Here is a 55599-nt window from a genome sequence, read left to right on the forward strand (position 1 = left end):
GATTGATGGCATAGCGATCCCCGTCGAAGGCATCGCGGTGATTGTCGAGCCGTTCATAGAAGCCGTTGACGCGCAGCGCGGTGCCGGCCGCCAGCGGCGTGTTGATGTCGAAGCTGCCATAAGCCGAGCCGAAGCTGTCGACTGACAGCGCCCCGGCATAGAGGCTGGTATCGGCCAGCGGCCCCTTGGTGATGCGGTTGATCAGGCCGCCGCCGCCGCCGCGACCGAACACCATCGCGTTCGGCCCCTTGTGCACCTCGACCCGCTCGATGTTGTAGAAGCTGCGGAAATACTGGACGTCGTCGCGCAGGCCATCGACGAAAAAGTCGGCGGTGGAATTATTGCCGCGAATGGTGATCTGATCGCGGTGCCCCTCGCCCTGCCCGGCCGACAGCCCGGGCGTCAGGCGGACGAGATCGGCGACCGAGCGGATCTGCTGGTCGGCAATCTGCTCGGCGGTGACCACCGAAATCGCCTGCGGCACATCGAGAATGGGGGTTGCCGTCTTGGTGCCGCTGGTGGTTTCGATGGTACGATAGCCATCGTCGCGACCGATCACGATGATCGGCTCGCCCTGGTCCTCGAACGCGGCTTCGGTGGCATGCGCTGCCATCGGCGCGGCGAGCGCGGTGGCGAACAGAATCGCACGGGCAGACAGATGGTTGGCAACAGCAGACTTCGACATGGACATCCCCTTCCGAGGCCTGTCCGCTATTGCGAATGGAATGCAATTGCAACCTTTAATGCGAGTGCTTCGCAAAATTAATCGCCGATTACCCGCCCCTCGTCGACCGTCAGCAACTGGGCGCCAGCGGGCATGTCGGCGAACAGCGCCGCTTCCGTCCCCGTCATCCAGATCTGTCCACCGCCGTCGGCCAGCCGGGCGAACAGGGCCGCGCGGCGGGCGGGATCGAGATGCGCCGCCAGCTCGTCGAGCAGCAGGATCGGCCGCTGCCCCCGCGCGCGCGCGACAAGATCGCCATGGCCGAGCACCAGCGACAGCAGCAGCGCCTTCTGTTCACCGGTGGAACAGCGGGCAGCCGGCTGCTGCTTGGCGCGGTGGACAACCATCAGGTCGTGGCGGTGCGGCCCGGCCAGCGCCCGACCGGCACGCTGGTCGCTGCCGCGCGATCGCCGCAATTGCCCGGCCAGTATCGCCGCATCGGGCGCACCGACCGCCGCACCCTCGCCATCGATCAGTGTGATCGACGGCTTGGCGAACAGCGTTTCTTCGCTCGATTGCAGCTCCGCCGCCAGCGCCTGCACCAGACGCAGCCGGGCCGCCCCCAACGCCGCGCCATGCTCGCCCATCTGCGCTTCCAGTGCATCGAGCCAGGCCGGATCGGGCGCGTCTTCGCCTGCCAGCAACCGGTTGCGCTGCCGCATCGCCGCCTCGTAGCGGCTGGCATGGTGGCTGTGCGCCGGTTCGAGCGCCAATGTCATGCGATCGAGGAAACGGCGGCGCTCGCTGGCGCCTTCGACGAACAGCCGGTCCATCGCCGGGGTCAGCCACAGCAGCGCGCACCATTCGCTGAGCGAGAGTGCCGAAGCCTCGGCGCCATTGATCCTGAGCTTGCGCCGCGTCGGCGCGCGCGGATCGACCCCCGTGCCGATCTCCACCGGCGGCAGCGACGGATCGACCCCGGCCAGACTTGCCGCAACCGCGAACGCCGCAGCACCATCGCGCACCATCTCGGTCAAGGGGCTGCCGCGCAGTCCGCGCCCGGGGGACAACAGCGAAATGGCTTCGAGAATATTGGTCTTGCCCGCGCCATTGGCCCCGGCCAGCGCCACCAGCCCCGGCCCGGCGGTCACCAGCGTCTGCCGATGGTTGCGGAAATCGGTAAGGGCCAGGCGAGCAACATGCATCGGCCCTGTGTAGAAGGCGCGACGAGCCGGCGAAACCTCCTTCGTCACGGCGGCGCATACCCGGGAGGATGGCGTCTTTCCCTAGCGATCCTGTGCTGTGGAGGCGCCAAGTGCGAAATACCCCGCAATTGTTACCGACTGTCGGAAATTTTTCCCAACTATCGGTCATTCATGCTGGGGCAAGCTTCCTTTTCACCCCGTCTGGCAACAAGAACTGGCGGAAAACTGCAATTGGCACGGGCTATGCAAAGCTGTTGGCATCCACCGGATGGTCCGGTGAGAAACGCAAAACCAACCAAGGAGATACCCCATGAGCCGCTTCGATTTCAACGCCGTCAGCAGCTACGCCGCCGCCCTCGCCATCGCCGTCTGGTCGACCTCGATGATCTACGCCGCGACGCTGGTTCCCGCTGCTTCTGCTGCCGCTTCGTCGGTCGCCTGATGCACCTGCCCGCAACCCACTCAAAGTCAGGACATGCCATGAACCGTTCTTTCGCCCTCGACCGCAGCAACAGCAAGCTGCTCGGCGTCTGCTCCGGCATCGCCAACAGCTTCAACGTCGATGCCCTGCTGGTCCGCCTCGGCTTCGTCATCACGGTGCTGATGGGCTTCGGACTGCCGATCCTGCTCTACTTCGCCATTGCGCTGCTGGCCGACTGAGCATGACCGCCCAGCACCAGCCTCCCTTCCGGGAGTGCGATGGACCAAAGGAACGCGGCCCGCCCGGCAAGACCCGCGCCGCATCAACGAAAAAGCCCCGCCAGGTCAGATGACCGGCGGGGCTTTTCATATGTGCCGCAACGCGGCCCAGGGGCAGGACCCCAGCCTTACTCTTCGTCGCCGCGATCGATCACCGCGACATCGTCGGTGGTGAAATCTTCACCCACAACCTTGCCGAGCGGATCGTCGCCGATGGCGGCTTCCGGGCCCTGGGCCAGCTCCGCCGCATGCTCTTCGGCCGCGGTCTGCGGGGCGATGAGATGCGCTTCGTTGGACGCGCGCATCGAAGCACGCAGCGCGGCGTCACGGCTGGTGGCCGTCACGCGGATGCGGTTCATCGCCGCACCGGTACCGGCGGGGATGAGGCGGCCGACGATGACATTCTCCTTGAGGCCGTTCAGCGTATCCACCTTGCCCTGCACCGAAGCCTCGGTGAGCACGCGGGTGGTTTCCTGGAACGACGCCGCAGAGATGAAGCTGCGGGTCTGCAGGCTCGCCTTGGTGATGCCGAGCAGCACCGGCTTGCCTTCCGCGGGACGCTGACCCTTGAGCAGCTTGGCGTTGAGCTCGTCCATCTCCTCGCGGTCGACCTGTTCGCCCGGCAGCAGGGTGGTGTCGCCACCGGCGGTGATCTCGACCTTCTGCAGCATCTGGCGAACGATCACCTCGATGTGCTTGTCGTTGATCTTCACGCCCTGCAAGCGATACACTTCCTGGATTTCCGAGACGAGATAGGCCGCAAGCGCCTCGATCCCCAGCACTTCGAGGATGTCGTGCGGATCGGGCGAGCCCGAGACGATGGTATCGCCCTTCTTGACGAAGTCGCCTTCCTGCACCTCGATCGCCTTGGACTTGGGCAGCAGATACTCGACCGCATCGCCTTCCTCGGGAACAATGGCGAACTTGCGCTTCGCCTTGTAATCCTTGAGGAATTCGACCTTGCCGCTGATCTTGGCGATGATCGCATTGTCCTTGGGCTTGCGCGCCTCGAACAGTTCGGCGACGCGCGGCAGACCACCGGTGATGTCGCGGGTCTTGGCGGCTTCACGGCTGACACGCGCCAGCACGTCGCCCGCCGCCACCGTCTGGCCGTCTTCCACCGAGATGGTGGTGCCCGGCGCCAGCAGGTAGCGCGCGGCCTCACCCGACGCATCGTCGAGCAGGGTCAGGCGCGGCTGCAGGTCTTCCTTCTTGCCACGGCTGGTCGAGCGATATTCGATGACCACGCGCTGCGCGATACCGGTCGCTTCGTCGACCACTTCGGTCAGCGTTTTGCCGTCAACGAGGTCCTGGAAGCGGACGACGCCGGGCTGTTCGGTGATGACCGGGCTGGTGAACGGATCCCATTCGGCCAGCCGCTCGCCCTGTGCCACCTTGGCGCCATCGGCGACAAGGATGTTGGCACCATAGTTGAGCTTGTGGGTCGCGATCTCGCGGCCTTCGGCATCGGTCAGCACCAGCTCGCCCGAGCGGGCGAGGCTGAGGCGGCGACCGCGCGAGTCGGTGATGGTCGGCATGTCGCGATAGCTGACGGTGGCGTCCGCCTGCGCTTCGACATGCGACTGTTCGTTGAGCTGCGCCGCGCCGCCGATGTGGAAGGTCCGCATCGTCAGCTGGGTGCCGGGCTCACCGATCGACTGGGCGGCGATGACGCCGACCGCTTCACCGATGTTGACCGGGGTACCGCGGGCCAGATCGCGCCCGTAGCACTTGCCGCACACGCCGGTCTTCGATTCGCACACCAGCGGCGAGCGGATGAAGGCGGTCTGGAAGCCGAGCGCTTCGATGGTGACGATGTGCGCCTCATCGAGCAGCGTGCCGGCCGCGACCACGACCGAACCGGTCTTGGCATCGACCAGATCCTCACCCAGCGTACGGCCGAGGATACGCTCGCCGAGCGAGGCGATGGTCGAACCGCCCTGCACGATCGAGCGCATTTCGAGCAGACGCTCGGTGCCGCAATCTTCCTCGACGATGGTGCAATCCTGCGACACATCGACCAGGCGGCGGGTCAGATAACCCGAGTTCGCGGTCTTCAATGCGGTGTCCGCGAGGCCCTTGCGGGCGCCGTGGGTCGAGTTGAAGTATTCAAGGACGGTGAGGCCTTCCTTGAAGTTCGAGATGATCGGGGTCTCGATGATCTCGCCCGAAGGCTTGGCCATCAGGCCGCGCATGCCGGCGAGCTGCTTCATCTGGGTCTGCGAGCCACGCGCACCGGAGTGCGCCATCATGTACACCGAGTTGATCGGCGCCAGGCGGCCATCGTCGCCCTTCGGCGTCGCGCGGATTTCGTCCATCATGGCGTTGGCGACCTGGTCGCCGCAACGGCTCCAGGCGTCGATCACCTTGTTGTACTTTTCCTGCTGGGTGATCAGGCCGTCCTGATACTGCTGCTCATAGTCCTTCACGAGCGCCTTGGTCTCGTCGACCATGCTCTCCTTGGCCGCGGGGATGATCATGTCATCCTTGCCGAAGGAAATGCCGGCCTTGAACGCGTGGCGGAAGCCGAGCGCCATGATGGCGTCGGCGAACAGCACCGTCTCCTTCTGGCCGGTATGGCGATAGACCTGGTCGATGACGTCGCCGATTTCCTTCTTCGTCAGGAGGCGGTTGACGACATCGAACGGTACGGTGTGCGACTTGGGCAGGCATTCGCCGATCAGCATGCGGCCCGGCGTGGTCTCGAACCGCTTGAGATACTGGTTGCCGGCCTCGTCGGTCTGCGGGACGCGCGCGGTGATCTTGCTGTGCAGCGTCACCGAGCCGGTGTTCAGCGCATGATGCACTTCGGCCATGTCGGCGAGCAGCATGCCCTCGCCCGGCTCACCCTCGCGCTCGAGGCTGAGATAGTAGAGGCCCAGCACCATGTCCTGCGACGGCACGATGATCGGCTTGCCGTTGGCTGGGCTGAGGATGTTGTTGGTCGACATCATCAGCACGCGTGCTTCCAGCTGCGCCTCGAGGCTCAGCGGCACGTGGACGGCCATCTGGTCACCGTCGAAGTCGGCGTTGAATGCCGAGCAGACCAGCGGGTGCAGCTGGATCGCCTTGCCTTCGATCAGCACCGGCTCGAACGCCTGGATGCCCAGACGGTGCAGCGTCGGCGCGCGGTTGAGCAGCACGGGGTGCTCGCGGATCACCTCGTCGAGGATGTCCCACACCTCGCGGCGTTCCTTTTCGACCCACTTCTTGGCCTGCTTGAGGGTCATCGACAGACCCTTGGCGTCGAGGCGGGCGTAAATGAACGGCTTGAACAGCTCGAGCGCCATCTTCTTGGGCAGGCCGCACTGGTGCAGCTTGAGTTCGGGGCCGGTAACGATGACCGAACGGCCCGAATAGTCGACGCGCTTGCCGAGCAGGTTCTGACGGAACCGGCCCTGCTTGCCCTTGAGCATGTCGGACAGCGACTTCAGCGGGCGCTTGTTGGCGCCGGTGATGACGCGGCCGCGACGGCCGTTGTCGAACAGCGCGTCGACCGCTTCCTGCAGCATGCGCTTTTCGTTGCGGACGATGATGTCGGGCGCGCGCAGTTCCATCAGCCGCTTCAAACGGTTGTTGCGGTTGATGACGCGCCGGTAGAGGTCGTTGAGATCGGACGTCGCAAAGCGGCCGCCGTCGAGCGGCACCAGCGGGCGCAGTTCGGGCGGGATGACCGGAACGACGGTCAGGATCATCCATTCGGGGCGGTTCCCTGAATCGATGAAGCTTTCGACGACCTTCAGCCGCTTGATGATCTTCTTGGGCTTGAGCTCAGACTTGGTGGTCGCCAGCTCTTCGAGCAGCGCCTCGCGCTCGCCTTCGAGATCGAGGTTCTCGAGCAGCACGCGGATCGCCTCGGCGCCGATGCCGGCGCTGAACGCGTCTTCGCCATATTCATCCTGCGCGTCGAGCAGCTCGTCTTCGGTCAGCAGCTGGAACTTCTCCAGCGGCGTCAGGCCGGGTTCGAGGACGATATACTGCTCGAAATAGAGCACGCGCTCGAGCTGCTTGAGCTGCATGTCGAGCAGCAGGCCGATGCGGCTCGGCAGCGACTTCAGGAACCAGATGTGCGCAACCGGCGCGGCGAGCTCGATATGGCCCATGCGCTCGCGGCGCACCTTGGTGACCGTGACTTCGACACCGCATTTTTCGCAGACGATGCCCTTGTACTTCATGCGCTTGTACTTGCCGCACAGGCACTCGTAATCCTTGATCGGACCGAAGATGCGCGCGCAGAACAGGCCGTCACGTTCGGGCTTGAAGGTGCGGTAGTTGATCGTCTCGGGCTTCTTGATCTCGCCGAACGACCAGCTGCGGATACGGTCCGGGCTGGCGATGCCGATCTTGATCTGGTCGAACGTCTCGGGCTTGGCGACCGGGTTCATGAAGTTGGTGAGCTGGTTCATATCTTGGCTCCAGTTCCCCTCCCGCTGGCGGGAGGGGTTAGGGGAGGGAATGTCGAGCTGAGGAGGGCCAGCGGGCCCTCCCGGCCCCTCCCGCGAGCGGGAGGGGGGAGAATGGCTATTCGGCCGCCTCTGGCAGGGCTTCGCCGCTGTCGTCGGTCAGCTCCTCGATCGACTTCAACTCGACGTTGAGGCCCAGCGAGCGCATTTCCTTGACGAGCACGTTGAAGCTTTCCGGAATGCCGGCCTCGAAGGTATCGTCGCCCTTGACGATCGCCTCATAGACCTTGGTGCGACCGATCACGTCATCGGACTTCACCGTCAGCATTTCCTGCAGCGTGTAAGCGGCACCATAGGCCTGGAGCGCCCAGACCTCCATTTCACCGAAGCGCTGGCCACCGAACTGGGCCTTGCCGCCCAGCGGCTGCTGGGTGACGAGGCTGTACGGGCCGATCGAGCGGGCGTGGATCTTGTCGTCGACCAGGTGGTGCAGCTTCAAGACGTACTTGTAGCCGACCGTTACCTTGCGGTCGAAACATTCACCGGTGCGGCCGTCGTAAAGATCGACCTGCCCGCTTTCGTCGAGACCGGCGAGCTTGAGCATCGCCGAGACGTCCGCCTCGACCGCGCCGTCGAACACCGGCGTGCCCATCGGCACACCGCCGCGGACATGCTCGGCAAGGTCGATGATCTCGGCCGACGAGCGGTCCGCGATCTGCTCGGCATAGGTCTCGCCATAGACGGTGGAGAGCAGCTCGCGCACCGCCTCGGGCGGCGCGCCGGCCTCGGGGTTCGGATTGGCTTCGCGCCAGGCATCGAGCGCCGCACCGATCTTGGCACCGAGGCCGCGTGCGGCCCAGCCAAGATGGGTTTCGAAGATCTGCCCGACGTTCATGCGGCTCGGCACGCCCAGCGGGTTGAGCACGAAATCGACCGGCGTACCGTCGGCGAGGAACGGCATGTCCTCGGCCGGCAGGATGCGGCTGATGATCCCTTTGTTGCCGTGACGACCGGCCATCTTGTCGCCCGGCTGCAGCTTGCGCTTCACCGCGACGAACACCTTGACCATCTTCAGGACGCCCGGAGCGAGCTCGTCGCCGCGCTGCAGCTTCTCGACGCGATCTTCGAAGCGATCGTTGATCACCTTGACCGCATCGTCATACTGCGCGCGCACGGCTTCCAGATCGCCCTGCACCTTGTCGTCGGCGACCGCGAACTTCCACCAGTCGGCCTTGTCGACTTCGTCCAGCAGTTCCGCGGTGATCTCGCTGCCCTTCTTCACGCCCTTGGGCGCGGAGGTGGCAACCTGGCCGATCAGCATTTCCTTGATGCGGGCGTAGCTCGCACGGTTGAGAATGCCGCGCTCGTCATCGGCGTCTTTCTTCAGACGCTCGATCTCCTCGCGCTCGATCGCCATCGCACGCTCGTCCTTGTCGATGCCGTGGCGGTTGAAGACGCGCACTTCGACGACAGTACCGGCCACACCCGGCGGCAGCTTGAGCGAGGTGTCGCGCACGTCGCTGGCCTTTTCGCCGAAGATCGCGCGCAGCAGCTTTTCTTCCGGCGTCATCGGGCTTTCGCCCTTGGGCGTGATCTTGCCGACGAGGATATCGCCCGGCTCGACCTCTGCACCGATATAGACGATGCCCGCCTCGTCGAGGTTGCGCAGCGCTTCCTCACCGACATTGGGGATGTCGCGGGTGATGTCTTCCGGCCCGAGCTTGGTGTCGCGGGCCATGACTTCGAACTCCTCGATGTGGATCGAGGTGAAGACGTCGTCCTTGACGATACGCTCGGAGATTAGGATCGAGTCCTCGTAATTGTAGCCGTTCCACGGCATGAAGGCGACGAGCACGTTGCGGCCCAGCGCCAGCTCGCCCAGCTCGGTCGACGGACCGTCGGCGATGATGTCCCCGACATTGACCAGATCGCCCACCTTCACCAGCGGACGCTGGTTGATGCAGGTATTCTGGTTCGACCGCTGGAACTTCATCAGGCGATAGATGTCGACGCCCGACTTGCCGGCCTCGACCTCACCGGTCGCGCGCACGACGATGCGGGTCGCGTCGACCTGATCGACGATACCGGCGCGGCGGGCAGCGATGGCAGCACCGGAATCGCGGGCAACCGTGGCTTCCATCCCGGTGCCGACGAACGGCGCTTCGGCCTTGACCAGCGGCACCGCCTGGCGCTGCATGTTCGAGCCCATCAGCGCGCGGTTGGCGTCGTCATTTTCCAGGAACGGAATCAGCGATGCGGCCACCGAGACGAGCTGCTTGGGGGAAACGTCCATCAGCGTCACGGTGTCGCGCGGCGCCATCACGAACTCGCCGCTCTCACGCGCCGAGACCAGGTCCTCGACGAAGCTGCCATCGGCGTTGGTCTCTGCCGAGGCCTGCGCGACGGTGTGCTTCTGCTCTTCCATTGCGGAGAGATAGACGACCTCGTCGGTGACCTTGCCGTCGATCACCTTGCGGTACGGGGTTTCGATGAAGCCGTACTTGTTGACGCGGGCGAAGGTCGACAGCGAGTTGATCAGGCCGATGTTCGGGCCTTCCGGCGTCTCAATGGGGCAGATGCGGCCATAGTGGGTCGGGTGCACGTCGCGGACTTCGAAGCCGGCGCGCTCACGGGTAAGACCGCCCGGCCCGAGCGCCGAAACGCGGCGCTTGTGGGTGACTTCCGACAGCGGGTTGGTCTGGTCCATGAACTGCGAGAGCTGCGAGGAACCGAAGAACTCGCGCACTGCGGCCACCGCAGGCTTGGCGTTGATCAGGTCGTTGGGCATCACGGTCGACACGTCGACCGAGGACATGCGCTCCTTGACCGCACGCTCCATGCGCAGCAGGCCGACGCGATACTGGTTTTCCAGCAGCTCGCCCACCGAACGCACGCGGCGGTTGCCGAGATTGTCGATATCGTCGATCTCGCCCTTGCCGTCCTTGAGATTGACCAGCTCCTTGACCACGGCGAGGATATCCTCGCGGCGCAGCGTGGTCAGATCCGGGTCGGCCTCGAGGCCGAGGCGCATGTTGAGCTTGACGCGGCCGACGGCCGACAGGTCGTAACGGTCGGCGTCGAAGAACAGGCCGTCGAACAGTGCTTCGGCGGTTTCGCGCGTCGGCGGCTCGCCGGGGCGCATCACCCGGTAGATGTCGGACAGCGCATGGTCGCGGTCCTCGGCCTTGTCGACGCGCAGCGTGTTGCGAATCCACGGGCCGGTGGTGACATGGTCGATGTCGAGTAGGTCGAGCTTGTCGATCCCCGCCGCGTCGAGCTTGGCCAGATTGTCGGCGCTGACCTCGTCGCCCGCTTCGATGTAGATCTCGCCGGTCGATTCATTGATCATGTCGAACGCGGCATAGCGGCCGAAGATTTCCTCGGTCGGGATCAGCAACGTGGTCAGGCCGTCCTTGGCCGCCTTGTTGGCGAGGCGCGGGCTGATCTTGGTGCCGGCGGCGAACACGACTTCGCCGGTCGCGGCATCGACCACGTCGAACGCCGGCTTCACACCGCGCCAGTTTTCGGCCGCGAACGGAATCTTCCAGCCATCGGCAGCGCGCTCGTAGCTGACCGTCGAATAGAAGGTGTTGAGGATTTCCTCAGAGTTCAGGCCCAGCGCGAACAGCAGGCTGGTCACCGGCAGCTTGCGCTTGCGGTCGATGCGGACGTTGACGATGTCCTTGGCGTCGAATTCGAAATCGAGCCACGAGCCGCGATAGGGGATGACGCGCGCGGCGAACAGGAACTTGCCCGAGGCGTGGGTCTTGCCGCGGTCATGATCGAACAGCACGCCGGGGCTGCGGTGCATCTGGCTGACGATGACGCGCTCGGTACCGTTGATGATGAACGTGCCGTTCTCGGTCATGAGCGGCATGTCGCCCATGTAGACGTCCTGCTCCTTGATATCGAGCACCGAGCGGGTCTCGGTCTCGCTGTCGACCTCGAACACGATCAGGCGCAGCGTCACCTTCATCGGCGCGGCATAGGTGATGCCCCGCTGGCGGCATTCGTCGATGTCGTACTTCGGATCTTCGAGCTCGTAATGCACGAAGTCGAGCTCGGCGGTACCGGCGAAATCGCGGATCGGGAACACCGAGCGCAGCGTCTTTTCCAGGCCCGAGACATAGCCGGTGGCAGGATCGGACCGCAGGAACTGCTCATAGCTTTCCCGCTGCACCTCGATGAGGTTGGGCATGTGGATCGCTTCGTGAATGTTGCCGAACAGCTTGCGGATGCGCTTGCTGGCCGTCGCGGTGAGAGCCGTGCGGGGTGCCGGAGCAATGGTCGCCATGGAGATGGATCGCCTTTGAATCGAGTGGTCATCTGCGGCCGGTCAGGGCCGAATCATCTGCGTCGAACGCAAAAAAGCGACGCGCAAAACGCCTGCGGTCCTTCCCCTATGGAGATGGCCCCAGACGGCTGGCGGTCGCTGAAATCCGTGGTTCCTGCCCAATGCGATGGCCTGCTGCGCGACGGCATGCCTGTCCCGGGCGGGACGGATGCATGCCATATAGGTGGTTTGAGGGGTGGAGGCAAGCGGCCTAGCCGCCCGCGCCCTCCCAGTCGGCACTGGACAGCAGGCGCGCCGAGGCCCGGCCGGCGGCAAGCAAGCGAGCCGCGGCATCGGCGTGCGGCGCGGTGCGTGCCAGTTGCAGGCAGCCCATCATCAGCGAGAACAGGGCCCGCGCCCGGTCCGCGCGCTGCTGCGCCGCGCCGCCCGGCGGCAACAGATCGGCGAGCAGCGCGACGATGGCATCCAGTCCGCGCTCGAACGCCGCCCGCACCGGCTCGCCTTCGCGCGCGATTTCGGGCGCCAGCGCCGCACCGGCACAGCCCCGCGCGGCCGCCAGCACGTGGAAATCGCTGAGATAGGAGTCGATGACCGCGTCCAGCCGCTTGCCGTGGACCGCGCCGTCAGCGGCCTGGCTCAGTGCCGCGCGCGTATCCGCGAGGGCCTGCTCGACGGCCTCCGCGACCAGATCGGTCCGCGCCGGAAAATGCGCGTAGAAGGCGCCATGCGTGACCCCGGCGTCGCCCAGCAGCGCGCGCAGGCCGACCGCGTTCAGACCGTCCTGCCTCAGCCGGGTCGATGCGTGCCTGACGATGCGCTGCCGCGTCGCCGCCTTGTGATCCTTGCTCAGCGCCATGCCGGGCGGGTGCCTTTCACTGATACTGTTCCGCCACCCTACCCGAAAACGCCGCCTTCATGAACCGGCCGCGCGCACCCTCGAGTGCTTCCCAGATCGCAGGATCGCCGATCGACGGACTGGTGACCTCCTCACCGGCATCGAGACCGGCAAGCGCCGCATCGACGAGTTGCTCGGCGGTCAGATAGGCGTCGCGCGGGAACACCGAATCCTCCATGCCCTGCGCGGAGAAGAATTCGGTGCGGACCGGCCCCGGCATCACCAACTGGATGCGGCACGGGCTGCCGGCGAATTCCAGCGCCAGCGACCGGGTGAAGTTCAGGACATAGGCCTTGCTGCCGCTATAGACGGCGCCGCCCGCCGATGGCGCATGCGCCATCACCGAACCGATGTTGACCAGCGTCCCGCCGCCGCGATCGCGAAAGGCGGCCAGCGCCGCGCGCGACAGGCGGGTCAGCGCGACAATGTTGAGCCGGATCAGCGCCTCCATTGCCTCGCCCGATTGCGCCATACTGGGGCCGAGACCGCCCGCACCGGCATTGTTGACCAGCATCGTTGCCGGATCGTGGGACAGGCGCTGCTCCAGCGTTGCCACCCCGTCCGCCGTGGCCAGATCGACGGCAAGCGTTTCGACCGCAACGCCATGCCGCTGCGCCAGCGCCTCGGCCATCCCGGCCAGGCGTTCCGCACGGCGCGCCACCAGCAACAGCGCGTGGCCGCGCGCGGCGAGACGGTCGGCATAGACCGCACCGATCCCCGAGGACGCGCCGGAGATCACCGCCAGCCCTTTATCTGCACCTGTCGTCATGTCCGCATCTCCCTGGTCAGGCATGGGTACGCGCAGAGGGCCTGTTCTCGGCGATCCAGCGCGCCTCGTCAGGCGTGCCTTGGCGCGGAGGGAAATAGCCCTGCACCGACCAGTGATCGAACGCGGTCTCGTCGATATGGAATTCCCAGTCATACCCACGCTCGGCGATCCACGGTGCCAGCACCTGATTGATCTTGTCGATGAAACGCCTGCTCGCGGTGGAATCGGGAAATTCGCGGGCGATGTGGTCGATCCAGATCCGCACGAAATGATCGTGCGGCTCTCCGCCGATGTAGAAATTGTCGGCTGCGACCTCCTGATAGATCACGCCGACATAGAAGCGCGGCATCACCCGGGCGTAGACATCGGTGATCGCGCTCGCCAGCGCCCGCTTGTCATCCGCGCTATACGCCCCGACCGGATGATAGATTTTCCACAGCGGCATCACATGGCTCCCGTCAACACGCGCACACATCTCGCGCGGGGCGGGATATTGCACCTGTAATATGATATTACAAGCGTAATTTATAGCACCCCGATCCCCGCTGCGCCGCCTCCGCCATGCGGGGCCTCGATTCCACTTGAGGGCAGATCAGCGCAGCCGCGACCTTATGGATTTTCGGCAATTGACATATTGATTATCAATATGCAATATCTTGCTGGTCGATAAATGGAGGCTGACTTTGCTGATCGCATCACGGTGGATCATCCGCATGCTCAACTGGTTGAACTGGGGGCTGGGCATTCCGGGGATGCTGTTCCTGCTGGTCGTCGGATTTGCGACGCCCGAGATGTTCGCCCAGGCGCTTGCCAGCGCCAATCCCGGGTCTGATCCGCAGATCATGATTGTCTGGATACGGTGGGTCGGCGTCCTCCTGCTGCCGATCATCCCGCTGGCTCATGTGATTTTCGACCGGCTGATCGCGATGATCGACTCGGTACCGGCCGGCACCGCGTTAAGCCTGATCAACGTCGAGCGATTGCGGCAGATCGCCTGGGCGCTGATCGGCATCAACATCATCGATCTGGCCTATGGCGCGATCACCACATGGGTTGAGGCACAGATGAGCAACGCGCCGGGCTGGACGCTGTCGCTGACCGGCTGGCTCGCCGCACTGATGCTGTTCGTCCTCGCCCGCATATTCCGCGACGGCGCGGCAATGCGCGAAGAGCTGGAGGGCACGGTCTGATGGCGATCCGGGTCAATCTCGACGAGCTGCTGTGGCAGCGTCGCATGACGCTGACCGAACTCAGCGAACGCGTCGATATCACGCTGGCCAATCTGTCGATCCTCAAGACCGGCAAGGCCAAGGCGATCCGCTTTTCGACGCTCGATGCGATTTGCGCTGCGCTCGACTGTCAGCCCGGCGATCTGTTGGGTCATGTCGAGGGAGCGGGCGACAAAGAGGAGAGCGAACCATGAGTGTTATCTCGGCCACCCGCCGCCTGTTCACCGACTGGTTCGCTGACGCATGGCATATCCTGCGCCTTGCCCCATGGCTGCTGCTGCCGATCCTGCTTACCGAAGGCGCGCAGCATGTCGTGGAAATTCAGCTCGGCATGTTCGCCAGCCGCGCCGACTTCTTGGCGCTGGCCAACGACTCGACGCGCTGGGCATTCGGCTATGCCAAGATCGCGGGGCTGCTGATCAGCATTTTGCTGGTCGCGCGCGCCGTTGCGCTGGGTTCGGCTTCGCGTGCAGTCCGGCCTCATTGGCGGCCGATGCTGATACTTATCGCTCTCCTCGGCCTGACGTTCGCGCTCGACTTCGCCTTCAAAAGCGACGTGGCGCGCGCCAGCGCGCCCGATGCGCTTTTGCAGGGGGTCAATATCCTGCTGCAGACGCTGCTCACCATCCCGATCCTGGCGGCACTGTTCGAAGATGATTGGGCAACGATGCGCGCCAGCGGCTGGCGCGTGATCCCGGCCCTGCTGCTATCGCTGCTGCTTGCTGGACTGGCCTTCGGTCCGATGCAATTGCTGCATGGCGCCAATCACCACTGGGCGCTGGGCGCGCCGCTGCCTGTCGTGTGGGGGTTGATGCTGTTCGATACCGTCTGGGTGGCTTTGCTCGCGTTGATGGTCGGGTCGGGGTTGGCTGTCGGCTGGCGGCGCTTTGCCGGCGGGGTCGGCTTGGTGCCAACGCTTGCTGTCGAAGCATAGAGTTGCGACGAAGGAAGACGGTGCTAGGCTTGGCACAGCGATCGGAGATAGCTGATGCCCCAACCGGTTTGGACAACCGCACGACCAGCGCATCCCGACGATCTTGGCCTGACGCGCCGGTCGCATCTGACCGGACTGTTCGGCGCGTTCGTAATGGTCACATTACTCGGCGAGGTCGCCTGCGCCCAGCCGCCTCGACGCATGGCGGCGCGGGACTGGATAGTGCGGCAGGGCGAGCTGGCCCGAGCGTTCAAGCGCGGCGAGTTGCCGCCGACCGCTTGGATGGCCGAAGTCCAGCGGCTGGCTGGCGAGATCGACATCGCCGAGCTGATGGCCGAAGTGGATGCGGCGCAATTGACAGCGAACGCGTTGCCACCGACCAATGACCCGCGCAAGCGCAGCGTCCGCTTCATCGACGAGCATGGCGAGCCGCGACGGCTAGGGTTCGGGGCAGCTCTGTTCGATTTCACCCCGACGAATGTCATTACCCCGCACGGCCACCGTCACATGGCGTCTTCGCATCTGGTGGTCGAAGGTGCATTCCGTATTCGTAATTTCGACCGGATCGGCGATGTCGGTGCGCCTGGTGAAGCAGGCGAGGCGATGGTCATCCGCCCGACCCGCGATGTGATCGCGGGGGTCGGCACCCTCTCAGCGATGACCAGCGCGCGCGACAATATCCATTGGTTCGTGCCGCAAGGCGGCCCAGCTCGGACCTTCGATGTCATCATTTCGGGCCTCGATCCGGGTGAGCCGGACTATGAGATTCGCGCCATCGATCCGCTGCGCGGACTGCAACGTAGCGACGGGAGCATTCTCGCCCCGGTCATCGACTTCGAAACGGCGTCCGCGCTCTATACATCGGACATCTGACCTATCAGGTTGATCGCCCTCTCCGCCGCTTCCGCGGCGCGCCTTGCGGTTGCAGCCAGGTTGGCGTGGAAATCGCCTGCGCTGTCGGCATTCGCTTCGTCGGTCGCCGCCTTGATCGCGCACCAGGGCAGGCCAAGCACCGCCGCGGCCTGGGCGACGGCGGCGGTTTCCATGTCGACGAGGCTGGCACCGAGCGCGTCGCGGATTTGGCCCGCGCGCGTGCCGCATTCGACGAAGCAGTCGCCGCTCGCGATCACCGCCTCGGCCAGGCCCAATCCGGCGGGCTGCGGCAGCGCGGCAAAGCCGGTGACGATTTCCGGCCCGATCGGCCATTGCCCCGCGTCATAATGGGCGAAGCGATCCGGCCGGGCCGCGCCATAATCATGCTGGATGGCGCCGGTCAGCCAGTGCGGCGCCCCGCCCAGTCCCTCGACGAGCGCGCCTGCCGTGCCGACCACCATCAGCCGTCGGGCGCCGAATTGGGTCGCGAGCAGGGTCGCCGCCGTCGCCGCCGCGACCTTGCCGATGCCGGCGCAGGCGATGGCGACATCCTGTCCGGCAATGGTTACCCGGCGCACCGGCATGGCGTGGCCGGAAACCCGCTCGCCCAGCCCCGGCGCAATGGCCTCTGCCTCCTCGACAAGTCCCGTCACGATGCCGATCACGCCGCTCGCTCCTGCGAAAAAGCCGTAGCCCTGAGCCTGCCGAAAGGCGCTTCGCGTGGTGAGAAGCGCCCTTCGACAGGCTCAGGGCTACTGAATGAACCCGATCCCTGCCTTAGCCCTTGGCGCCCTTGGCAGCGGCAGCGGCGACGGCCTTGGCCTTCATTGCCGCGCGCTCCTCGTCGGTCGGCTCGGTCGCAGGGCCCTTGCTGCCACCCGACTTGTCGACCGGCGTGCCGCCAGCCGCAGGGGTGTCGGTCACTGTCTTGCCGGCATTGGCCGCCAGCTTATCCTGTTCGCTCATGTTCTGCCCTCCATCAGCCCCGCGCCTGTCGCGGGGAATAGCTTACAGCGATGCCGCCTGGAATGTATCGCACTGGCGCGGATCGCCGCTTTCGAGGCCGCGCCGCAGCCAGTTCTGCCGCTGTGCGCTGGTGCCGTGGGTAAAGCTTTCCGGAACGGGCCGCTGCCCGGCATTGCGCATCAGCGTATCGTCGCCGATTGCCTGCGCGGCGCGCATCGCCTCTTCGAAATCGCCAGGTTCGATGGCGCGCTGGCCGTCATTGGTCCGCGCCCGCGCCGCCCAGACGCCCGCGTAGCAATCGGCCTGCAATTCCATGCGCACCTGCAAGGCATTGCCCTCCGCTTCGCTGGCCCGCGACTGGGCGCGGCGCACCTGATCGGAGGTGCCGGTCAGCGTCTGGATATGGTGGCCCACCTCATGCGCGATGACATAGGCCTGCGCCGCATCGCCGCCCGCGCCAAGCTGGGTCTCGAGCTCGCGGAAGAAACTGGTGTCGAGATAGACGCCCTGGTCGGCGGGGCAATAGAAGGGCCCCATCGCCGCCTGCGCCGCGCCGCAGCCCGACTGGTTCTGCTGGTCGAAGAAGTTGAGCGTGGGCCGCCGATAGTCGGTGCCCTGCTGGCGGAAAATCTCTCCCCACACCTCATGCGTGTCACCGAAGACATTGCAGGCGAAACGCTCCGCATCGGTATCGCAGGCGACATTCTGTCCGCTCGCCTGGCCCGGCAGGCTGCCGCCGGTCTGGCCGCTGCCGAGTTGCAACCCGCCGCCGCTGAACATCATGAAGCCGATCAGCAGCGCACCGAGCAGCAGGATGGTGCCGCAGCCCATGCGCCGGCCAAGCAGCATCGGCAGCAGGCCGATGAGCAGGCCGCCCATGCCGCCGCCCCCACCGCCGCCGCCGAAGCTGAAGCCGCCACCGCCGCCGCGCCCCAGATCGCGGATGTCGTCGCCGGGATCATAATCGTCGAGCCGCATGCCTTACCCTCCACCGGCCGCCTTGCCGCGACCGTCCCTCGAAAAGGGCATAACCCACCAAAGTTCCGATTAGAACCATGCGGCAGCAGATTATTGCACACGCGCACCATTGACCGCGCGGCGGCGATGGCGGACTGCATTTGCATGGCCGATTCGCCTGCCCCGCTGCCGCTGCCCGGCACAGTTGCCCTGGTCCTGCAGGGTGGCGGCGCGCTCGGCAGCTTTCAGGCCGGGGCCTATGCCGCGCTGTCGCGCTACGACATCCGCATCGACTGGGTGGCCGGCATCTCGATCGGCGCTATCAACGCGGCGCTGATCGCGGGCAACCCCAAGGGCCGCAGGCGCGCCGCGCTCAAGGCCTTCTGGGACCGGATGTCGGGCGGGCTGCCGGCGCTGATGCCACCGCCCGACCGCGACTGGCGGGAGGCCGCGCATCTGATGGCGGCCGGCGCGGTCGCGGCCTGGGGGGTCCCCGGCTTCCGAGTCTCCAAACATATGTAACAATTAAACGAAAATCTGGGCGTGTCTCATTTTGATGTGGGTACTTGTTATGGATTTGCTGGGTTTCGCCACTAGAAGCGCTGCAGCGACCGTTGTCGCGCTAGCTCTGTCCGACCCCGACGCAGGGCAGACGCCGCAGACAGAGCAAATCGATATCTACTACCGTAGCCAAGCGGACGCGGATATGGCGTTGGAACAATTCGATCGAGATAATCCTTCTTGTCAACTTTGGACGAACTGGCAGAACACATGTGCACGGAGTGGTGCCGAAGGGCTTAGTCGCTGCTCGATGGATCCACGTAGAATGGCCGTCCCGTCTACACCCTTCTGCGTATTTCACAGGCAAACTTCAGCTCAACCAGTGGAAGGAGTCGCAGGATTTTCATCAGTTATGCGTTTCTGCGCCGAAACGGAGCTTATCACACGTACAAATGAGACGGATTCTCTGACTTTGATCGCCTGCAAGAGGTTTTTAGGTGAACGGCCCTTTTCTGATCCCCGCAGCGCAGGTGCCTTTACGAATTGGTGTAATCGTTGGCATAGCCAAGGTGGAGCTATGAGGTGTGTGAGATGGAACGTGCCATCCTGGTGCAATCGTGCTGTTGTCTCTGGTACGGGGCAGTTGTCCAAACCGCTGGATGTAGAGTCTGATTCAATCCAAATCCCTTGGTCGCCACCACCAACCCATACCGTATCGATCAACGTAATCTTCTGTCTTGAAGAGGCCTAAACCGTAGCTGGAAAGGCTGATTTTGTACCCGGTCTTAGCGTTAAACCTAATGTATTTAGTCATATTATTGGAAACGGCTACATATTAGATGCGGGTCATGTTGTTTGTGAGTATATTTCCTCACAGTCGTCGGTGATCACGGATCAAACGGTAGTTTGAAATCCAAGGTCGTCCAGGCAATCCTATTTAACGATCGCGGATGTCGTCGCCGGGATCACAATCGTCGAGCCGCATGCCTTACCCTCCACCGGCCGCCTTGCCGCGACCGTCCCTCGAAAAGGGCATAACCCACCAAAGTTCCGATTAGAACCATGCGGCAGCAGATTATTGCACACGCGCACCATTGACCGCGCGGCGGCGATGGCGGACTGCATTTGCATGGCCGATTCGCCTGCCCCGCTGCCGCTGCCCGGCACAGTTGCCCTGGTCCTGCAGGGTGGCGGCGCGCTCGGCAGCTTTCAGGCCGGGGCCTATGCCGCGCTGTCGCGCTACGACATCCGCATCGACTGGGTGGCCGGCATCTCGATCGGCGCTATCAACGCGGCGCTGATCGCGGGCAACCCCAAGGGCCGCAGGCGCGCCGCGCTCAAGGCCTTCTGGGACCGGATGTCGGGCGGGCTGCCGGCGCTGATGCCACCGCCCGACCGCGACTGGCGGGAGGCCGCGCATCTGATGGCAGCCGGCGCGGTCGCGGCCTGGGGAGTCCCCGGCTTCTTCCGCCCGCGCCTGTTCCCCACCCTGTTCGCGGTGCCGGGCTCGGTGGAGGCCACCAGCCTCTACGACACCGGCCCGCTGGTCGAGACGCTCGACAGCTTCGTCGACTGGCAATTGCTCAACACCGGCCCGGTGCGCTTCTCGGTCGGGGCGGTCGATGTCGAGAGCGGCAATTTCGCCTATTTCGACAATCGCGAGGGCGATTGGGCCGGCCGCATCGATGCGCGCCACATCCTGGCGTCGGGCGCGCTGCCGCCGGGTTTTGCCGCGGTCGAGATCGACGGGCGCCACTATTGGGACGGCGGCCTCGTTTCCAACACGCCGCTGCAGCATATCCTCGATCACAGCCGCGGCGACACGCTGGTGTTTCAGGTCGACCTGTTCCCGGCGCAGGGGCAACTGCCGCGCGACCTGTCCGACGTGGTGAGCCGCGAGAAGGACATCCGCTTTTCCAGCCGCACCCGTGCCGTGACCGATCAATATATACGCCAGCGCCGGCAGGACCGGGCGATCTGCGCGCTGATCGCCAAATTGCCGCCCGAGCTGCGCCAGTCGGCCGAGGTCGAAGCGCTGGCGAATTCGATCGACATGGGCGGGGTCAGCGTCGTCCATCTCATCTACCGCAACCGGGACTGGCAGACCGGCGCGCGCGACTTCGAATTTTCCCCCGCCTCGATCCGCGACCATTGGAGCCAGGGGGAGGCGGCGGTCAGCGCGGCGATGCAGCAGGGGGATATCGTCGCGCGCACCATCATCGATGGTGCCACTGCCGCGTTCGACCTCGGCGACCCGGTGCCCGACGAACCCGCCGCCACCCATCGTCAATTCTGACAGGAGCCCACCCATGACCCAATCGCTCAGCGGCAAGACCGCGCTCGTCACCGGATCGACCAGCGGCATCGGCCTTGCCATCGCCAAGGCGCTCGCGGCCGAGGGTGCGACACTGGTGATCAACGGCTTCGGCGATGCCGCCGCCATCGAACGGGAACGCGCCGCGCTGGCCGAGGCCAGCGGTGCCGCCGCCTATTACTCCGCCGCCGATCTGACCAAGCCCGAAGCGATCGAGGCGATGATGGCGCAGATTGCCGACGATACCGGTGGGGTCGACATCCTCGTCAACAATGCCGGCATGCAGCATGTCGCCCCGGTCGACAGCTTCCCTGTCGACAAATGGGACCTGATCATCGCGCTCAACCTGACCGCCGCCTTCCACACCACGCGGCTGGCGCTGCCGCACATGAAGGCAAAGCAATGGGGCCGCATCATCAACACCGCCAGCGCCCATTCCATGGTCGCCAGCCCCAACAAGAGCGCCTATGTCGCCGCCAAGCACGGCATCGCCGGGCTGACCAAGACGGTGGCGCTGGAAGTCGCCACGCATGGCATCACCTGCAACGCCATCAGCCCCGGCTATGTCTGGACGCCGCTCGTCGAAAACCAGATCCCCGACACCATGAAGACGCGCGGGATGACCCGCGAACAGGTGATCAACGATGTGCTGCTGGCCGCGCTTCCGGGCAAGCAGTTCGTGATGCCGGAACAAGTCGCGAGCTTCGCGCTTTATCTGTGCAGCGACGGCGCCGCGCAGATCACCGGCGCCAACCTGACGATGGACGGCGGCTGGACGGCACAATGATCGTGCCGGGCCGGGAGCGATGCCCTCGTCCGGCGCGCCGAGGAGCCAGTCCAGCCCGATGAAGTCTGTTGTCCCTGCCCTGCTTGCTGCCGCTGCCGCCACCCTGGTGGGCGGATGCGCGATGATGAAGGCCCCGACAGGGACGATCAGCCGCGCCGATGCGATCAGCGATGGGCGCTGGCAGTCGGTCGCCACCGAAACCGATCGCCGGCGCCTGCGCGACTGGTGGCCGGCGTGGCAGGATGCGCTGACCAGCGCGCGGAGCGGCGGCCATGCGGCAGAGGTGATGGCGGAGGGGGTATTGCTCGATCCGCTCGCCGGGCTGCCCGATCCCGATCTGCCGGCAGGCGCCTACCGCTGCCGCATCATCAAGCTCGGCGCCGCCCGCGCTGGCGGGCTCTCCTATGTCGCCTACCCCTGGTTCCAGTGCCGGGTGGCGGCCGAACAGGATATGGTCAGCCTGACCAAGCTCACCGGATCGCAGCGCCAGACGGGCCTGATCTTCGACGACGATAATCGCCGCAAGGTGTTCCTCGGCACTTTGGTGCTGGGCGACGAGGCCCGCGCCATGGACTATGGCACCGACGCCAGCCGCGACCTTGCCGGGATCGTCGAGCGGATCGGCAACCGTCGCTGGCGCATCGTCTTCCCCCGGCCGGCGTTCGAAAGCGTGGTCGACGTGATGGAATTGCAGCCGGCCGGTTGACCCGGCAGCCCGAGCGTTGCCGTGGCCGATACCCACTTTCCCGATTTTGCTGAAATGTTAACGCTTCTTACCGGCGATTAACCAGCCGGTCCGATGTTCGCCGCCGCACTTCCAGTGAAAGGAGACGGGCGGTGAACGGACATGGTCGGCTGATTGCGATCGCCAGCATGCTGGCGCTTACAGGCTGTGGCGGCGGGGACGGGTCAGGCGCCGCGCTGGTGCTGCTGCCATCCTCCACCGACACCACCGGTCAGTCGCGCATCATCGGCAAGCCGGTGGCGCGCGGCACGATGCAGGTGGGCAGTTGGTCGGAACGCATCCTCAACGCCGACGGCAGCATCAATCTCGAAGCCTATCGCACCGTCGCAAAAAATTACAACACGCCGGAAATGGTCAACTACCGGATGGGTCCGACGGCGGTCGATTATGGCAGCGCGCCCGACACGCAGACCATCTATCAGCCCGATGCCCAGGGGCTGTGGAAGGGCGGCCCCAACCAGGCGCTGGCCGACCGCTTCTGCGTCACGCCCGACCGGTTGCCGCACAGCGATGCGGAAGATCGCGCGCTATACGGCCCTGGCTATTCGGGCGGCGGCGGATGGCAGATGGCGGGGCAGATGCTGTTCAACCCCGACGACAATGCACCCGCCGAGCTGCGCGCCGGCGTTGCCAACATGCGCGCGTTCGACGGCGCGCGAGCTATCGTCGGGAATATCCCGGGCGTCGAGGCGACCGGCGACGGCGATACCGAAGCGCTGTGCATGCGGATGCGCGCCGAATGGGTGGGCGACTGGTGGAACCGTAACAATATCTCGACACCGACCACCCCGGTAGTGGCGACGCTGCGCCAGCGCTTCCCCGATCTGCCGCTGCCGGCGGTCGCCACGGCGCGCGGACAGATCCAGACCTCCGTCACTGGCTTCCTTGCCTTCCGCAACGGCGTCATCGCCGCCGCCGGTACCGGCAACGATGCCTATTCGGGCATCGGCAATGCCGTCGAACCGGTGCTGCGCCTGCCCGCAGGCAAGGTGCCGACGGCGATGGCCGTGACAGGGATGAACGAGTTCCTGTTCGTCACCGTCTGGGATACCGAACAGGCCAAGGGCCAGCTCGCGGTTATTGCAGTCGGCCCTGACGACCCGTCCAACATCGGGCCGAGCGACACCGGCCGCTATGGCTGGGGGGTACAGAGCTGGCCGACGATCCGCGGGCTCAAGCTGCTGGGCTTCGTCGACCTGCCGATGGCCGCACCGAGCAGCGTCACGGTGGCCCTGTCCAGCGGCACCAAATCCTTCCGCGGCTACAACACATGGCGCGGGCCGGAACTCGCCACCAGCGCCGGTCGGGCCGAATGGAACAGCCGCAGCATCCTCGATTTCGATGCCTTCCTGCCGCAGGAGACGCACTGGAAGAATCTCGCGTCGGCCGGCTATGTCGCGGTCGCGTCGCGCGCCGAGAACAAGGTGGCGATCATCGATCTGCGCCCGCTGCTCAGCTTCTACCGCACCATGTACCTGACCACCCAGGAGAGGTGGGACGAGACGGCGAACAGCAATCAGGGCCCGGCCGCCAACCAGTGGCCCTATGCCTTCTCCTTCCGGCCTGAACAGATGCCGGTCGTGCTCGGCACCATCGCCGTCACCCAACCGACGGCGGTGTTCGCGCGGCAAAAGCGGCTGGGTGCCAACGCCCGCTCGGGGCGTATCGTCCATGAACGCTGGAACGAGCTGGCCAAGCGCCTGACCATTGCCTCGATGGACGGCACCATCCGCCAGTTCGACGTCACGTCGCTGGTCAACCCGGTGCTGGCCCCGCAAATGCCCGCCGCGCCGATGGCCCAGTGGCAGACCGGCGCCAACCCGGTGCAGGTTACCGCGCCCATCGCCGGAGATTATCTGAGCGACGACCTGTTCGTGGTCAGCCGCGGCACGCGCCGGGTCTATATCAGCGACTATCGCGGCCAGTCGCTCGCCACGCTGCAGGATTCGCGCCTCACCGATCCGGTCCATGTCGCAATCGGCGTCAACTTGGCCGGCTATGGCGGCCGGGGCGTGGGGCAGGCGCTCAACGTGCGGGCACTGACCATCCTCGACTACAACGGCCGGGTGGTGCACAGCTATGGCATGTATCTGGGCCCGGCCGCACCCGGCTCCACCTCCGGCTGGGGCGCGGAGCAATGGCAGTTCGTCGGGCCCAACGGCGTGCCGGGCCAGACCTTCCAATATGGCTATGGCAATCGCCTGCCCGGCAAGCCATTCATGTTCAGCTTCGACGAGGTGATCTGACGCGCTTCACGGTGTCGGCGTTTTCGACAAATTGCCTAAATGTTAACACCTCTTACCAGCGGTTAACCAGCCAGGCCGATGCTCCCTTTCGACCCGCAAAGCGGACGAAGGGGAGCCACCATGATCAGATATCTCGGGATGACACTGGCCGCCGGAACGATGGCGTTCGCGGGTTTGGTGACCATCGGCAAAGTCCCGGCGGTATCGACCCGCCCGCCGGTCCAGCTTCCGCCGAGCCCGGCCAAGCCCGCCGTCTCTCTGGCCATCGCCGCGCCGGGCAACCTGTCGACCAACCCTGTCTATCGCAAGGCGCTCGCGGTATGGCGCGCCCCGCGCGAGAAAGGCGAGTGCATGTCTTGCCATGGGCCGGACTTTTTCGATCTCGCACGGATCGGCGCGCCGGACAGCGACATCAGCCGGCGCGGCCTGATCGACGGCGCATCGCCCGAGGAAGTCGGGCACCTGATCGAGGGGATCAGGCTGGTGCGCCAGGCCTATGCGCTGGCGCCGGAAAACCCCCGCAGCTTCCGCCCGCTCCAGCCCGGTGGCGCGGTACTGCCCGGCGCCACAAGCATCGAGCGCGACCTTGCCTTCGCCGGCGAGCTCGCCCGCTTCGCGCCGACGCTGACCTCCGACCGCCCGATCCGCACGCTGGCCGATGCGCGGGCCGCCCGCGACGAGCTGCTCGCCATCGATTTCGACCGGATGCGCGTCGGCATCGAATTCCCCATCTGGTCCACCGACCGCTTCCACGGCGCGGCGGAAGGCAATCTCAACGACTGGGTCGCCGATGTCGCGCGCGCGCCCAAGCCGGAGCGGCGGGCCGAGTGGCTGGCGCTGCAGGACGCCTATCTGGCGGACCCCAGCGACCTCAATTTCTGGCGCGTCTATTTCGCCATCGACAGCATGACCCAGCCTTTCGCGCTGCGCCCCGGCAACCTGCCGGCGCATGACGCGAAGATCGTCCGCTTCAACGACCTCAAGCTGCGCAACGCGATGATCGGCCAGCACCTGCTGCGCAGCGAGGCGCTGGGCCGCCGCGCCGGCTTCATGCGCGGCGCGGTGCCGTTCGCCTATCTGACCAGGGAAGAGCCGTTCCGCACTGCGTTCGACCGGCTCGATGCCACTGGCCGCCCGGGCGAGCGCCTGCCCCGCTTTCTGCCCAACCCGATCTGGGAACTGGGCGATCTCGCGCGCAGCAGCTTCGATGCCGACGCCTCGACCGCCGGGCAGACCGGCAACATCTCCAGCCGTGACCGGTTGCGCGACCGGCTGGCGCTGATGGGCTATCCGCAATTCGTGGTCGACAGCGTCGATCCGGCGCTGACCGCCGGCGAATCCGAACAGGGCATCCGCCTGCCCTGGTTCTTCATGGGGCTGCGCTTCGACCCGGGCCTGCAGCGCATCTCCCAGTCCAACGCGACGCTGGTCGGCGAATATCTGCAGGAAAACCTGCACAATGCCGACATGTTCAACCACCGCGTGTTCCAGGAAGCGCTGCGGCTGGTCAACCGCTCCTATCGGCCGGAGGCGTCGCCCGGCGCGCCGCCGCCGTACAAGCTCTATTTCGGCTATTTCACCAACTATGGCCGCCACACGCCCGGCCGCTGGAACAGCGCCGGCAACGGTGCGGTGCCCGCCGACATCAAGGCCGCGCAACTCGCCAGCTACAAGCGGATCGCCGCCAATGTCTTCCGGATGAGCCTGCTGCTGCACGAAGAAGCGCTGAGCAGCGGCGCCATCGCCCCCTATGGCGCGACCCCGGTCAACGACGGCCAATTCACCCGCGTGCGCGATTTCTTCGCCTGGGCCGGCCTGCCCGGCCGCGCCGATGATGAGGCCCTGATCGCGCGCGTCGCGCAGCGCGCGGGCATGCCGCTGTGACCGTCGCCATCAGCCCTCACCACCGTCATCACTCCCAGCCGGAGGATCGCGCCATGTCGTACGCTACATCTGCCCATCGCAACCCGCTGCGCTGCCTCTACCCGCTCGGCCTCGCGCTGGCGCTCGCCAGTTGCGGCGGAGAGAGCGGGAACAGCCTGCTGGTGCTGCTGCCCACCACCACCGACACCACCGGCCAGTCGCGCATCATCGGCAAGCCGGTGCAGAACCCGGTGCTGCGCATCGGCAACTGGTCGGAGCGCATCCTCAATCCCGACGGCACCATCAATCGCGCGCAATATGTCGACGTTGCCAAGCGCTACAACGACCCCGAGATCATGGGCTACCGCCTCGGCCCGACGGCCGCCGATTTCGGCAATGCCGCCAACAATGCGACGACGCTGTGGGGGCCGGACATGACCAGCGGCGAAGGCCTGTGGCCCCATGGCACCCAGCCCGCCAGCAACCCGGGCGAGCCGGAAAAATGCCTGCCGCCCAGCCAGCAGCCGCGCAGCGACCAGGAAGAGATCAACCGCGGCCTGAAGGGCGGCGGCTGGCTGGTCGCGGGCCAGCATCTCTTTCTCCCCGACAACCCGAATGATGCCAATTTCAAGTACGGGATCAGCAACCTGCGAGGGGCCGATGGCGCCTATTTCGACACTGGCGGGCTGTGCATGCGGATGATCGCCAGCTGGAACCCGGACTGGTGGAACCGCAACAATATCGCCGCCGCCGTACAGCCCGAGGTGCGCGATCTGGCCGCACGTCGTCCCAATTTGCCGCTTGTCCCAGTGACGATCGCGCGCGGGCGGGCCAATTCGAGTCAGATCAGCTATGCCGCCTTCCGCGACGGTACGATTGCACCCATCAAGGTCGGAAACTTTGCACCGGGCAACTTCGACACAACCGGTATTCGTCTGCCCGCCGGAATGGTGCCGACGGCGATGGCGGTGACGCCCTACAACGAATTCCTGGTGGTGAGCGTATGGGACACCAACACCGTGTCCGGTAAGCTCGCCTTCATTGCCTTGCGGCCTTTCCAGATGGCAAACGGCGGACAGACCAGCGCACCGCTGACGCGCAATTACTGGGGCCTTCCGGGCGCCTGGGAGCTGGCAGGTATGAAGCTGCTCGGCTTCGTCGACCTGCCGTTCGCCGCACCGACCAGCCTCGACGTTTCGAACAACGTGTTCCTGCAAAACACGCGCGGCTATAGCGACAATGACGATCCGGCGCGGGGCGATCTGTCGCGGCAATCGGCGCGCGATCTGTGGCGCAGCGTCGATCCGCTCTACCCGCCCGGCGAGGTCCGCTGGCACCAGACGGCGACGGGTGGCTATGCGGTGGTTGCCTCGCGGTCCGAGAACAAGGTCAGCTTTGTCGATATGACGCCGCTCTACCAATATTACCGCGAAATGTACCTGACCACGCAGGCGAATTTCGACCGCACGCTGAACTCGAGCGCGTCCGATCCGCAACGCTGGCCCTTCAGCTTCGCGGTGGAGGAGCGGCAGAAGCCGGTGGTGGTGACCACGCTCAGCATCACCCAGCCGACCAGCGTCAGCGCCGGCATTCAGGCCAAAGGCTATAGCGCATCGCGCAGCGAGGAATATTTCGAACATGTCCACCGTTCCCCGCGCGAAGCGTGGTCAGGCGTGGAACCCGAGCGCTATCTGGGTCGCAGCCGCGCCTTCGTCGCCTCGATGGACGGCACGGTGCGCGGGTTCAACGTGCAGGGCCTCAACTTCCCGACATCGCCGGTCAGCAAGACCATATCGGCGACGCCGCTGTTCACCTTCACCGCTGGGCGCAATCCGGCATTCGCCTATGTCAACGCGACGGCCACCGCCTCTGACGATCTGTGGCTGGTCAGCCGGGGCGATCGGCGCATCACCTTCGCCTGGCCGACCGGCGACGTGCAATACAGCTTTACCGACAGCCGGATGGTCGATCCGGTAGCAGGCTCTGTCTCATTCAACCAGGCTGGTTTTGGCGGCAATGGGGCTGGGCGAGCGGTGAATACGCCCTTCATCTCGGTGATGGATTTTGGTGGCCGGATGATCCACACCTATGCGGTCCACCCGCGCCTCAACAACACCACCGAGCTTTACCCGTTCCGCGATCCGAACGGGCCGGTGAACGTGCTGTGGGGGTCGAGCATCCGCTTTCCCGGCCGGCCGTTCATGATGGATCAGGAGGAGATCATCTGAGGGACGCAGAACTAGGTCGCGTGCCACCACCAGACGCCGTCGCGCGTTTCGCGGCGGACGCGGCCATCCACCTCGAGATGACGCAGATGCGCCAGCGTCTCGCCGGTGGCGAGGCCGATGTGATCGGGGCCGATGGTGCGGCGGAACAGCAGCGGGAAACAGTCGACCGCCCGGCGCGGTTCGGCGAGCGCATCGACCAGCGCATCGAGCCGGCCGTGATGTTCGTCGCGCAATGCCGTCAGCCGGACATGCAGGCCGCGGAAAGGCTCGCCGTGCGCAGGGCAAACCAGCAGATCATCGGGCAGGGTCAGCAGCCGGTCGATCGAGGCCAGCCATTCGCCGAGCGGATCGGCGTCGGGCTCGCTGCTCGACATCGAGACGTTGGAACTGATGCGCGGCAGCACCTGATCGCCTGACACCAGCACGCCATCTGTCTCGTTGAGCAGGCAAGCATGTTCCGGGCTGTGACCCGAGCCGACCACAACCCGCCAGCGATGCGGCCCGAAGTCGAGCGTCTGCCCGCCGACCAGCCGGCGGTAGCCATAAGGCAGGCGGAACACCATGCGGCCCATCCGGCTCCAGCCGCCGGCGCGGGATCGCTCGATCGCCTCCTCGTCCCAGCCCGCGCCGCGCTGCATCGCGCCGATCTCGGGCGGCGGTTCGTCGCGCACATCGGCGATCATGAAACGCGCGGTCAGCCATTCGCCGCGGGTCATGTAGAGCGGCACGTCGAACCTTTTGACCAGCCAGCCGGCCAGGCCGATGTGATCGGGGTGGAGGTGGGTGCACAGCACGCGGCTGATGCGCCGCTCAGCCAGCGCGCCGCCGAACAGCGCCTTCCACGCGTCCGAACAGGGCGTCATCATCAGCCCGGTATCGACCACCGCCACGCCATCGTCGGCATCGTCGAGCAGCCAGCTGTTGATGTGGCCGAGCGAGCCCGGCATCGGGATGCGCGCCCAACTGAGGCTGCCGGCGATACGGATCGTCTCGCCAGGGCCCGGTGCCGCCGCCCCCCATGGATAGGTGAGGCCGGCCGCGCTGGTCGGGACCAGGCCGTCATCCTGCGTCAGCGACGCATCGGGGGAACCGCTTTGCCCGTTGAGCGAGGCATCGGCCCGGCTGGCGGCATCGCCGGCCACGCCGGTCAGCCCTGCTGGCCGGAGTCCAGCGCCGCCGCTTCGGCCGCAGCCGCCGCTTCCGCAGCCTCGATATGCGCCGCACGCTCGGCCTTGAGCTCCTCGATGAGCGCTTCGCGATCGCCATCGAGGCGCGAGTCGACCGGCGCGACGATGCCCGCCTTCTTGGCCGCCTTGGCCACCAGCGCGTCGAGCTCACGCTGCGAGCACAGGCCCAGCGTCACCGGATCCTTGGGCACGATGTTGCCGATGTTCCAGTGGCTGCGGTCGCGGATCGCCTCGATGGTGGTGCGGGTGGTGCCGATCAGCTTGCCGATCGCCGCGTCCGAGATTTCAGGATGGTTGCGGATCAGCCAGGCGATGCCGTCGGGCTTGTCCTGCCGCTTGCTGACCGGGGTGTAGCGCGGGCCCTTGGTGCGCAGCACACGCTCCGGCCCTTTCAGCATCTGCAGGCGATAGGCGGGGTCGGCCTGCCCCTTTTCGATTTCGTCCTGCGTCAGTTCGAGCGCGCGGACAGGGTCGCGGCCGGTCAGCTTGGTGCCGGCCGTGTCATCCGCGATCGCCTGCACTTCGAGGATGTGCAGACCGCAGAATTCGGCGATCTGGACAAAGGTCAGCGCGGTGTTGTCGACCAGCCAGGCGGCGGTCGCATGCGGCATCAGTGGCTGGGCCATGGCCGTGAAAATCCTTTTCCAATAATAAGGGCCGCCCCTTGCGGAGCGGCCGACACTGGAGATCGTCCTAGCGCGGGCCGCGCTATCGGGCAAGGGCGCGTATCAGGCGGCCATCAGCGCGGCCCGCGCCGGCACAAGGGCGGAGAGGAACTGCTCGGCGCTGGTCCGCCAGCTATAGCTCGCGCCGAGCGCCGCAGCATCGGCGCGGCGGCAGGCAAGCGCCTTGGCAATCGCCGCATCGAGATCCTCATCGAGGCCGCCGGTGGTGGCGGTGACGATGTCCTTGGGCCCGGTCACCGGATAGCCAGCGACGGGGGTGCCGCTGGCCAGCGCCTCGATGATGACGAGACCGAAGGTGTCGGTGCGGCTGGGGAAGACGAACACGTCCGCGCCTGCATAGGCCGATGCCAGCGCCGCCCCCTCCAGCTTGCCGAAAAAGCGTGCCTCGGGATAGCGGGCCTCGAGCTCCGCGCGCGCCGGGCCGTCGCCGACGACCACCTTGGTGCCGGGGTGGCGGCAGGCGAGAAACGCCTCGATATTCTTTTCCACCGCGACCCGCCCGACATAGAGCATGATCGGCCCGGTCATCCCGGCATAGGCCGGATGCGGCGGCACCTGCGGCCCGAACTGGGCAAGGTCGACCCCGCGCCCCCACGCGGCGAGCTGGGTGATGCCGTGCGCCATCAGTTCCGTGCGGATCGACGGCGTCGACGCCAGCACCTTGCAGGCCGGCGCATGGAACCAGCGGATGTAGCGCCAGATCGCGGACGCCGGAATGCCGGTGCGGCGCTCGACATAATCGGGGAACTGGGTGTGATAGGCGGTGGTGAAGCTGAGCCCATGGGTGATGCAATAGCGCCGCGCTGCCAGACACAGCGGGCCTTCGGTCGCAAGATGGATGGCATCGGGCGCAAAGGCGGCGATGCGCGCGCCGATGCGCGACGGCCAGGCCATCGCCAGCCGGATTTCGGGGTAGGTCGGGCACGGCAGCGAGCGATAGAGATCGGGGGTGATGAAGCCGACCGCATGGCCCATCGCGCCGAGCTCGCGCTGCATTGCCTGCAGCGTGCGCACCACGCCGTTGACCTGTGGCTCCCATGCGTCGCTGACGATCAGCACCCGCATCAGGCGGCGGCCAGCTCGGGCACCGCGCGGCGGGCGCGGCGCGGAGCCTCCGCCGTCTCGCGCGCATTGACCTCGTCCGCCCAGTGCAGCACCTCCATGCGACCGTCGAAATGCTCGACCAGCGCGGTGCAGCCCTCGACCCAGTCGCCATCGTTATAATAATCGACGCCCTCGATCTCGCGGATCTCGGCATGGTGGATATGGCCGCAGACCACGCCATCGACCCCGCGCAACTGCGCCTCGTGCGCCACCGTGTCCTCGTAGCGGCCGATGAACTGCACCGCATTCTTGACCTTGTTCTTGGCCATTTTCGACAGCGACCAATAGGGCAGGCCCAGTGCGGTCCGCACGCGGTTGACCGCGTAGTTGACCTTCATCAGCGCGGTGTAGGCGGTGTCCCCGGCAAAGGCGAGCCAGCGGTGGGCGAGCATGATCGTGTCGAACTCGTCGCCATGCAGCACCAGCAGCCGGCGTCCGTCGGCGGTGGTGTGGATCGCCTGGTGCATGATCTCCACCCCGCCGAAATCCATGCCGGCGAACTGGCGGAACATCTCGTCATGATTGCCGGGGATATAGACCACGCGGGTGCCGCGCCGCGCCCGCTTGAGCACACGCCAGACGATGTCGTTATGCTCGGCCGGCCAGAACAGGCGCTTCTTGAGCCGCCAGCCGTCGATGATGTCGCCGACCAGATACATGGTCTCGCAGTCGACATGGTCGAAGAAGTCGATCAGCATGCCTGCATTGCAGCCGCGCGTGCCGAGGTGGATGTCACTGACCCAGACGGTACGATAGCGGCGGCGCTCCCCCACCACCCGCTCGGGCACGTGCGGCTCGCGCTCGGCCACGCTGGCGAAGGCGGCGGGCAGATGGATCGGCGTGACGACGGACATGGACATACCCCCGCAAAGGCTTTCGGCCTGCACCGCGCCCTAACCCGGGATATGTTACAGTTGGAATCGCATAGCGATGACGTGGAAATGACGGATTTGTGGCGTTTCAGCGACAGGCCGCGGCATCGGGCCGGCCGTCGCGGGCGGTTTGCCGCCTTGGTTCAGGCCGCGACCCGGGTCTGGTTGCGGCCGCCATGCTTGGCCGCATACATCGCCGCGTCGGCGCGGCGCAGCAGCGCATCCATGCTGTCCCCGGGCGCTGCAATCGCGATGCCGATGCTGACCGTCACCGCGACGTCGACCCCGTCGGCCACCGGGCACGGGCTGGCGGCGATCCCGTCGCGCACCCGCTCCATCGCCGCCTGTGTTTCGGAAAGACCGGCCCAGTCGCACAGCAGCACGAATTCCTCCCCGCCGAGCCGCGCCAGCAGGCTGCCTTCGGGCGCGGTCTCCCGCAGCCGCATCGCGACATGGCGCAGCGCCGCATCCCCCGCGGCATGGCCGAGCTGATCGTTGACCCGCTTGAAATGATCGAGATCGGCGAGCGCGACCACCGTGCGCCCCTCTGCACGCTCTGCCAACCAGGCACCGCCGCGGCTGAGAAAGGCGCGGCGGTTGAGCAGGCCGGTCAGCTCGTCATGATTGGCGAGCCGGTCGACTTCGAGCAGCAACCGGTGATTGCGCACCGCCATCCAGGCGATGGCGGTCACCGCGACCGGCGCGACCAGCCCCGGAATGATGGCGGAAATCAACAGGCCATAGGCCCGCGACTCCGCGTCCATGTCTGTGGTCAACCATGCGGTCAGCCCCATCGAGGCACCGACCGAGCCGGCAATCACGACGATGCCGATCGCCAGCATCCTGCGCATGAAGGGGTCCATCCGGGTCATGCCGATGTTTTTTCACATCGTGGTAAAGAAAATGCCAACGTGCCGTAGCGGCAAGGACGGCGGTGGGAGGCCCATCGACGACCGCTGGCTGCTTTGGATGCGAGCAGTGAATGAGGTTCGCGCAGAGGCGGGGACAGTATCGGTCGGACTGATTACATAAATTCGGTCGGCGCGATGGCCCCCTCAAACTACCAGCACGATCTTCCCCACATGCCCGCCGCTTTCCATCCGGCGGTGCGCCTCCGCTGCCTCGGTCAGCGGGAAGACCTTGTCCATCACCGGCTTCAACCGCCCCTCGGCGACGTGCGGCCAGACGGTGCGGGCGAGTTCGTCTGCCACCAGCCCCTTGAACGCCACAGAGCGCGGGCGCAGGGTCGAGCCGGTCAGGGTCAGGCGGCGGCGCATGATGTCCATCACATTGACCTCCGCCGTCACCCCGCGCTGGAATGCGATGGAGACGTGACGGCCTTCCTCGGCGAGGCAGGCGATGTTGCGGGGCACATAGTCCCCGCCGACCATGTCGAGCACTGCAGCGACACCCTGACCGTCGGTGATCTTGAGCACTTCCTCGACGAAATCCTGGCGGCTGTAATCGATGGCGTGGGCGGCGCCGAGTTTGCGGGCGGCGTCGCATTTGTTCTCGCTGCCGCAGGTGACGATCGTCTTGAGCCCGAACAGCGTGCCCAGCGCGATGGCCATGGTGCCGATCCCGCTGGTGCCGCCGTGGACGAGGACGGTGTCACCCTCCGTCGCATAGGCGCGCTCGAACAGGTTGGTCCACACGGTGAACAGGGTTTCGGGCATTGCCGCAGCTTCCACCATCGACAGCGCTGGCGGGACGGGCAGGCAGGTAGCGGCGGGCGCGATGCAATAGTGGGCATAGCCGCCGCCCGGAACGAGCGCGCAGACCTTTTGCCCCAGCAGCTCGCGCAGCACGCCATCGCCGGTCGCCACTACCTCACCCGACACCTCGAGGCCGGGCAGCGGGGAGGCACCGGGCGGCGGCGGATAGACACCCATCCGCTGCAGCACATCGGGGCGATTGACCCCGGCGGCGGCGACGCGGATCAGCACCTCGCCCTCGCCCGGGCTGGGGGTGGGCACGCGCACGGCGACCAGCGCGTCCGGGCCGCCGGGGGTGGAGCAGTCTATCGCGGTCATGTCGGCAGGTATCACGTGTATGTCCCCCGGTGCCGTTGCAGCGCAGCTTATTGACAGGCGCGGGCGCACAAGGTCAACATCGCAGCCATGGATATCGATGCGCTTTTCCCCGACCGGCCCGATGACCCGCTGGCGTTGCTCGCCAGGCAGGATCTCGACCGGATGTCGGTCGACGAGCTCGATGCGCGGGTGACAGCGCTGGAAGCGGAAATCGCGCGGACCCGGGCACGGCGGGCGGTTGCCGTCGATCACAAGGCGATCGCGGCAGGCCTGTTCAAGAACTGACCTGCATAAGCCCTTGCCAAGCGGCTTGCGAGGTCCGACATTGGCATCAGGGATTGGGAGACAGACGATTTAGGTAAGGCTGCGCGCCGGATGGTCCGGACGTGCAGTTGGGCGACAATCCCGGCGTGGCCCTCCGGAATGGAGTGAGCGGCATGCCATCCTTTGCCGAAAGCCTTGAGAAGACCCTGCACAATGCGCTGCGCCACGCTGGCGAACGCGGCCATGAATATGCCGCGCTGGAGCATCTGCTGCTCGCGCTGATCGACGACAAGCACGCCAGCGAGGTGATGATCGCCTGCGGCGTCAACCTCTCCGAACTCAAGACCACCGTCACCCATTATATCGACAGCGAGCTCGACAGCCTGAAGTCGAACGAGGCCGGCGAACCGACCCCGACCAGCGGCTTCCAGCGCGTCATCCAGCGCGCGATCCTGCACGTCCAGTCGTCGGGCAAGGACGAGGTGACCGGGGCCAATGTGCTGGTCGCGCTGTTCTCCGAGCGGGAGAGCTATGCCGTCTATTTCCTGCAGCAGCAGGACATGAGCCGGCTCGATGCGGTCAGCTTCCTCAGCCACGGCGTCGGCAAGGGCGGCAAGCCGGCCGCGACCGCGGTCGAGCCGCGCGCCGAGGAATCGAAGGGCGAGACCAAGGCCGAAAAGCCGGCCAAGAAGGAGTCGGCGCTCGCCCAATATACCGTCAACCTCAACGAAAAGGCGGCGGAAGGCCGTGTCGACCCGCTGATCGGCCGCGGTGCCGAGGTCGATCGCACCATCCAGATCCTGTGCCGCCGGTCGAAGAACAACCCGCTCTATGTGGGCGATCCGGGCGTCGGCAAGACCGCGATTGCGGAGGGCCTGGCGCGCAAGATCATCGAAAGCGCGGTGCCCGAGGTGCTGCTGCCGGCGGTGATCTACAGCCTCGACATGGGCGCGCTGCTGGCCGGCACGCGCTATCGCGGCGATTTCGAGGAGCGGCTGAAGCAGGTCGTTTCCGAGCTCGAGGCGCTGCCGCACGCGATCCTGTTCATCGACGAGATTCACACGGTGATCGGCGCAGGTGCCACATCGGGCGGGGCGATGGACGCCTCCAACCTGCTCAAGCCGGCGCTGTCGGGCGGGCAGATCCGCTGCATCGGCTCGACCACCTACAAGGAATTCCGCAACCATTTCGAAAAGGACCGCGCACTGCTGCGCCGGTTCCAGAAGATCGACGTCAACGAGCCGAGCATCGAGGATACCGTCAAGATCCTGACCGGGCTGCGCTCGGCGTTCGAAAACCATCACAGCGTCAAATACACGCCGGATGCGATCAAGGCGGCGGTGGAACTGTCCGCGCGCTACATCAATGACCGCAAGCTGCCCGACAAGGCGATCGACGTGATCGACGAGGTTGGCGCGATGCAGATGCTGGTGCCGCCGAACAAGCGGCGCAAGACCATCACCACGCGCGAGATCGAAGCGGTGATCGCCACCATGGCGCGCATCCCGCCGAAAACAGTGTCGAGCGACGACAAGCGCGTGCTGGAGACGCTCGAGACCGACCTCAAGCGTGTCGTGTTCGGCCAGGACAAGGCGATTTCGGTGCTGTCATCGGCGATCAAGCTGAGCCGTGCCGGCCTGCGCGATCCGGAAAAGCCGATCGGCAACTATCTCTTCTCCGGCCCCACGGGCGTCGGCAAGACCGAGGTGGCCAAGCAGCTCGCCAGCATCATGGGCATTCCGATGCAGCGCTTCGACATGTCCGAATATATGGAGCGCCACAGCGTCAGCCGCCTGATCGGCGCACCGCCGGGCTATGTCGGCTATGATCAGGGCGGACTGCTGACCGATGCCATCGACCAGAATCCGCATTGCGTGCTGCTGCTCGACGAGATCGAGAAGGCCCACCCGGACCTGTTCAACATCCTGCTGCAGGTGATGGACAACGGCCGGCTGACCGATCACCACGGCAAGACCGTCGATTTCCGCAACGTCGTGCTGATCATGACGACCAATGCCGGCGCGTCGGACATGGCGCGTGAATCGATCGGTTTCGGCCAGATCAGCCGCGAGGATGTGCAGGAGGATGCGGTGAAGAAGCTCTTCACCCCCGAATTCCGCAACCGTCTCGATGCGATCGTGCCCTTCGCCTATCTGCCGCCCGAGGTGGTCAACCGCGTGGTCGACAAGTTCATCCTGCAGCTCGAGCTGCAGCTGGCCGACCGCGGCGTCCACATCCAGCTCGACGATGCCGCGCGCGGCTGGCTGACCGACAAGGGCTATGACAAGCTCTACGGCGCAAGGCCCATGGGCCGCCTGATCCAGGAAAAGATCAAGCAACCGCTCGCCGAGGAACTGTTGTTCGGCAAGCTGGTGCACGGTGGCGAGGTGAAGGTGCATCTCAAGGATGCGGCCGAAGGCGACGGCAAGGAGCTGGCGTTCGAGATCGTTGCCGCCCCGCCCAAGCTCGGCAAGGGCAAGGGTGGCGCCAAGCCGAAGAAGGCGGAGAGCTCGGCGGAGTGATCAAAGGCATGGCGGCTTGCGAGCCGCCATGCTGGGCGTTATAACGTTCGTATGAACAAGCGCTTCGTCCCGGATTTTCCGCCAGTGTTGGCGGTGGGCGAGCAGATCATGCGGCAAGACCGCTCTGTTTCGCGCGCCTTGGCGACAACGGGGCGGACGCCATGAACCACACCGTCAAAATCGTGAAAATCGGCAATTCGGCGGGGATCATTCTGCCTAAGGCCGATTTGGAGAAGCTGCAGGCCGGGATCGGCGATTCGGTGATCAAGGTCGATACCCCCAACGGGTTCGAGTTGCGGGCACCCGATGCCGTATTCGAGCGGCAAATGGCTTTGGCGCGTCAGATTATGGAGCAACGCAAGCGGGCCCTGCGCGAACTGGCGAAATAGCAGTGCGCCGGGACTGGGAGTGGGTCACGCTCGACGTGGCTCTGGCAGCACATGGCGAGCAAATCGCGGAGCATGGTGGCGGCGAAGGGGTGCGCGATGTCGGTCTGCTCGACAGCGCCCTGGCGCGTCCACGCAACCTCGCCGCCCTTGACGAACCGGATGCAGCGGCACTGGCCGCAGCTTACGCCTATGGCATCGCTCGCAATCATCCGTTCGTCGACGGCAACAAGCGGATAGCAGCGGTGGTGAGCGAAACATTTTTACTGCTTAATGGCTTTGCGCTCGATGCAAACGATGCCGAGGTGGTGGTCGCCATCCTCGCTCTCGCTGCTGGCGAGTTAAGCGAGCAAGAACTGGCCGACTGGTTCCGCCATCATGTCACCACTGCCGGCTGATTACCCCCGCTTCGGCGGCCAAGGCACAAACCCGCTGGTCCGCGCAACATAGTCGGCATACCCCGGGCGCGTCTTCTTCAGACCCTTTTCAAGGATCGGCGCGCCGCTCCATTTGTTGAGCATCCAGGTCAGCAGGATCGGCGAGGCAATGGTCCACAGGCCGGCGCCGGTCGTGGCGCTGACCAGCCAGATGCCCCACCAGGCGCAGGCATCGCCGAAATAATTGGGGTGGCGGGTGTAGCGCCACAGCCCCTTGTCCATCACCTGCCCCTTGTTGGCAGGGTTCTTGCGGAACGCCTCGAGCTGCGCGTCGCCGATCGTCTCGAAGGCGATGCCGGTCAGCGCCAGCACCGCCCCCGCCCATGCCAGCGGCGCGATGTCCTGCCCGGCGCTGGCGAAAATGCCGACCTGCGCGGGCAGGCTGACGAACCACAGCAGCGGCCCCTGCAGCAGGAAGACGATGACCAGCGAGGCGAAGGCAAAGCTCCAGCCATTCTTCTCCATCGCCCCGCCCAAGATCCGGTCATAGCGCGGGTCGCGCCCCAGCCGCCGCCAGCGCAGCAACAGATGGGTGCCGAGCCTGAGGCCCCACAGGCTGGTCAGCCCGGCGAGCAGCCAGCCGGTCGCGGAAAGATCCCCCGGCGCACCGACCCGCCATGCGCTGAACAGGGCGAGGCCGACCATGCCATAGGCCCAGACGACGTCGATGAAGCTGACATCCTTGATTGCCACCGCGAGCTGCCACAGCAGCATCAGCACGCCCATCAGCACGGCGAGGTTGAGCAACAGGTCGATGAGCATGGTCAGGCGGCGTCCTTGTGCGGCTGCCCCCCCGGCACGGCTGCGGGATCGGGGCCGATGATGTCGGCAAGACTCTTGGTGGCGAGGTGCGGGTTGCGCGGGGTGCAGTCCTTGTAGACGTCCCATACCTTGGCCATGTCGGCGGCATAATCGCCGGTCGGCCAGATGGTGACGGTAAGTCCGCCGGTCTTGCGGCCATAATCCATCAGCCCGACGACCATCGGCACCTTCGCCGCCAACGCGATCTGGTAGAAGCCGGTCTTCCACTTGCCGGATTTGCTGCGCGTGCCCTCTGGCGCGATGGTCAGCATGAATTCGTCGCGCGCGTCGAACTCGGCAACCATCGCCTCGACCAGATTGTGGCTCGCCGAGCGGTCGACCTCGATGCCGCCCATTTCGCGCATGAAGCCGCCCATCGGCCAGCGGAACAGCGACTTCTTGGCCATGAAATGCGCATCGACGCCCAGATCCTGGGTCAGGCCGAGGAAATAGAGAAAATCCCAGTTGGAGGTGTGCGGCGCGGCGATCAGCACGAACTTGCGCGGGCTGGGCACGATTCCCACCGCCCGCCAGCCGTAGCGCTTGTAAAGGGCCAGCAACAGCCACTTGACGATCCGCGACAGCAGACCGACACGCCCCGCGCGCCCGTCGCCTACCCTGCGCTCTTCACCCATCGCCCTGCCCGCTCCTCACCCACCCGGCGCCCTCTCGCTGGAGCGTTACGGATACGGCTTATCCTAGGTCAATTCTGACAGGATGCCAGCGAATTGCACTACGGCATCGGGGACAGGACGCCTGCGGGCCGCTGCACCTTGATGCTGCGGCCCGCAGATAGCGGGATGGCTCAGTCGGCCGCGGTTACGGGGACCGGCCGGGTCAGGCGGGCGCGGATAAGGCGGACCGCCAGCACGACGCCGCCGGCCATCAGCGCCCATGGCAGGAGCAGGCCGAGCAGCATCAGGACAAAGGCTGCCGCCGAGCCGAAGCTGTCGGTCGATGCCGCAAGTGCGCTGGCAAAGGGGCGGCTGCGGTCGAACCCTGCCGCACCGGTGGTGCCGCGATAGGCAAATTCTACCGGCGTAGAGGCAAGCCGCGCTTCACCGCCACGCCGCTCCTGTTCGGCCGATCGCAGCTCGCCGCGCAGCCGTTCGGCCTGTGCCGAAAGATCGCGGCGCTCCCCGGCGCTCAATCCGGGCTGGCGCAGCCGTTCCTCGATGCGGGCAAGGTCGCCCCCCATCGCCGCGCTGGCCTGTTGCGAAGCGGTGATGCCGGTGCCGACATCCTCTCCTCCGACACTGCTGTCGAGCAGCGTGCCGTCGAGCGCGCGTACGCTGGCCACCGCATCGCGGGCGAATCCGCGCGCCAGGGCGGGATCGAGCAGGAAGGACAGGCTGGCGGTCACCGGTCCGCCATCTTCCTGATTGTAGCGCAGGCCGACGACGCGGCAGCGCGCGGTGCCGAGCCGTTCGCACGCCGCGACATGGCGATCCTGCGCCTGGGAGACGGCATCGTCGGCGAGTTCGAAGTTGAAGCGGTAGACGAAGGCCACGCCCGGCGCGACCCGGGGGTCGGCACCCGGTGCGGCGGTGGCGTCGCTGGCGGCCTCTGCGGCGGTCGGTCCGGAGGAGGGATCTTCCTCGGCCGGCTGACTGCATCCGGCCATCGCCAGCGCGGTGGCGGCCAGCGGCAGCAGCAGTCGTCGGGACAGGCGATTGGCGGGACGGGGTTGGGGGAACTCTTGCATCGAACGACACTCCCTCTGCTCTCGAGTAGAACTCTACTCGATTAGTTGAGAATATCGCTTCACCGCCAAATTGCAACGCTCTATCGCGCGTTGCCGCAGCCCCATTTTTGCGTCACCATCGCGCCATGGATCAGCTAGCCCAGACGCTCGCCCGCATCGCTGCAGACATGGCGGCAGCGCCCGATCTGGGGCGGGTGGCCGACTATATCCCGGCGCTTGCGCGGATCGATCCGGCCCAGTTCGGCATCGCCATCGTGCTTGCCGACGGCAGCGTGCACGTCGCCGGCGATGCCGATGTCGCCTTTTCGATCCAGTCGATTTCGAAGGTGTTCACGCTGACCATGGCGCTGGGCAAGGCCGGGGCCGACCTGTGGCAGCGGGTCGGGCGCGAACCCTCGGGCTCTGCCTTCAATTCCATCGTCCAGCTCGAGAACGAGCAGGGCGTGCCGCGCAATCCGTTCATCAACGCCGGGGCCATCGCCGTGGCCGATGTCGTGCTGGGTCGCGGCGATCCGCGTGAGGCGATCGGCGACGTGCTGCGCTTCGTGCGCGCGCTCGCCGCCGATGCCGACGGGCCCGACGAGGGCATCGTCATCGACCGTGAGGTTGCCGCGAGCGAGGCGGTGACCGGCCACCGCAACGCCGCGCTCGCCCATTTCATGCGCGCCTACGGCAATATGGCCGATGTCGAGGGCGCACTGTCGCTCTACTTCCACAGCTGCGCCATCGCCATGAGCTGTCGCCAGCTGGCGATGGCCGGGCGCTATCTGATGGCTGGCGGCATCAACCCCGCGACCGGACACAGCGTGGTCAGCGCGCAACGCGCGCGCCGCATCAACGCGCTGATGCTGACCTGCGGCCATTATGACGGATCGGGCGAATTCGCCTTCCGCGTCGGCATCCCCGGCAAATCCGGGGTCGGCGGCGGCATATTGGCGGTGGTGCCGGGCGTGGCGAGCATCGGCGTCTGGTCCCCCGGCCTCAATGCCCGCGGCAATTCGCTGCGCGCCAGCCTGGCGCTCGAGCAATTGTCTGAGGCGATGGGCTGGTCGGTCTTCACCGCGCGTTAGCGGCCTGACTTGGTTCTGCCATGAAACCGCAGCCCTGAGCCTGTCGAAGGGCGCTTCTCGGCAAGGCGTGCTTCGACAGGCTCAGCACTACGGCCAGACGGCAATCCCTTGGTCTCGCACGCTAGGGATTGGCTGCCAGCCGGGCGATGCCCGCGGCGCGCATCGCTTCCCAGGCGGCGGTATCGGCGCGGACCAGCTCCATCTCGCGCCGCGCAGCCTCCAGCGGGGCGACGCGCTCGGCAAGGTCGACCTCGCGTGCCGCGACCTCGGCCCGGGCAGCGCGCGCGGCTTCGGCACGGCGGCTGCTGTCCGGATTGGCGGCAGCGGCCGCCTCTGCCGTCTCGGCCCGGCGCACCGTCTCGGCAAGCCGCTGACGGGCGCGCGCCTCGCGCCGCTCGCTATAGGCCAGCACCTGCTCGGCATTGCGCATGCGGAACGGCAGAACGTCACCCGGCTGATGGCAATATTGCACCACCGGATCGACCCACGTGCGCGCATCGACCAGTTCCATGGTCGAGATCAGCCACTGGCCCTGCTGGCGGCGGAAGAGGATCTGGTAGAGGCCGATCGGACGCCCGGCACCGTCGCTGACCTGCCATTGGCCGAGCGCGCTTTGCCCGTCCCCGGCGCGCACGAAGCCGACCGGTTGTTCGGCGAGCCGGTTGCCGCTTGCGGCAAAACCGTCACGGATGCGCGCCAGCCCGGTGCGATCGAGCGTCTGCCCGCCGCCGGTCCAGCGGGTGCGGCCGTTGAGCACGAATTGCGCTGCGGGCGATCGACCCGCCTGCACCGCTTCCCAATAGCCGCGCATCACCGCAGGCGCAGGCGTGCGCGCCTCGGCAATCTCGGCGTCGTTCATCGCCTGGCCCTTCATGCAGGCCAGCTCCTGCGCGGCGGCCGCCTGCTGCGCCATCATGTCGCCGACCACCTGGCCGATCCACGCCTGCCCCATCGCCGCCCCGGGCAGCAGCACGAGGGCCGCAGCCGCCAACGGAAGGATTGCCTTGTGCTTACTCACCCCGAGACCCCTCCCCTTTGCGCATTGCCCTGCGGCCAGCGCCGTCGTTTCGGTCATTTCTAAATCTGGCCTGCAGCGATGCAAGCCCGCTCAGCTGCAATCCCAGTGAAAGATTGCCCGGCCGAAATCGCGCGCGAGAAGGTCCGCACGCCGGATCAGCACCTGCGCCTCCCCGACATCGCCCCATTGCAGCCCGTTGCGCGACGTCAACTGGAACAGCACCCGGTCGTGTTCGCGCCATGGCGACGGCTGGCCGCGCTTGTCGGGCGGATGGGCCAGGTCGAGCCGGGGATCATGCTGCACAAACAGCGGATGGCCGCCGACGTGATGGCGATCGTACGGCACCGCTTGTTCCAGTCCCAGCCGCAGCGGCTCCAGCGCCTCTGCCCGGTCATCGATGCCGAGTTCGGCGCAAAGCGCCTCGACCGGGCGATCATAGGGGCGCGGCAGCATGCTTGCCGGGGTAGCGCGCAGCGGTACACCGCTAGCGCGCGCCGTATCGCCAACGAAGGGCGTGGTGCTGTAGCCATCGTCATCCGGCGCGCCATAGTCGGGCAGATACGGTGGCGGTGCCAAACGGCCGCCCACGGCGCCATCGGGATGCCACAGCAAGACCATGTCGGCCTCGTCGAGCGCGTCGAAATTCACCCCATGCAAGTCGTCGCGCCCCACGAACAACTGCAGCAAGCCCGCCTCGGGATAATCCGCCAGCGGCGGCATCGCGCCAAAATCCAGTTGAGCCACAAATTCGAGCGGTCTGCCCTCCCTCCCCGTCGGCCAGTTTGCGCCGTCCGCGAGCCACACCGGTCCGCCGATGCGCGTGCCGCCGGGCAGGACCGGCGCGCTGTCGTCCGCTTCCAGGATCAGCGCCGGCAGCGCAAGCGCGGGCAGGCGGCGCTCAAACTCGGCCAGTTGCTCCGCCGTCGGTTCGACGATCGGCGGCTGGCTGGCTTGCCACTCGGCATGACGAGCCTCCGCATCCGCGCGCCACCGACGCATGCGCCTCTGCTGCAGCGCCCAGCACCCGCCAAAGAACAGCGCCGTGACGACCAGCGCGAACAGCAGGGCGTGATTGTCGATACTCACCGCCGCGCTTCGGCCAGCCACTGGTCGATCGGGACCGTCGCCGGAAATCGCTCCTCGACCCAGCGCTGTTCCATGGCACGCAGCAGTCGAGCCACGTCCGGCCCGGCGGCTACCCCGCGTGCGACAATATCCCCGCCCGAAAACGGCAGGGTCGGCACCTGCCAGTCCTCGAGCGGCGCCAATCCGGCGACAGGCTCCCCCGCCAGCAGCACCCGGTCGCGCGCGCCCTCCACGCCGATGCGATAGGCGAGCGCGCGGATATCGCCCGCCAACGCCTCTCCGCGCGCCACCGCGATTCGTTTGCGCAAGCGGTTGGAGAGTTTGAGCCGCGCCGCCACCCGGTCTGCGGCCAGCGGATCGGGCGGCAGCAGGGCGATCAGGCGGCGCGGTGCTTCTGCGTCCAGCCCGGCGTCGCGTTCCGCCTGCACCAGCGTGGCAAGCCGGGCGACGGCATCGGGCAAGGCTTCCGGCACGATTTCGGCGAGCACGCCGGCCTCTTCCATCAACGCCACGCTCGCCACCGGGTCGGGCAGCGCCAGAATGCGCTGCAGCTCATCCGCCACCCGCTCGCGTGACAGGCCGCGCAGCTTGGCGGCGCGTCCGGCAACGATGGCGAAGGTCGCGGGATCGGGTTCTCCCCCGCCGAAGCGGGCGAGAAAGCGGAACCAGCGCAGGATACGCAGATGATCCTCGTCGATCCGCTGCGCTGCGTCGCCGATGAACAGGACGCGCTGCGCCGCAAGATCGGCAAGCCCGCCGACGGGATCGAACAGCGTGCCGCTCGCCGGATCGGCATAGAGCGCATTGATGGTGAAATCGCGCCGCCCGGCATCCTCCGCCCAGTCGTCGGCAAAGGCGATGGTGGCGCGGCGCCCGTCGGTCGCGACGTCGCGGCGCAGCGTCGTCACCTCATAGGGATGCCCGTCGGCGACAGCGGTGATCGTGCCATGGGCGATGCCGGTGGGCACCGTCTTGACCCCCGCCGCCTCCAGCCGCGAGATGACATCGTCAGGGCGCAACCTGGTGGCAAGATCGACATCGGACACCGGCAGCCCGAGCAACGTATCGCGCACTGCGCCGCCAACGGCGCGGGTGGTGTCAGCGCCGCCGAGAGCCGTCAGGATGCGGGAAAGGCCGGACTGTTCGCGCCATGCAGCGGGGGGGAGCATGGTCACACCCTGACCCCCGCATTCAACGCGCACGGATCGGCATCCAGCCCCAGCAGCGCGCCGATGTTGCGGATCATCCCCGCCGTCGCCCCCCAGATGCGTTCGCCGTCATGATGGACTTCCCAATAATGGCGGATGCCCCCGTCCCATTCGACCGCACGCCGCACCTGCATCGCCGGATCGAACAGATGGTCGCAGCGCACCTCGAACACGCGCGCCACTTCGCTCGGCTGCGGCACCAGCGGCAGGTCGGGCGGGATCACTGCCAGTACAGGGGTGACGCGATAGCCGGTGACCGTGCCATAGGGCGGCACCAGCCCGACGACCTGCACCGCATCGCGCGGCAGCGCCACCTCCTCCTCCGCCTCGCGCAGCGCGGTGGCGATCAGATCGGCATCGTCGGCATCGGCGCGGCCACCGGGAAAGGCGACCTGGCCCGAATGCTTGCGCATCGCCGCCTGCCGGCGCGTCAGCAGAATCGTGGGGTGGGGCCGGTCGACGAAGGCGACCAGCACCGCGGCATCGGTGGTATTGGCATCATCGTCCATACCGCCGCGCACCCGCCATTGCTCGTCGCCATCGTGCGGCACGACGCCGGAGGCCGCCGCCAGACGCTCCGCCAAATGCGAGGCCAGCATCAGCCCGGATCCGCCAGCGCGAACCGCTGCCCGCCGCTCCATACGCAGCCGTCCGCGTCGGCCACATCGGCGAGCTGATAGAAAGTCGATCGGGTCAGCCGCGCCTCCACCGGGCGCTCGGCGCTACCGGTAACGCGCAGATAAGGCAGCCGTCCTGCCGGACCATCGCGCAGCATCAGCGGATGATCGGCACCGCACAGCAGCATGGCGTCGGTGTTGAGCCGGAAAGCAATCGTCTGGAATTCCTGCTCGCCTTCGATCCGCGCCTCGACCGCCAGTAGCGGGGCGTCCTCTACCGCGATCGCCAGCTTCTCGGCGGGGGTGACCAGCACATAGCCGCCGTCCGCCTCGCGTCGCAGCAGGCGGGAGAAAGCGCGGACCATCGCCGGGCGGGTTATCGCACCGCCCTCGTGGAACCAGCGCCCCTCGGCATCGATGCGGATGTCGATGCGCCCCGCATGCGCCGGGTTCCAGCGCTCGACCGGCGGCAGTGCTTCGCTCTCGATCCACTGGGTCAGCGCATCGAGCGAGGTGGTGTCGAAATCGGGCACTATCGGCATCGGCATGGCTGAGATGTGGCGGATGCAGCCCGGTGCGGCAAGAGGGGCCAATCGTCCCCCTCCCGTTTGCAGGCGGGGCTGGGGGTGGCGTGGGCGAAGCTCGCGCGCTTGCTCCGAGTGTATGATTGCGCTAAATCACTACCCAGACACAGAGGCAGCACATGGTCCAGCAGGCAAAGACGATTACCGGCACGATCGCGCTCCTATGCGCGCTGCTGATCGGCGTACACCTCCTCAACCTGCTGATGGGTGGCGCGCTCTACAGCTTCGGGCTCGAACCGCGCCGGCTCGACGGGGCCGACGGCATCCTCTTCTCACCGCTGCTGCACGGCGATTGGGGCCATCTCGGCAGCAATCTCGCCGCGTTCGTCGTCCTCGCCGCGCTGACCCTGATCGACGGGCTCAAGCGCTTCTTCAAGGCCAGCGCTATCATCATCATCGGCGGCGGCTTGCTATTGTGGCTGTTCGGGCGCAGCGCCAACCATATCGGCGCGAGCGGCTGGATTTTCGGGCTGTGGGCGATGGTCATTGCCCAGGCCTGGTACGACCGGCGCTGGCGCAACATCCTGATCGCCCTTGGCGTGCTGATCTTCTACGGATCCATGGCACTGGGTGTCCTGCCGCTGCAGCCGGGCATATCGTTCGAAGGCCATCTGTTCGGCGCCATCGCCGGGGTGGTCGCCGCACGCGTACTGGCCCGGCCGCCAGCAATCGGCACCCGCCTGCCGGAGCGCAGCGACACGCTCAAATTCTGGCCTGACCAGAAACGCTAGCGCCGACCCGGTCTTGCGGAACAACCGCAGCCCTGAGCTTGTCGAAGGGCGTTTGGCGTTTTCGAGAAGCGCGCTTCGACAAGCTCAGGGCTAAGGTCTAGCGGGTCCTGCCGATACCAGGCGGTCGGCGTCCGCCACAATCTCGCCCGGCCTTCCCGGCACCCCGGCACCACGCACGCCGCGCGCCAGCAGGCGGTGCCGCTCGACCGGGCCGGGGACCTGCCAGCCGCAGGTGGCATCGGCAGCAAAACCCCAGAAGCGGCCATAATATTCCGGATCGCCGATCATCATCAGCGCCCCCGCCGCGCCGCCCGCCCCGGGTTCGCGCTCGGCAGCTGCGATGGCCGCATCCATCAGCGCGCGCCCCACGCCGCCGCGCTGCAGCGCCGGCTCGACCGCCACCGGGCCGACCATCACCAGCGGCACGCGCGCGCCGTCGGCGGTAACGAGTGCCACCGGCCAGCATTGCAGGCTGCCGATCAAGCGCGCACCATCCCAGGCCGAAAAGCTCAGCGACCCTATCGCCGCACAGCCCTCGCGCATGCGATAGGCGGTGCGTCCATGCCGGTCCGGCCCGAAGGCGGCGTCCAGCAGCGCTTCGACCGCATCCGGCGCGGCAGCAGACAGGGGTTTGATCTCGACCAGTGCCATCTCCACCGCCGTCATTGCGAGCGGAGCGAAGCAATCCAGGGGCGGTTGACGCGGCTCTGGATTGCTTCGCTCCGCTCGCAATGACGAAAACATGTTCACGCGTCGTCCGTCGCGGTCTAAGGGCAGCGGCCTTTAGGGGCGAACCACCCCCCACGCAAGAAAGCCCTGCCCTGCCGTGACCAACGCCGACAGCCTGATCCTCGAAGTGCACGACCTGGAAGTCGATGTGCTGACCGGCGTCTATTCGGAAGAGACGCACCTGCCGCAACCGCTGCGCATCAGCGTCAGCGCCGAAATGGCGATCGAGGATCATTATGCCCCGGCCACCCCGCTAGCCGCGTCCAAATCCTATATGGACCTCAAATGGGCAGCGACGGACGGCATCCCCAAGGACGTGCATTTCACGCTGATCGAGGCGGTTGCCGATTACATCATCGGCACCATCTTCCTGCAGGATGACAAGGTGAAGAGTGTCGAAATCCGCATCGTCAAGCTGGCGATCGCCGAAGCGAACGAGCGGATCGGCATCACCATGAAACGCCATCGGCCGCCCGCGCCAAGGGTGATGATGGCATGACATGTCGATTACCCTCCTTCGTCATTCCCGCGAAAGCGGGAACCCAACTGATGGCGTGTCAGATAGACTCCCGCCTTCGCGGGAATGACCAGCGGGATGAGGAAAGAGCGGCGCCATGACCCGCCCGCTCGCGCTCGTCACCGGCGGACTGCATCGCGTCGGCGCGGCCATTGCGGCGCGGCTGGCGGGCGCGGGCTATGATCTGGCGCTGCACCGGCGTCGCGAGGGCGATGCCGATGCGGCACTGGCTGCGGCCATCGCCGACAGCGGCGTCGCCCACGCCATCGTCTCCGCCGATCTGGGAGAGCGCGGCGCGGCGGAGGCGCTGTTTGCCGACGTGGTCGATCGCTGCGGCCGCGTGCCCGCGCTGATCGTCAACAACGCCTCGCTGTTCGCGGAAGACGGGATGTCGGCACTCGACGGGCCTGCGCTCGATGCCGCGCTCGCCGTCAATCTTCGCGCACCGGTGCTGCTCGCGCAGGCCCTCTTCGCCTGCGGCGGCTCGGGTGCGGTCGTCAATATCCTCGACCAGCGCGTCCGCAACCCGGTGCCCGACCAGATCGCCTACAGCATCGCCAAGCAGGCGCTGTGGCAGGCGACGCGGACCCTGGCCGTGGCCTGCGCGCCGCGCGTGCGCGTCAACGCCGTCGCGCCGGGCCTGACCCTGCCGACACCCGATTACGAGGATGGCCGCATGGAGCGCATGGCCGCGCTGATGCCGCTGCAGCGGCTCGCCGCGCCGCAGGACATTGCCGATGCCGTGCTGTTTCTGGCACGCGCCGAGAGCATCACCGGCCAGACCATCTTCGTCGACGCAGGCGCCAACCTGCGCAGCTTCGACAGCGATTTCGCGCATCTTTAAGCCGTCGCCCCGGACTTGATCCGGGGCCGCTCTCCACGTTGCGCAACACCGCCAGCGACCCCGGATCGAGTCCGGGGCGACGCTATGCCGCTACTTCTTGAGCCCGATCTCCCGCAGCCGCTCCTGCAGATAATCATCCGCCAGAATCGATTGCGGATAGCGGTCCGGATTGTGCGCGGTCACGCAGCCCGGCAGCGTCTTGATCTCGAAATCGGAGCGCAGATGCAGGAAGAAGGGCATCGAATAGCGGCTGTGCGCCGCGCGCCCGGCGTCTGGATTGACGACGCGGTGCGTGGTCGACGGCAGGCGGTGGTTGGTCAGCCGCTGCAGCATGTCTCCCACATTGACCGCAAGCGCGCCGGGCGGCGGGCTGACCGGCAGCCAGCTGCCATCGGGCTCGAGGATCTGCAGCCCAGCCTCTTCTGCACCCAGCAGCAGGGTGATGAGATTGATGTCTTCATGCGCCTCTGCCCGGATGCCGTCGGGCGATCCACCTTCACGTATTTCGGGCACGGGCGGGTAATGCAGCAGCCGCAGCACGCTGTTGCCGTCGCGAATCGGATCGTCGAACCAGTCGGGGCTGAGCTCGAGGTAGCGGGCAATGCCGGACAGGAGCTGCGCGCCGATCCGGTCGAATTCGGCGAACATCGCCTCGAATGTCTCGCGGAAACCCTCGGGCTCGGCGGGCCAGATGTTGGGCGGCATCGAATCCGACAGCGGATGCCCTTCGGGCAGGTCGCGCCCGACATGCCAGAATTCCTTGAGGTCGACATGTTTCGCGCCCTTGGCAATCTCGGTGCCAAAGGCGGTATAGCCGCGCGCGCCGCTCTGGCCGGGCACCAGATAGCCGCGCTTTTGCTCCTCTGACTGCGCGAACAGCGCACGCGTCAGCGCCCAGGCGCGGTCGACCAGCGCCGGGTCGAGCCCGTGATCGGTGATCATGGCGAAGCCGAAGCGCTGGAAGCTGGTGCCGAAGGCGCGGGCAAATTCATCGGGGCCGAGCGCGGTCATCGAGATGACGGGCACGGCGGGCTTGGTGGCCATGGGGGCGGTATCGACAGTCATGGGGGTCTTTCCAGCGAGTCAGTTCGAGCCTAGAGGCCCGCGTCATGCAGCATGCGATAGCGCCAAAGGGCAGAGAGGCAAAGGGATGGCACGCGTCGCGATGCGTCGTCCTGCTCGCCTGCCTGATGCTCGGCGCGTGCAGCGCGGAGGAGGCAACGGCCGAACGCACCGATCAGCCGCGGCGCCTCGCTGCCGCCGAAGCGCCGACCGTGCTTGCCGGAATCGAGCGGCTGGACGAGTTCGCCACCGTGCGCCGCGCGCTGGCGGCGACCGGTCGGGCGGCGCTGCTGTCGAGCAACGCCCCGGTGACCCTGCTAGCGCCGCGCGACACCGCCTTCGTCCAGCTCGATCCGGCCCGGCGGGAGGCGCTGCTTGCGCCCGCCAATCGCGCCGCGCTGACCACCGCCATCGACGGGCTGATCGTGCCGCGCGCGCTGCGTGCGGACGAGCTGCGCCAGATGATCAGCGACGGCGGCGGCTCTGCAGTATTGCAGACCCGTGCCGGCACGGTGACGGTGTCCAGCGCTGGCGACATGCTGATCCTCACCACGCCATCGGGCGTGCGCGCCACCATGGGCAGCGCGGAAGTTGCGACCGGCAACGGCATGATCTACGTGCTCGATCGCTGGCCCGCCGCCGCCCCCTGAACCGGAGTCGACGATGGCCTATTGGCTGATGAAATCAGAACCCGACGTCTACAGCTTCGACGACCTCATCGCCCAGGGCGAAGGCGTGTGGGACGGCGTGCGCAACCATGCCGCCGCCATCCATCTCAAGACCATGGCGGTCGGCGATCAGGCGATCTTCTATCACAGCAACATCGGCAAGGCGGCGGTCGGCATCATGACCATCAGCGCGCCTGCCCTGCCCGACCCCACCGAACCCGAAGGCACACGCTGGGTCGCGGTCAAGGTCAAGCCGCTCGCGCGTCTCGTCGAGCCGGTCACACTCGCCGCGATCAAGGCGGAACCGCGGCTGGCCGGTATCGAGATGCTGCGCCAGAACCGCCTCTCGGTGGCTCCAATTCGCGACAGCGAATGGGCGATTCTGCTGGAAATGGCGGGCGGTACGATACCGCTCTGACCCCTTGGGGCCTGAGGCCGATCCCCGGTCCCCCGGAACTGACATCCTCATCGCTACCACCGTCGCGCCACACGTGATGCGGGGCTTGGCTGGTTTGACAACGATGCCAAAGAAAGCCTTGCCCCGTGTCAAGCACGGGGCGACGAGAGGGGGTTACGGCAATGCAGCGAATTGTGCGTTCGGATCGCTAGCCGCCGAGCGCCGCCATCGCGCTGTTCTGTTCGGCGACCAGTGCAGCGACCTCGGCCTGCACCGCTGCCACCGCGTCGGCGGCGCGGCCCTGCTGCAGCTGGTCGATGGCCAGCCGGTCGAGCTCGGCCAGCGCGAGCCGGGTCGGGCCGCGGGCGATGTCGGCGCGGGACAGCGCGCGCTGCGCGACCGCCCACTCCTCGCTGCCCGGTGCTGCAGCGAGACCGGCGGCCAGCGGCCGAACCTCTGCCAGCGCTGCACGGAACGCCACATCGCCGGTCTGCGCATCGCGCAGCAGCGCGGCCAATGCCTGCTCCAGCGTGGCGCTGACCGGTGTCGGTTCGGGCGCGACCACCGGCGGCGGCGGCACCGCGAGACGCCGTTCGACCGGGCGCTGGGCAAGGCTCGGATAATCGGCCATATCGCCGGTCGCGCAGGCCGCCAGCGGCAGCAGCATCGCCATCGGCAGGACTTTGGATGGTAGACCGGTCATGCCCCGGCTCTATGGCGGGCGGACGATCGGTGCAAGCGCATCCTCCGGCCGCTGTGCACCGCCTGCGCATGGCAAATCGCCAAGCCACCCGTGGTTGACAGAATCGGGACTCGCCGTTAGGGGGCCGGTCTTTCCCGCGACAGGCGTGTGTTCGCCGGGGCCTTTGCCTCGCCCGATCGCTGTTGCCCCCGCCGGGATGGTTCAGGTTTTTTGAAGGTCAGACACACCATGTTCGCTATCGTCCGCACCGGGGGCAAGCAGTATCGCGTTGCCGCTGGAGACAAGATCACCGTCGAAAAGCTGGCGGGCGACGTCGGCGACACCGTCGAGCTGGGCGATGTCCTGCTTGCCGGCGAAGGGTCCGACCTCCAGTCGACCGCTGGCCTCACCGTCGCTGCGGAAATCGTGGCACAGGGCCGTGGCGAGAAGGTGATCGTCTTCAAGAAGCGCCGTCGGCACAACTATCGTCGCCGGAATGGCCATCGCCAGTATCACACGCTGCTGAAGATCGTCTCGATCGGTGCCGCGGAAAAGAAGGCAGCGCCCAAGAAGGCCGCCGCCAAGAAGGACGCCCCGGCTGCCGAGGCTCCTGCCGAAACCGCCGCCGCCTGAGCGCGCCCAACCGAGAATTGATGGAGATTATCCATGGCACATAAGAAAGCAGGCGGCTCTTCGCGTAACGGCCGCGACTCACAGTCCAAGCGCCTCGGCGTCAAGAAGTTCGGCGGCCAGGAAGTGGTCGGCGGCAACATCATCGTGCGTCAGCGCGGCACCCGCGTGTACCCGGGCATCAACGTCGGCATCGGCCGCGATCACACCCTGTTCGCCACTGCCGACGGCCGCGTACGCTTCCACGATGGCAAGCTTGGACGCAAATATGTGTCCGTGGACGCCATGATTATGGAAGCCGCCGAATAAGCGGACGACCATGATCGGGGTCGTCCGCAAAGTGGATGACCCCCCGATAGGCCCAGGAACAGGAATGTCCGACGGCCTGACAGCAAGGGAGACGGGTCATCCCCCGGCTCCCTTTTTTGTTGCGCGGACGCGTTTCATCGTCCCGCCGCAAGGACCAGCCGGACAAGCGTCTCCCTTGGCAATCGCCACGGAACTGTCACCGACTTCGGGCAGTTGCGGGCAGTGTGAGGAGAGACAGAATGTTTGCGCGGACAGAAAGATTGTTGCTGCGGCCCGGCTTCATCGAGGACGCCCCCGAGCTCGCCCAGGCGATCGGCGAAGAGGCGGTCGTGCGCAACCTCGCCACGGCGCCCTGGCCCTATGGCGAGGCGGACGCCCGTGCCTTTCTGAGCATGAACCACCCGGCCAATCTGCCCGGCTTCACCATCGTCAAGCGCACAAATGGCGCGCCGCGCATCGTCGGCGGCATCGGCATCGGGCCGCGCAGCGACGCGGACGGTCTTGAAATCGGCTACTGGATTGCCCGCCCCTATTGGGGTCTGGGCTTTGCCACCGAGGCCGGTCGGGCCGTGATGGGCATTGCCCGCGCGCTGCGGCTGCCGCGGCTGACCGCCGGCCATTTCGTCGACAATCCCGCCTCGGGCGCGGTGCTGCGCAAGCTCGGTTTCCGCCCGACCGGCCGGATGGTCAAGCGGTTCAGCCTGGCGCGCGGCAGCGATGTCGCCTGCGTCGAATATGCCGAAGCGGAAGATGCCCCGGTAGAAGGGATGACTGGCAAGCGAGACCCCATCGACCCGCTTGAGGATTTTCGCGATGGGCTACGGCTGCTCGCAGCCTGATGCCGCCTGCTGCCAGCACTCAGCGGCAGGGCCGCGCATAGACATTGACCGGATCGGGTTCCATCACGTGGTGCCCGATCAGGCCGAAGCCCAGCTTGGCCGCGACCCGTTCGGATGCGCTGTGGCCGGGGTTGATGATGCAGCGGATCTCGCTGCCCAGCGCCTGGTCGGCCCAGCGGAGCGCGGCCTCCATGATCTCGCTGGCCGCGCCCTTGCCCCACCAGTCGGGCGCGACCGCCCAGCCCGCCTCGGGATAGCCTTCGAGTTGCGGGACCCCGCGGTCGAACCAGCTCAATCCGCCGCCGCCGATGAACGCATCGCTTTCCTTCTCGGCAAACACCCAATAGCCATAGCCCATCAGGTGCCACAGCCCCGGCATCGCCAGATATTTTCCCCAGCTGGTGGTGCGGTCACGCGGGCTGCCGCCGATATAGCGGGTCACCCGCTCATCCGCCCACATCGCGGCATAGGCATCGAAATCGCGCCGTTCGGGCGCGCGCAGGCGGAAGCGGGCGGTCTCGAGGGTGGGGATGTCGGTCAATGCTGGTCTCCTTAGGGCAGCTTGAGCTTAGGGGGTGATGGCGGCGCTCGAAAGGGTTTCACGCAGAGGACGCAGAGGACGCAGAGACGATGATGCAAACCGCGCAGCGGCTTGACCCCACTGCACTTGCGCTTGCCGCGAGGTAAGGATTCAAGACGGCTGCGCCGCATGGCGCAGCGCCTCTGCGCCTCTGCTTCCTCTGCGGTCTCTGCGTGAAACCATGAATACGCTGTCGCAGGCACCACAATTGCTGTTGTGTCAGGATGTGCCGCCCGCCACACTGCCCGACAAAACAGGGAGACCCGCATGATCCGCCGCCTGCTCGCCACCGCCGCACTCGTCGCCTTCGCCGCGCCGGCCGCTGCCCAATCCGATCTGCGCACGCAGCTACAGGCGCAGATGCCCTCGCTGATGGACCTCTATCGGGAGATGCACGCCAATCCCGAGCTTTCGGGCCAGGAAGTGCAGTCGGCAGCGCGCATGGCGCGAGAGGCACGCGCGCTGGGGTTCGAGGTGACCGAGGGCGTCGGCGGACATGGCGTCGTCGCGGTGATGCGCAACGGCCCCGGGCCTGTGCTGCTGATCCGTGCCGACATGGACGGCCTGCCTGTCACCGAAGCCACCGGTCTACCCTTTGCCAGCCAGGTGCGCGTGCGCCAGGCCGATGGCAGCGAAACGGGGGTTATGCACGCCTGCGGCCATGATACGCACATGACCGGCTGGATCGGCGCGGCCCGCCTGCTCGCCGCCAACAAGACGCGCTGGTCGGGCACGCTGGTGATGATCGGCCAGCCGGCGGAGGAGATCGTGGCCGGCGCCGATGCGATGATGGCCGACGGATTGTTCACCCGCTTCCCCAGGCCGACCCACGCCATCGCCTTTCATGACGGCCCCTTCCCCGCCGGGGTGATCGGCTATCGCGCCGGCTTCGCCCTCGCCAATGTCGATACCGTCGATGTGCTGGTGCGCGGCGTCGGCGGCCATGGTGCCTACCCGCACACCACCCGCGATCCGATCGTCGCGGGCGCGCGCATCGTCGACGGGCTGCAAACCCTGGTCAGCCGCAACGTCGATCCGCAGGATGCCGCCGTGGTCACCGTCGGCAGCTTCCATGCCGGGACCAAGCACAACATCATCTCCGACGAAGCCCGCCTGCAACTGACCGTGCGCAGCTACAGCGACCAGACCCGGCGCATGCTGCTCGACGGGATCCGCCGGGTTGCTGCGGGGGAAGCGATGGCGATGGGCATGCCAGAAGACCGGATGCCGGTGGTCACCGTCGCCGACCAGAGCGCCGATGCCACCTGGAACAGCCCCGAATTCACGATGGAAATGGCCGGCGTGCTGCGCCGTCATTTCGGCGAGCGCCGTGTCGTCGAAGTGCCGCCGTCGATGGGCGCGGAGGATTTCGGCAATTTCTGGCGCGCGGACAACAGCATCCAGTCGCTGATCTTCTGGGTCGGCGGCGTGCCGCAGGCGCAGTGGGATGCGGCGCAAG

54 protein-coding genes and 1 pseudogene (2 of these 55 running past the window's edge) are annotated in these 55599 nt (G+C 66.5%); 27 read left to right on the forward strand and 28 right to left on the reverse strand.

Going from position 1 to position 55599, the window contains the following annotated elements; translation table 11 throughout:
* Positions 1 to 685 carry the start of a TonB-dependent receptor gene (locus AC0QC4_RS01935; protein ID WP_483658029.1) on the reverse strand. Its footprint begins 1493 nt before the window's first position, so only the first 685 of its 2178 coding nucleotides appear in the window; it begins with the start codon at positions 683 to 685; its stop codon lies off the left edge, out of view.
* A gap of 77 nt (positions 686 to 762) precedes the next feature.
* Positions 763 to 1869: a DNA replication/repair protein RecF gene (gene recF / locus AC0QC4_RS01940; RefSeq protein WP_483658030.1), complete on the reverse strand. Its 1107-nt coding sequence runs from the start codon at positions 1867 to 1869 to the stop codon at positions 763 to 765.
* 310 nt (positions 1870 to 2179) lie between these two features.
* Between recF and AC0QC4_RS01945 the strand changes: the two genes are divergently transcribed.
* Positions 2180 to 2311, forward strand: a complete 132-nt coding sequence (locus AC0QC4_RS01945) for a hypothetical protein (protein ID WP_483658031.1) — start codon at positions 2180 to 2182, stop codon at positions 2309 to 2311.
* Positions 2312 to 2349: 38 nt separating this feature from the next.
* The gene (locus tag AC0QC4_RS01950) at positions 2350 to 2529 is read left to right on the forward strand and encodes a PspC domain-containing protein (RefSeq protein WP_483658032.1); all 180 of its coding nucleotides are present in this window, start codon (positions 2350 to 2352) and stop codon (positions 2527 to 2529) included.
* Between the two features lie 167 nt (positions 2530 to 2696).
* Here the strand turns inward: AC0QC4_RS01950 and rpoC are convergent, their stop codons facing one another.
* The 5 genes from rpoC to AC0QC4_RS01975 form a co-directional block, all read right to left on the reverse strand.
* Positions 2697 to 6974 carry a DNA-directed RNA polymerase subunit beta' gene (gene rpoC / locus AC0QC4_RS01955; RefSeq protein WP_483658033.1) on the reverse strand — a complete coding sequence of 1426 codons (4278 nt, stop codon included), beginning with the start codon at positions 6972 to 6974 and terminating at the stop codon, positions 2697 to 2699.
* A 115-nt stretch (positions 6975 to 7089) separates the two neighbouring features.
* The gene (gene rpoB / locus AC0QC4_RS01960) at positions 7090 to 11265 is read right to left on the reverse strand and encodes a DNA-directed RNA polymerase subunit beta (RefSeq protein ID WP_483658034.1); all 4176 of its coding nucleotides are present in this window, start codon (positions 11263 to 11265) and stop codon (positions 7090 to 7092) included.
* A 250-nt stretch (positions 11266 to 11515) separates the two neighbouring features.
* Positions 11516 to 12121: a TetR/AcrR family transcriptional regulator gene (locus AC0QC4_RS01965; RefSeq protein ID WP_483658035.1), complete on the reverse strand. Its 606-nt coding sequence runs from the start codon at positions 12119 to 12121 to the stop codon at positions 11516 to 11518.
* 16 nt (positions 12122 to 12137) lie between these two features.
* Positions 12138 to 12929: an SDR family NAD(P)-dependent oxidoreductase gene (locus tag AC0QC4_RS01970; protein WP_483658036.1), complete on the reverse strand. Its 792-nt coding sequence runs from the start codon at positions 12927 to 12929 to the stop codon at positions 12138 to 12140.
* Between the two features lie 16 nt (positions 12930 to 12945).
* The gene (locus AC0QC4_RS01975; RefSeq protein ID WP_483658037.1) at positions 12946 to 13374 is read right to left on the reverse strand and encodes a tautomerase family protein; all 429 of its coding nucleotides are present in this window, start codon (positions 13372 to 13374) and stop codon (positions 12946 to 12948) included.
* Positions 13375 to 13612: 238 nt separating this feature from the next.
* Here AC0QC4_RS01975 and AC0QC4_RS01980 point away from each other — a divergent pair, with 238 nt between their 5' ends.
* From AC0QC4_RS01980 to AC0QC4_RS01995, 4 genes are read left to right on the forward strand one after another with little or no spacing between them, the layout of a single operon-like run.
* Positions 13613 to 14119, forward strand: a complete 507-nt coding sequence (locus AC0QC4_RS01980; protein WP_483658038.1) for a DUF2975 domain-containing protein — start codon at positions 13613 to 13615, stop codon at positions 14117 to 14119.
* A complete protein-coding gene (locus AC0QC4_RS01985) occupies positions 14119 to 14352 on the forward strand; it encodes a helix-turn-helix domain-containing protein (protein WP_483658039.1) in 234 nt (77 codons plus the stop codon). The genes AC0QC4_RS01980 and AC0QC4_RS01985 overlap by 1 nt, the downstream gene beginning before the upstream one ends.
* Positions 14349 to 15092, forward strand: a complete 744-nt coding sequence (locus AC0QC4_RS01990) for a hypothetical protein (RefSeq protein WP_483658040.1) — start codon at positions 14349 to 14351, stop codon at positions 15090 to 15092. Before AC0QC4_RS01985 ends, AC0QC4_RS01990 begins: the two co-directional genes overlap by 4 nt.
* 54 nt (positions 15093 to 15146) lie before the next feature.
* A complete protein-coding gene (locus tag AC0QC4_RS01995) occupies positions 15147 to 15965 on the forward strand; it encodes a cupin domain-containing protein (protein WP_483658041.1) in 819 nt (272 codons plus the stop codon).
* Here AC0QC4_RS01995 and AC0QC4_RS02000 read toward each other — a convergent pair.
* From AC0QC4_RS02000 to ypfJ, 3 genes are all read right to left on the reverse strand, one after another.
* Positions 15947 to 16630 (reverse strand): 5'-methylthioadenosine/S-adenosylhomocysteine nucleosidase family protein, encoded by a 684-nt coding sequence (locus AC0QC4_RS02000; protein ID WP_483658042.1) that lies wholly within the window; start codon positions 16628 to 16630, stop codon positions 15947 to 15949. The two genes, AC0QC4_RS01995 and AC0QC4_RS02000, sit on opposite strands and share 19 nt — an antisense overlap.
* A gap of 112 nt (positions 16631 to 16742) precedes the next feature.
* A complete protein-coding gene (locus AC0QC4_RS02005) occupies positions 16743 to 16931 on the reverse strand; it encodes a hypothetical protein (RefSeq protein ID WP_483658043.1) in 189 nt (62 codons plus the stop codon).
* Between the two features lie 42 nt (positions 16932 to 16973).
* On the reverse strand, positions 16974 to 17909 hold the full coding sequence (gene ypfJ / locus AC0QC4_RS02010; protein WP_483658044.1) for a KPN_02809 family neutral zinc metallopeptidase: 936 nt from the start codon (positions 17907 to 17909) through the stop codon (positions 16974 to 16976).
* 126 nt (positions 17910 to 18035) lie between these two features.
* Here ypfJ and AC0QC4_RS02015 point away from each other — a divergent pair.
* From AC0QC4_RS02015 to AC0QC4_RS02045, 7 genes and pseudogenes are all read left to right on the forward strand, one after another.
* Positions 18036 to 18386: pseudogene (locus AC0QC4_RS02015) on the forward strand (patatin-like phospholipase family protein); the annotation flags it as partial.
* A gap of 1132 nt (positions 18387 to 19518) precedes the next feature.
* Positions 19519 to 20685, forward strand: coding sequence for a patatin-like phospholipase family protein (locus tag AC0QC4_RS02020; protein WP_483658045.1), 1167 nt, complete (start codon positions 19519 to 19521; stop codon positions 20683 to 20685).
* 13 nt (positions 20686 to 20698) lie between these two features.
* On the forward strand, positions 20699 to 21490 hold the full coding sequence (locus tag AC0QC4_RS02025; protein WP_483658046.1) for a 3-hydroxybutyrate dehydrogenase: 792 nt from the start codon (positions 20699 to 20701) through the stop codon (positions 21488 to 21490).
* A gap of 58 nt (positions 21491 to 21548) precedes the next feature.
* Positions 21549 to 22196 carry a DUF4893 domain-containing protein gene (locus tag AC0QC4_RS02030; protein ID WP_483658047.1) on the forward strand — a complete coding sequence of 216 codons (648 nt, stop codon included), beginning with the start codon at positions 21549 to 21551 and terminating at the stop codon, positions 22194 to 22196.
* A 131-nt stretch (positions 22197 to 22327) separates the two neighbouring features.
* On the forward strand, positions 22328 to 24481 hold the full coding sequence (locus AC0QC4_RS02035) for a hypothetical protein (RefSeq protein WP_483658048.1): 2154 nt from the start codon (positions 22328 to 22330) through the stop codon (positions 24479 to 24481).
* 120 nt (positions 24482 to 24601) lie between these two features.
* On the forward strand, positions 24602 to 26365 hold the full coding sequence (locus AC0QC4_RS02040; RefSeq protein WP_483658049.1) for a hypothetical protein: 1764 nt from the start codon (positions 24602 to 24604) through the stop codon (positions 26363 to 26365).
* A gap of 53 nt (positions 26366 to 26418) precedes the next feature.
* Positions 26419 to 28572 (forward strand): hypothetical protein, encoded by a 2154-nt coding sequence (locus AC0QC4_RS02045; RefSeq protein ID WP_483658050.1) that lies wholly within the window; start codon positions 26419 to 26421, stop codon positions 28570 to 28572.
* Between the two features lie 11 nt (positions 28573 to 28583).
* On the opposite strand, the gene AC0QC4_RS02050 is transcribed toward AC0QC4_RS02045, so the two are convergent.
* The 6 genes from AC0QC4_RS02050 to AC0QC4_RS02075 all read right to left on the reverse strand — a co-directional run bounded on the left by AC0QC4_RS02050 (position 28584) and on the right by AC0QC4_RS02075 (position 34454).
* Positions 28584 to 29714 (reverse strand): MBL fold metallo-hydrolase, encoded by a 1131-nt coding sequence (locus AC0QC4_RS02050; protein WP_483658051.1) that lies wholly within the window; start codon positions 29712 to 29714, stop codon positions 28584 to 28586.
* Between the two features lie 5 nt (positions 29715 to 29719).
* Positions 29720 to 30385, reverse strand: coding sequence for a DUF1013 domain-containing protein (locus AC0QC4_RS02055; protein ID WP_483658052.1), 666 nt, complete (start codon positions 30383 to 30385; stop codon positions 29720 to 29722).
* A gap of 102 nt (positions 30386 to 30487) precedes the next feature.
* Positions 30488 to 31510, reverse strand: a complete 1023-nt coding sequence (locus AC0QC4_RS02060; protein ID WP_483658053.1) for a glycosyltransferase family 4 protein — start codon at positions 31508 to 31510, stop codon at positions 30488 to 30490.
* Entirely contained in the window at positions 31510 to 32403 is an 894-nt protein-coding gene (locus tag AC0QC4_RS02065; RefSeq protein ID WP_483658635.1) for a UDP-2,3-diacylglucosamine diphosphatase, read from the reverse strand. Before AC0QC4_RS02065 ends, AC0QC4_RS02060 begins: the two co-directional genes overlap by 1 nt.
* 161 nt (positions 32404 to 32564) lie before the next feature.
* Positions 32565 to 33293, reverse strand: a complete 729-nt coding sequence (locus AC0QC4_RS02070) for a GGDEF domain-containing protein (protein ID WP_483658054.1) — start codon at positions 33291 to 33293, stop codon at positions 32565 to 32567.
* A 183-nt stretch (positions 33294 to 33476) separates the two neighbouring features.
* Positions 33477 to 34454, reverse strand: a complete 978-nt coding sequence (locus AC0QC4_RS02075; protein ID WP_483658055.1) for an NAD(P)H-quinone oxidoreductase — start codon at positions 34452 to 34454, stop codon at positions 33477 to 33479.
* 87 nt (positions 34455 to 34541) lie between these two features.
* Here AC0QC4_RS02075 and AC0QC4_RS02080 point away from each other — a divergent pair, with 87 nt between their 5' ends.
* From AC0QC4_RS02080 to AC0QC4_RS02095, 4 genes are all read left to right on the forward strand, one after another.
* The gene (locus tag AC0QC4_RS02080; protein WP_483658056.1) at positions 34542 to 34739 is read left to right on the forward strand and encodes a DUF1192 family protein; all 198 of its coding nucleotides are present in this window, start codon (positions 34542 to 34544) and stop codon (positions 34737 to 34739) included.
* A gap of 152 nt (positions 34740 to 34891) precedes the next feature.
* Positions 34892 to 37240: an ATP-dependent Clp protease ATP-binding subunit ClpA gene (clpA, locus tag AC0QC4_RS02085; protein WP_483658057.1), complete on the forward strand. Its 2349-nt coding sequence runs from the start codon at positions 34892 to 34894 to the stop codon at positions 37238 to 37240.
* A 161-nt stretch (positions 37241 to 37401) separates the two neighbouring features.
* Positions 37402 to 37629: an AbrB/MazE/SpoVT family DNA-binding domain-containing protein gene (locus AC0QC4_RS02090; RefSeq protein WP_483658058.1), complete on the forward strand. Its 228-nt coding sequence runs from the start codon at positions 37402 to 37404 to the stop codon at positions 37627 to 37629.
* Between the two features lie 2 nt (positions 37630 to 37631).
* On the forward strand, positions 37632 to 38024 hold the full coding sequence (locus AC0QC4_RS02095; RefSeq protein WP_483658059.1) for a type II toxin-antitoxin system death-on-curing family toxin: 393 nt from the start codon (positions 37632 to 37634) through the stop codon (positions 38022 to 38024).
* On the opposite strand, the gene AC0QC4_RS02100 is transcribed toward AC0QC4_RS02095, so the two are convergent.
* The 3 genes from AC0QC4_RS02100 to AC0QC4_RS02110 form a co-directional block, all read right to left on the reverse strand.
* Positions 38025 to 38825 carry a DUF1295 domain-containing protein gene (locus AC0QC4_RS02100; RefSeq protein ID WP_483658060.1) on the reverse strand — a complete coding sequence of 267 codons (801 nt, stop codon included), beginning with the start codon at positions 38823 to 38825 and terminating at the stop codon, positions 38025 to 38027.
* A 2-nt stretch (positions 38826 to 38827) separates the two neighbouring features.
* Complete coding sequence (locus AC0QC4_RS02105; protein ID WP_483658061.1) at positions 38828 to 39499, reverse strand: lysophospholipid acyltransferase family protein; 672 nt, start codon at positions 39497 to 39499, stop codon at positions 38828 to 38830.
* A gap of 170 nt (positions 39500 to 39669) precedes the next feature.
* Positions 39670 to 40569 (reverse strand): DUF4349 domain-containing protein, encoded by a 900-nt coding sequence (locus tag AC0QC4_RS02110; RefSeq protein WP_483658062.1) that lies wholly within the window; start codon positions 40567 to 40569, stop codon positions 39670 to 39672.
* Between the two features lie 125 nt (positions 40570 to 40694).
* On the opposite strand from AC0QC4_RS02110, the gene AC0QC4_RS02115 reads away from it, so the two are divergent.
* Entirely contained in the window at positions 40695 to 41639 is a 945-nt protein-coding gene (locus tag AC0QC4_RS02115; protein WP_483658063.1) for a glutaminase, read from the forward strand.
* Positions 41640 to 41760: 121 nt separating this feature from the next.
* On the opposite strand, the gene AC0QC4_RS02120 is transcribed toward AC0QC4_RS02115, so the two are convergent.
* The 5 genes from AC0QC4_RS02120 to AC0QC4_RS02140 all read right to left on the reverse strand — a co-directional run bounded on the left by AC0QC4_RS02120 (position 41761) and on the right by AC0QC4_RS02140 (position 46116).
* Positions 41761 to 42657 (reverse strand): hypothetical protein, encoded by an 897-nt coding sequence (locus tag AC0QC4_RS02120; protein ID WP_483658064.1) that lies wholly within the window; start codon positions 42655 to 42657, stop codon positions 41761 to 41763.
* 90 nt (positions 42658 to 42747) lie between these two features.
* Positions 42748 to 43743: a YwqG family protein gene (locus AC0QC4_RS02125; RefSeq protein ID WP_483658065.1), complete on the reverse strand. Its 996-nt coding sequence runs from the start codon at positions 43741 to 43743 to the stop codon at positions 42748 to 42750.
* Positions 43740 to 44912, reverse strand: coding sequence for a CCA tRNA nucleotidyltransferase (locus AC0QC4_RS02130; RefSeq protein ID WP_483658636.1), 1173 nt, complete (start codon positions 44910 to 44912; stop codon positions 43740 to 43742). The genes AC0QC4_RS02125 and AC0QC4_RS02130 overlap by 4 nt, the downstream gene beginning before the upstream one ends.
* A 2-nt stretch (positions 44913 to 44914) precedes the next feature.
* Entirely contained in the window at positions 44915 to 45550 is a 636-nt protein-coding gene (locus AC0QC4_RS02135) for a CoA pyrophosphatase (protein WP_483658066.1), read from the reverse strand.
* A complete protein-coding gene (locus AC0QC4_RS02140; RefSeq protein ID WP_483658067.1) occupies positions 45550 to 46116 on the reverse strand; it encodes a DUF1285 domain-containing protein in 567 nt (188 codons plus the stop codon). The genes AC0QC4_RS02135 and AC0QC4_RS02140 overlap by 1 nt, the downstream gene beginning before the upstream one ends.
* 155 nt (positions 46117 to 46271) lie before the next feature.
* Between AC0QC4_RS02140 and AC0QC4_RS02145 the strand changes: the two genes are divergently transcribed.
* Entirely contained in the window at positions 46272 to 46883 is a 612-nt protein-coding gene (locus tag AC0QC4_RS02145; protein ID WP_483658068.1) for a rhomboid family intramembrane serine protease, read from the forward strand.
* Between the two features lie 90 nt (positions 46884 to 46973).
* On the opposite strand, the gene AC0QC4_RS02150 is transcribed toward AC0QC4_RS02145, so the two are convergent.
* On the reverse strand, positions 46974 to 47549 hold the full coding sequence (locus AC0QC4_RS02150) for a GNAT family N-acetyltransferase (protein WP_483658069.1): 576 nt from the start codon (positions 47547 to 47549) through the stop codon (positions 46974 to 46976).
* Between the two features lie 160 nt (positions 47550 to 47709).
* Between AC0QC4_RS02150 and AC0QC4_RS02155 the strand changes: the two genes are divergently transcribed.
* Together AC0QC4_RS02155 and AC0QC4_RS02160 are read left to right on the forward strand one after the other, a co-directional pair.
* Entirely contained in the window at positions 47710 to 48111 is a 402-nt protein-coding gene (locus tag AC0QC4_RS02155) for a dihydroneopterin aldolase (RefSeq protein ID WP_483658070.1), read from the forward strand.
* Positions 48112 to 48226: 115 nt separating this feature from the next.
* Positions 48227 to 48973 (forward strand): SDR family oxidoreductase, encoded by a 747-nt coding sequence (locus AC0QC4_RS02160; RefSeq protein ID WP_483658071.1) that lies wholly within the window; start codon positions 48227 to 48229, stop codon positions 48971 to 48973.
* A gap of 90 nt (positions 48974 to 49063) precedes the next feature.
* On the opposite strand, the gene AC0QC4_RS02165 is transcribed toward AC0QC4_RS02160, so the two are convergent.
* Complete coding sequence (locus tag AC0QC4_RS02165) at positions 49064 to 50038, reverse strand: isopenicillin N synthase family dioxygenase (RefSeq protein WP_483658072.1); 975 nt, start codon at positions 50036 to 50038, stop codon at positions 49064 to 49066.
* Positions 50039 to 50082: 44 nt separating this feature from the next.
* On the opposite strand from AC0QC4_RS02165, the gene AC0QC4_RS02170 reads away from it, so the two are divergent.
* Together AC0QC4_RS02170 and AC0QC4_RS02175 are read left to right on the forward strand one after the other, a co-directional pair.
* Positions 50083 to 50685 (forward strand): fasciclin domain-containing protein, encoded by a 603-nt coding sequence (locus tag AC0QC4_RS02170; RefSeq protein ID WP_483658073.1) that lies wholly within the window; start codon positions 50083 to 50085, stop codon positions 50683 to 50685.
* Between the two features lie 28 nt (positions 50686 to 50713).
* A complete protein-coding gene (locus AC0QC4_RS02175; protein WP_483658074.1) occupies positions 50714 to 51121 on the forward strand; it encodes an EVE domain-containing protein in 408 nt (135 codons plus the stop codon).
* Positions 51122 to 51308: 187 nt separating this feature from the next.
* Here AC0QC4_RS02175 and AC0QC4_RS02180 read toward each other — a convergent pair whose 3' ends face one another.
* Entirely contained in the window at positions 51309 to 51803 is a 495-nt protein-coding gene (locus AC0QC4_RS02180; protein ID WP_483658075.1) for a hypothetical protein, read from the reverse strand.
* Positions 51804 to 52031: 228 nt separating this feature from the next.
* On the opposite strand from AC0QC4_RS02180, the gene rplU reads away from it, so the two are divergent.
* The 3 genes from rplU (at position 52032) to AC0QC4_RS02195 (ending at position 53560) form a co-directional block, all read left to right on the forward strand.
* Positions 52032 to 52415 carry a 50S ribosomal protein L21 gene (gene rplU / locus AC0QC4_RS02185; protein WP_483658076.1) on the forward strand — a complete coding sequence of 128 codons (384 nt, stop codon included), beginning with the start codon at positions 52032 to 52034 and terminating at the stop codon, positions 52413 to 52415.
* A 33-nt stretch (positions 52416 to 52448) separates the two neighbouring features.
* Positions 52449 to 52721: a 50S ribosomal protein L27 gene (rpmA, locus tag AC0QC4_RS02190; RefSeq protein WP_483658077.1), complete on the forward strand. Its 273-nt coding sequence runs from the start codon at positions 52449 to 52451 to the stop codon at positions 52719 to 52721.
* Positions 52722 to 52960: 239 nt separating this feature from the next.
* Entirely contained in the window at positions 52961 to 53560 is a 600-nt protein-coding gene (locus AC0QC4_RS02195) for a GNAT family N-acetyltransferase (protein ID WP_483658078.1), read from the forward strand.
* A gap of 19 nt (positions 53561 to 53579) precedes the next feature.
* On the opposite strand, the gene AC0QC4_RS02200 is transcribed toward AC0QC4_RS02195, so the two are convergent.
* Positions 53580 to 54101, reverse strand: coding sequence for a GNAT family N-acetyltransferase (locus AC0QC4_RS02200; protein WP_483658079.1), 522 nt, complete (start codon positions 54099 to 54101; stop codon positions 53580 to 53582).
* 306 nt (positions 54102 to 54407) lie between these two features.
* On the opposite strand from AC0QC4_RS02200, the gene AC0QC4_RS02205 reads away from it, so the two are divergent.
* On the forward strand, positions 54408 to 55599 hold the 5' portion of the coding sequence (locus tag AC0QC4_RS02205) for an amidohydrolase (protein WP_483658080.1). The gene runs 125 nt beyond the window's last position; 1192 of the gene's 1317 nt are visible here — the first part of the coding sequence; the start codon lies at positions 54408 to 54410; its stop codon lies beyond the right edge, outside the window.

It is taken from the genome of Sphingomonas sp. jy18, from assembly GCF_056931895.1.

Coding starts and splice junctions, on each gene's coding strand:
- AC0QC4_RS02105 (WP_483658061.1), bottom strand. CDS start 39,499: ATGGGTGAAGAGCGCAGGGTAGGCGACGGGCGCGCGGGGCGTGTCGGT.
- AC0QC4_RS02195 (WP_483658078.1), top strand. CDS start 52,961: ATGTTTGCGCGGACAGAAAGATTGTTGCTGCGGCCCGGCTTCATCGAG.
- AC0QC4_RS02135 (WP_483658066.1), bottom strand. CDS start 45,550: ATGCTGGCCTCGCATTTGGCGGAGCGTCTGGCGGCGGCCTCCGGCGTC.
- AC0QC4_RS02100 (WP_483658060.1), bottom strand. CDS start 38,825: ATGCTCATCGACCTGTTGCTCAACCTCGCCGTGCTGATGGGCGTGCTG.
- AC0QC4_RS02080 (WP_483658056.1), top strand. CDS start 34,542: ATGGATATCGATGCGCTTTTCCCCGACCGGCCCGATGACCCGCTGGCG.
- AC0QC4_RS02110 (WP_483658062.1), bottom strand. CDS start 40,569: ATGCAAGAGTTCCCCCAACCCCGTCCCGCCAATCGCCTGTCCCGACGA.
- ypfJ (WP_483658044.1), bottom strand. CDS start 17,909: ATGCGGCTCGACGATTATGATCCCGGCGACGACATCCGCGATCTGGGG.
- AC0QC4_RS02150 (WP_483658069.1), bottom strand. CDS start 47,549: ATGACGGCGGTGGAGATGGCACTGGTCGAGATCAAACCCCTGTCTGCT.
- AC0QC4_RS01970 (WP_483658036.1), bottom strand. CDS start 12,929: ATGACGACAGGTGCAGATAAAGGGCTGGCGGTGATCTCCGGCGCGTCC.
- AC0QC4_RS02045 (WP_483658050.1), top strand. CDS start 26,419: ATGTCGTACGCTACATCTGCCCATCGCAACCCGCTGCGCTGCCTCTAC.
- AC0QC4_RS01950 (WP_483658032.1), top strand. CDS start 2,350: ATGAACCGTTCTTTCGCCCTCGACCGCAGCAACAGCAAGCTGCTCGGC.
- recF (WP_483658030.1), bottom strand. CDS start 1,869: ATGCATGTTGCTCGCCTGGCCCTTACCGATTTCCGCAACCATCGGCAG.
- AC0QC4_RS02145 (WP_483658068.1), top strand. CDS start 46,272: ATGGTCCAGCAGGCAAAGACGATTACCGGCACGATCGCGCTCCTATGC.
- AC0QC4_RS02165 (WP_483658072.1), bottom strand. CDS start 50,038: ATGACTGTCGATACCGCCCCCATGGCCACCAAGCCCGCCGTGCCCGTC.
- rpoC (WP_483658033.1), bottom strand. CDS start 6,974: ATGAACCAGCTCACCAACTTCATGAACCCGGTCGCCAAGCCCGAGACG.
- AC0QC4_RS01975 (WP_483658037.1), bottom strand. CDS start 13,374: ATGCCGCTGTGGAAAATCTATCATCCGGTCGGGGCGTATAGCGCGGAT.
- AC0QC4_RS02140 (WP_483658067.1), bottom strand. CDS start 46,116: ATGCCGATGCCGATAGTGCCCGATTTCGACACCACCTCGCTCGATGCG.
- AC0QC4_RS02180 (WP_483658075.1), bottom strand. CDS start 51,803: ATGACCGGTCTACCATCCAAAGTCCTGCCGATGGCGATGCTGCTGCCG.
- AC0QC4_RS01995 (WP_483658041.1), top strand. CDS start 15,147: ATGCCCCAACCGGTTTGGACAACCGCACGACCAGCGCATCCCGACGAT.
- AC0QC4_RS01945 (WP_483658031.1), top strand. CDS start 2,180: ATGAGCCGCTTCGATTTCAACGCCGTCAGCAGCTACGCCGCCGCCCTC.
- AC0QC4_RS02060 (WP_483658053.1), bottom strand. CDS start 31,510: ATGCGGGTGCTGATCGTCAGCGACGCATGGGAGCCACAGGTCAACGGC.
- AC0QC4_RS02040 (WP_483658049.1), top strand. CDS start 24,602: ATGATCAGATATCTCGGGATGACACTGGCCGCCGGAACGATGGCGTTC.
- clpA (WP_483658057.1), top strand. CDS start 34,892: ATGCCATCCTTTGCCGAAAGCCTTGAGAAGACCCTGCACAATGCGCTG.
- AC0QC4_RS01990 (WP_483658040.1), top strand. CDS start 14,349: ATGAGTGTTATCTCGGCCACCCGCCGCCTGTTCACCGACTGGTTCGCT.
- AC0QC4_RS02025 (WP_483658046.1), top strand. CDS start 20,699: ATGACCCAATCGCTCAGCGGCAAGACCGCGCTCGTCACCGGATCGACC.
- AC0QC4_RS02065 (WP_483658635.1), bottom strand. CDS start 32,403: ATGTCCGTCGTCACGCCGATCCATCTGCCCGCCGCCTTCGCCAGCGTG.
- AC0QC4_RS02075 (WP_483658055.1), bottom strand. CDS start 34,454: ATGACCGCGATAGACTGCTCCACCCCCGGCGGCCCGGACGCGCTGGTC.
- AC0QC4_RS01965 (WP_483658035.1), bottom strand. CDS start 12,121: ATGGCGCTGAGCAAGGATCACAAGGCGGCGACGCGGCAGCGCATCGTC.
- AC0QC4_RS02070 (WP_483658054.1), bottom strand. CDS start 33,293: ATGACCCGGATGGACCCCTTCATGCGCAGGATGCTGGCGATCGGCATC.
- AC0QC4_RS02170 (WP_483658073.1), top strand. CDS start 50,083: ATGCAGCATGCGATAGCGCCAAAGGGCAGAGAGGCAAAGGGATGGCAC.
- AC0QC4_RS02130 (WP_483658636.1), bottom strand. CDS start 44,912: ATGCTCCCCCCCGCTGCATGGCGCGAACAGTCCGGCCTTTCCCGCATC.
- AC0QC4_RS02055 (WP_483658052.1), bottom strand. CDS start 30,385: ATGGCCCAGCCACTGATGCCGCATGCGACCGCCGCCTGGCTGGTCGAC.
- rpmA (WP_483658077.1), top strand. CDS start 52,449: ATGGCACATAAGAAAGCAGGCGGCTCTTCGCGTAACGGCCGCGACTCA.
- rplU (WP_483658076.1), top strand. CDS start 52,032: ATGTTCGCTATCGTCCGCACCGGGGGCAAGCAGTATCGCGTTGCCGCT.
- AC0QC4_RS02090 (WP_483658058.1), top strand. CDS start 37,402: ATGAACCACACCGTCAAAATCGTGAAAATCGGCAATTCGGCGGGGATC.
- AC0QC4_RS02020 (WP_483658045.1), top strand. CDS start 19,519: ATGGCCGATTCGCCTGCCCCGCTGCCGCTGCCCGGCACAGTTGCCCTG.
- rpoB (WP_483658034.1), bottom strand. CDS start 11,265: ATGGCGACCATTGCTCCGGCACCCCGCACGGCTCTCACCGCGACGGCC.
- AC0QC4_RS01985 (WP_483658039.1), top strand. CDS start 14,119: ATGGCGATCCGGGTCAATCTCGACGAGCTGCTGTGGCAGCGTCGCATG.
- AC0QC4_RS02115 (WP_483658063.1), top strand. CDS start 40,695: ATGGATCAGCTAGCCCAGACGCTCGCCCGCATCGCTGCAGACATGGCG.
- AC0QC4_RS02160 (WP_483658071.1), top strand. CDS start 48,227: ATGACCCGCCCGCTCGCGCTCGTCACCGGCGGACTGCATCGCGTCGGC.
- AC0QC4_RS02030 (WP_483658047.1), top strand. CDS start 21,549: ATGAAGTCTGTTGTCCCTGCCCTGCTTGCTGCCGCTGCCGCCACCCTG.
- AC0QC4_RS02175 (WP_483658074.1), top strand. CDS start 50,714: ATGAAATCAGAACCCGACGTCTACAGCTTCGACGACCTCATCGCCCAG.
- AC0QC4_RS02005 (WP_483658043.1), bottom strand. CDS start 16,931: ATGAGCGAACAGGATAAGCTGGCGGCCAATGCCGGCAAGACAGTGACC.